The sequence below is a fragment of the Clostridium rectalis genome, from assembly GCF_900626095.1.
In the GTDB taxonomy this organism is placed as follows: domain Bacteria; phylum Bacillota; class Clostridia; order Clostridiales; family Clostridiaceae; genus Clostridium_AS; species Clostridium_AS rectalis.
The window spans coordinates 343,367-394,865 of sequence record NZ_UYZZ01000003.1; the positions used below are offsets into that span (position 1 = coordinate 343,367).

At 28.0% G+C, this 51,499-nt stretch carries 42 protein-coding genes (1 of these 42 only partly in view); 4 read left to right on the top strand and 38 right to left on the bottom strand.

The features are described 5' to 3' along the window. The 23 genes from EJL03_RS07040 to EJL03_RS07145 form a co-directional block, all read right to left on the bottom strand. A protein-coding gene (locus EJL03_RS07040; RefSeq protein WP_125153256.1) for a 4-hydroxyphenylacetate 3-hydroxylase family protein crosses the window boundary here: on the bottom strand, nucleotides 1–482 show its 5' portion. Its footprint begins 973 nt before the window's first position; only the first 482 of its 1,455 coding nucleotides appear in the window; its start codon is at nucleotides 480–482; the stop codon falls past the left edge of the window. A gap of 305 nt (nucleotides 483–787) precedes the next feature. Next, entirely contained in the window at nucleotides 788–2,257 is a 1,470-nt protein-coding gene (locus EJL03_RS07045; RefSeq protein ID WP_206427347.1) for a sigma-54 interaction domain-containing protein, read from the bottom strand. Between the two features lie 158 nt (nucleotides 2,258–2,415). After that, nucleotides 2,416–2,826, bottom strand: coding sequence for a MaoC family dehydratase (locus tag EJL03_RS07050; RefSeq protein WP_125153258.1), 411 nt, complete (start codon nucleotides 2,824–2,826; stop codon nucleotides 2,416–2,418). 20 nt (nucleotides 2,827–2,846) lie between these two features. Then, entirely contained in the window at nucleotides 2,847–4,151 is a 1,305-nt protein-coding gene (locus tag EJL03_RS07055) for an acyl-CoA reductase (protein WP_125153259.1), read from the bottom strand. Beyond that, complete coding sequence (locus EJL03_RS07060) at nucleotides 4,144–5,259, bottom strand: LuxE/PaaK family acyltransferase (RefSeq protein WP_125153260.1); 1,116 nt, start codon at nucleotides 5,257–5,259, stop codon at nucleotides 4,144–4,146. Before EJL03_RS07060 ends, EJL03_RS07055 begins: the two co-directional genes overlap by 8 nt. A 29-nt stretch (nucleotides 5,260–5,288) precedes the next feature. Beyond that, nucleotides 5,289–6,752 (bottom strand): AMP-binding protein, encoded by a 1,464-nt coding sequence (locus tag EJL03_RS07065; RefSeq protein WP_125153261.1) that lies wholly within the window; start codon nucleotides 6,750–6,752, stop codon nucleotides 5,289–5,291. After that, nucleotides 6,749–6,991, bottom strand: coding sequence for an acyl carrier protein (locus EJL03_RS07070; protein ID WP_125153262.1), 243 nt, complete (start codon nucleotides 6,989–6,991; stop codon nucleotides 6,749–6,751). The genes EJL03_RS07065 and EJL03_RS07070 overlap by 4 nt, the downstream gene beginning before the upstream one ends. 261 nt (nucleotides 6,992–7,252) lie before the next feature. After that, nucleotides 7,253–8,125 (bottom strand): cation diffusion facilitator family transporter, encoded by an 873-nt coding sequence (locus EJL03_RS07075; protein ID WP_125153263.1) that lies wholly within the window; start codon nucleotides 8,123–8,125, stop codon nucleotides 7,253–7,255. 149 nt (nucleotides 8,126–8,274) lie between these two features. Beyond that, nucleotides 8,275–10,965, bottom strand: coding sequence for a calcium-translocating P-type ATPase, PMCA-type (locus tag EJL03_RS07080; protein WP_125153264.1), 2,691 nt, complete (start codon nucleotides 10,963–10,965; stop codon nucleotides 8,275–8,277). Between the two features lie 301 nt (nucleotides 10,966–11,266). Beyond that, entirely contained in the window at nucleotides 11,267–12,091 is an 825-nt protein-coding gene (locus EJL03_RS07085) for a 4Fe-4S binding protein (RefSeq protein ID WP_243108667.1), read from the bottom strand. After that, entirely contained in the window at nucleotides 12,084–12,221 is a 138-nt protein-coding gene (locus tag EJL03_RS16030) for a CD1871A family CXXC motif-containing protein (RefSeq protein ID WP_164509028.1), read from the bottom strand. Before EJL03_RS16030 ends, EJL03_RS07085 begins: the two co-directional genes overlap by 8 nt. After that, nucleotides 12,218–12,766, bottom strand: a complete 549-nt coding sequence (locus EJL03_RS07090; RefSeq protein ID WP_125153266.1) for a TlpA family protein disulfide reductase — start codon at nucleotides 12,764–12,766, stop codon at nucleotides 12,218–12,220. Before EJL03_RS07090 ends, EJL03_RS16030 begins: the two co-directional genes overlap by 4 nt. 23 nt (nucleotides 12,767–12,789) lie before the next feature. Continuing rightward, nucleotides 12,790–15,300, bottom strand: coding sequence for an ABC transporter permease (locus tag EJL03_RS07095; RefSeq protein WP_125153267.1), 2,511 nt, complete (start codon nucleotides 15,298–15,300; stop codon nucleotides 12,790–12,792). Next, on the bottom strand, nucleotides 15,293–15,979 hold the full coding sequence (locus EJL03_RS07100) for an ABC transporter ATP-binding protein (RefSeq protein WP_125153268.1): 687 nt from the start codon (nucleotides 15,977–15,979) through the stop codon (nucleotides 15,293–15,295). Before EJL03_RS07100 ends, EJL03_RS07095 begins: the two co-directional genes overlap by 8 nt. A 92-nt stretch (nucleotides 15,980–16,071) precedes the next feature. Next, nucleotides 16,072–17,298, bottom strand: a complete 1,227-nt coding sequence (locus tag EJL03_RS07105) for a sensor histidine kinase (protein WP_243108668.1) — start codon at nucleotides 17,296–17,298, stop codon at nucleotides 16,072–16,074. A gap of 22 nt (nucleotides 17,299–17,320) precedes the next feature. Continuing rightward, nucleotides 17,321–18,013, bottom strand: coding sequence for a response regulator transcription factor (locus EJL03_RS07110; RefSeq protein ID WP_125153270.1), 693 nt, complete (start codon nucleotides 18,011–18,013; stop codon nucleotides 17,321–17,323). A 293-nt stretch (nucleotides 18,014–18,306) separates the two neighbouring features. Then, nucleotides 18,307–19,779, bottom strand: a complete 1,473-nt coding sequence (xylB, locus tag EJL03_RS07115) for a xylulokinase (RefSeq protein WP_125153271.1) — start codon at nucleotides 19,777–19,779, stop codon at nucleotides 18,307–18,309. Nucleotides 19,780–19,802: 23 nt separating this feature from the next. Further along, the gene (locus EJL03_RS07120; RefSeq protein WP_125153272.1) at nucleotides 19,803–21,197 is read right to left on the bottom strand and encodes an MFS transporter; all 1,395 of its coding nucleotides are present in this window, start codon (nucleotides 21,195–21,197) and stop codon (nucleotides 19,803–19,805) included. A gap of 147 nt (nucleotides 21,198–21,344) precedes the next feature. Next, the gene (locus tag EJL03_RS07125; protein ID WP_125153273.1) at nucleotides 21,345–22,400 is read right to left on the bottom strand and encodes an NAD(P)-dependent alcohol dehydrogenase; all 1,056 of its coding nucleotides are present in this window, start codon (nucleotides 22,398–22,400) and stop codon (nucleotides 21,345–21,347) included. A 207-nt stretch (nucleotides 22,401–22,607) separates the two neighbouring features. Beyond that, on the bottom strand, nucleotides 22,608–23,735 hold the full coding sequence (locus tag EJL03_RS07130) for an ROK family transcriptional regulator (RefSeq protein WP_125153274.1): 1,128 nt from the start codon (nucleotides 23,733–23,735) through the stop codon (nucleotides 22,608–22,610). Between the two features lie 182 nt (nucleotides 23,736–23,917). Next, entirely contained in the window at nucleotides 23,918–24,601 is a 684-nt protein-coding gene (locus tag EJL03_RS07135; protein ID WP_125153275.1) for a GntR family transcriptional regulator, read from the bottom strand. A gap of 111 nt (nucleotides 24,602–24,712) precedes the next feature. After that, on the bottom strand, nucleotides 24,713–26,056 hold the full coding sequence (locus EJL03_RS07140; RefSeq protein WP_125153276.1) for a sodium-dependent transporter: 1,344 nt from the start codon (nucleotides 26,054–26,056) through the stop codon (nucleotides 24,713–24,715). 142 nt (nucleotides 26,057–26,198) lie between these two features. Then, the gene (locus tag EJL03_RS07145; protein ID WP_341472415.1) at nucleotides 26,199–27,590 is read right to left on the bottom strand and encodes a tyrosine phenol-lyase; all 1,392 of its coding nucleotides are present in this window, start codon (nucleotides 27,588–27,590) and stop codon (nucleotides 26,199–26,201) included. Between the two features lie 199 nt (nucleotides 27,591–27,789). On the opposite strand from EJL03_RS07145, the gene EJL03_RS07150 reads away from it, so the two are divergent. Continuing rightward, nucleotides 27,790–28,542 (top strand): CPBP family glutamic-type intramembrane protease, encoded by a 753-nt coding sequence (locus EJL03_RS07150; RefSeq protein WP_125153277.1) that lies wholly within the window; start codon nucleotides 27,790–27,792, stop codon nucleotides 28,540–28,542. 334 nt (nucleotides 28,543–28,876) lie between these two features. Here the strand turns inward: EJL03_RS07150 and EJL03_RS07155 are convergent, their stop codons facing one another. Beyond that, nucleotides 28,877–29,836, bottom strand: a complete 960-nt coding sequence (locus EJL03_RS07155) for a sensor histidine kinase (protein ID WP_125153278.1) — start codon at nucleotides 29,834–29,836, stop codon at nucleotides 28,877–28,879. Nucleotides 29,837–30,248: 412 nt separating this feature from the next. Here EJL03_RS07155 and EJL03_RS07160 point away from each other — a divergent pair, with 412 nt between their 5' ends. Continuing rightward, nucleotides 30,249–31,136, top strand: coding sequence for an ABC transporter permease (locus EJL03_RS07160; RefSeq protein WP_125153279.1), 888 nt, complete (start codon nucleotides 30,249–30,251; stop codon nucleotides 31,134–31,136). 7 nt (nucleotides 31,137–31,143) lie between these two features. Here the strand turns inward: EJL03_RS07160 and EJL03_RS07165 are convergent, their stop codons facing one another. The 3 genes from EJL03_RS07165 to EJL03_RS07175 are packed head-to-tail and all read right to left on the bottom strand — an operon-like array spanning nucleotide 31,144 to nucleotide 33,682. Continuing rightward, entirely contained in the window at nucleotides 31,144–32,457 is a 1,314-nt protein-coding gene (locus EJL03_RS07165) for a sensor histidine kinase (protein WP_125153280.1), read from the bottom strand. Then, a complete protein-coding gene (locus tag EJL03_RS07170) occupies nucleotides 32,454–33,131 on the bottom strand; it encodes a response regulator transcription factor (protein ID WP_125153281.1) in 678 nt (225 codons plus the stop codon). Before EJL03_RS07170 ends, EJL03_RS07165 begins: the two co-directional genes overlap by 4 nt. Further along, the gene (locus EJL03_RS07175; RefSeq protein WP_125153282.1) at nucleotides 33,128–33,682 is read right to left on the bottom strand and encodes a class I SAM-dependent methyltransferase; all 555 of its coding nucleotides are present in this window, start codon (nucleotides 33,680–33,682) and stop codon (nucleotides 33,128–33,130) included. Before EJL03_RS07175 ends, EJL03_RS07170 begins: the two co-directional genes overlap by 4 nt. Before the next feature lie 264 nt (nucleotides 33,683–33,946). Here EJL03_RS07175 and EJL03_RS07180 point away from each other — a divergent pair, with 264 nt between their 5' ends. Continuing rightward, nucleotides 33,947–34,588, top strand: a complete 642-nt coding sequence (locus EJL03_RS07180) for a VTT domain-containing protein (RefSeq protein WP_125153283.1) — start codon at nucleotides 33,947–33,949, stop codon at nucleotides 34,586–34,588. A gap of 135 nt (nucleotides 34,589–34,723) precedes the next feature. On the opposite strand, the gene EJL03_RS07185 is transcribed toward EJL03_RS07180, so the two are convergent. From EJL03_RS07185 to EJL03_RS07235, 11 genes are all read right to left on the bottom strand, one after another. Then, nucleotides 34,724–36,736: a methyl-accepting chemotaxis protein gene (locus EJL03_RS07185; RefSeq protein WP_125153284.1), complete on the bottom strand. Its 2,013-nt coding sequence runs from the start codon at nucleotides 36,734–36,736 to the stop codon at nucleotides 34,724–34,726. Nucleotides 36,737–37,196: 460 nt separating this feature from the next. Further along, nucleotides 37,197–38,321 (bottom strand): radical SAM protein, encoded by a 1,125-nt coding sequence (locus EJL03_RS07190; RefSeq protein ID WP_125153285.1) that lies wholly within the window; start codon nucleotides 38,319–38,321, stop codon nucleotides 37,197–37,199. A gap of 431 nt (nucleotides 38,322–38,752) precedes the next feature. Continuing rightward, nucleotides 38,753–39,862, bottom strand: a complete 1,110-nt coding sequence (locus EJL03_RS07195; protein ID WP_125153286.1) for an iron ABC transporter substrate-binding protein — start codon at nucleotides 39,860–39,862, stop codon at nucleotides 38,753–38,755. A 107-nt stretch (nucleotides 39,863–39,969) separates the two neighbouring features. Then, complete coding sequence (locus EJL03_RS07200) at nucleotides 39,970–40,722, bottom strand: ABC transporter ATP-binding protein (protein ID WP_125153287.1); 753 nt, start codon at nucleotides 40,720–40,722, stop codon at nucleotides 39,970–39,972. Beyond that, entirely contained in the window at nucleotides 40,719–41,816 is a 1,098-nt protein-coding gene (locus tag EJL03_RS07205; protein ID WP_125153288.1) for a FecCD family ABC transporter permease, read from the bottom strand. The genes EJL03_RS07200 and EJL03_RS07205 overlap by 4 nt, the downstream gene beginning before the upstream one ends. Nucleotides 41,817–42,127: 311 nt before the next feature. Continuing rightward, nucleotides 42,128–42,652 carry an FmdE family protein gene (locus EJL03_RS07210; RefSeq protein WP_125153289.1) on the bottom strand — a complete coding sequence of 175 codons (525 nt, stop codon included), beginning with the start codon at nucleotides 42,650–42,652 and terminating at the stop codon, nucleotides 42,128–42,130. Nucleotides 42,653–42,875: 223 nt separating this feature from the next. After that, nucleotides 42,876–46,070 (bottom strand): putative mucin/carbohydrate-binding domain-containing protein, encoded by a 3,195-nt coding sequence (locus tag EJL03_RS07215; protein WP_125153290.1) that lies wholly within the window; start codon nucleotides 46,068–46,070, stop codon nucleotides 42,876–42,878. A 410-nt stretch (nucleotides 46,071–46,480) separates the two neighbouring features. Continuing rightward, on the bottom strand, nucleotides 46,481–46,873 hold the full coding sequence (locus EJL03_RS07220) for a hypothetical protein (protein WP_125153291.1): 393 nt from the start codon (nucleotides 46,871–46,873) through the stop codon (nucleotides 46,481–46,483). An 82-nt stretch (nucleotides 46,874–46,955) separates the two neighbouring features. Continuing rightward, nucleotides 46,956–48,410, bottom strand: coding sequence for a sensor histidine kinase (locus EJL03_RS07225; protein ID WP_125153292.1), 1,455 nt, complete (start codon nucleotides 48,408–48,410; stop codon nucleotides 46,956–46,958). 2 nt (nucleotides 48,411–48,412) lie between these two features. Continuing rightward, a complete protein-coding gene (locus tag EJL03_RS07230) occupies nucleotides 48,413–49,072 on the bottom strand; it encodes a response regulator transcription factor (protein WP_125153293.1) in 660 nt (219 codons plus the stop codon). Nucleotides 49,073–49,690: 618 nt separating this feature from the next. Next, complete coding sequence (locus tag EJL03_RS07235) at nucleotides 49,691–50,548, bottom strand: hypothetical protein (RefSeq protein WP_125153294.1); 858 nt, start codon at nucleotides 50,546–50,548, stop codon at nucleotides 49,691–49,693. A 453-nt stretch (nucleotides 50,549–51,001) separates the two neighbouring features. Between EJL03_RS07235 and EJL03_RS07240 the strand changes: the two genes are divergently transcribed. After that, nucleotides 51,002–51,334, top strand: a complete 333-nt coding sequence (locus EJL03_RS07240; protein WP_125153295.1) for a hypothetical protein — start codon at nucleotides 51,002–51,004, stop codon at nucleotides 51,332–51,334. Nucleotides 51,335–51,499: the final 165 nt, after the last annotated feature.

A 51,499-nucleotide genomic window follows, 5' to 3' on the forward strand; every position in this document is an offset into this window, starting at 1 on the left:
GGTGATAACCCTCTATCTCCCTTTGGATCCGTCATAGCACCATCTACAGTTAAATCCTTTTCTTGTACATATTCTAAAAACTTTTTAAACTTCTCATGATAATTTGTACCATAAACTTTGTCTATTTCGTATGTAGTACTATATTCAGCATTAAAAGCATCCATACCAACACATCTTTGAAAACAGGACGCAGTTTTCTGACCACATAATCTTTGCATTTTTACCTTTTTAACAAGATCATCTGTACTTTGATGAATATGACAAAAACGATTTATTTTTTCTCCAGTTAAATTTGAAGTAGTTGTCATTAAATCCTCATGTTCAGACATTTGTGCTAAATCATAGGTCATTTTTACTGAATTCATTGACGGACGGATAATAGGATTATCCACTGGATTTTCTACTTTTTCTCCAAACATATAAACCTCTAAATTAAGTTTACGAAGACTTTCTACATATTGATCACCTGTCATTAATGCCATTTAAGACCATCTCCCTTTCATATATAAATGTATTTTATTTTTATTTACATTTATATACGTAGCAAGTACTATGCCAAATTTATAAATTTCAAATATAATAATAAAATTGATGTTTGATTCACTGATTTTTCATGAAAAAACTCATTAAAATTAATTTAAAAAAAATTATCTTTTATTTGTAAAATAATAAAATCTGTTACTTTTAAGCAACAGATTTTATTTTTATTCACTATAACTTCCCCATTTATAAGACAGCTATGGTAAATTATTAAAAAATATTCTATTTTCCCATAATGCAACAAATTTTATTTTTGCAACATATATTTACCACAGTATTTTTTTCTCTTTCTTACAAAAGTGGATGCATTTATACCCAAATAATTAGCCGCATCTCTAACATTTCCATACCTATCAAAAGCCTTATTAATAAATTGTAACTCTAGTTTCTCCACAACTTCTTTTAAATTTACATTTTCCTGATTACTATCTATTTCAATATCTAAGGAATTAAAGCTATTTTTTATAGGTAAATCACTCCTTAATATGTTATCATTACTGCTCATTATCACTACTCTCTCTACAATATTTTTTAACTCTCTTACATTTCCTGGCCAATTATATTGCATAATACATTCTTGCGCAGAAGAAGTAAACATTTTGTTTAATCCGTATTTCTTATTTAGTTCTTTTAAAAAATGCTGACTTAATGGCACTATATCCTCTTTTCTTTCTCTTAATGGTGGAATAATAATAGGCACCACATTTAATCTATAATAAAGATCTTCTCTAAAAAGTTTTTTTGAAACCATTTCTTCCAAATCTCTATTAGTAGCAGCTAAAATTCTAACATCTATCTTTATAGGATTTATGCCACCTATTCTTTCAATTTCTCTTTCTTGTAATACTCTTAAAAGCTTTACCTGCATGTCCAATGGTAGTTCCCCGACCTCATCTAAGAATATTGTACCTTTATCAGCTACTTCAAAAAGGCCAATCTTGCCCTCTTTGTTAGCTCCTGTAAAAGATCCTCTTTCATACCCAAATAGCTCACTTTCAATTAAATTTTCCGGTATTGCACCACAATTTATCTTTATAAATTGCTTATTGCATCTTTTACTATTCTTATGTACATATTTAGCCACCTCTTCTTTTCCTACTCCTGTTTCTCCTAATAAGAGCACTGTAGTATCTACATTTGCTACTCTTTTAGCCATTCTTAAAGTATCCAACATATGTTTGTCCTGAGCTATTATATCTGAATAGCTTAATAATTGATTCCTCATAGCCTCAATTTCCGAATAATATTTTTTAGTAAGTTGTTGATTCTTGGCTAACTCTTCCTTTAATTCATAAAGCTGAGTAACATCTCTTACATTAGTGACTACCATAGTTATGTTTCCCTGATTATCAAATATGGGACTACTTGATACTAATACTTTTTTCCCGGTTTTAAAAGTCTGTTCAATAGTAACTGTTTTTTTATATTTTAATACTAATAATGTTCCTGATTGTGATATAACTCCTTCTCGAACTAAATTCTTCATATTTTTACCAATCATGAAATCTCTAGTAAGTCCTGTAATTTTTTCATAGGACTTATTTAACTTTAAAGTATTTGCTTCACCATCTGTTATATATATTCCATCATATGAACACTCTATAACTGCATCCAATTCACTGCATAACACTCTGGTTTTTTCTAATTGAGTTACAATTTTTTGAAAATTAGAATCAATAACTTTATTTTCGTTATCTTCTATGAAGTTAAAATACATCAATTCCTCCAACTTTATTATTTTGAAGCACCTCCCAATTAATAATTTTAAAATCTCTGAGAAATACTTTAGTCTGTACATAAATTATCCTGATTTATATCATAATTATATCATGTTTTATTCGAAAAATTCTAAATACTAAGTAACTATTATTGGTTTTATGGCAATAAATACACCTTTGCTTCACCTTTAAGTACTATTTTTTCTTCTTTATTAGTGCACAATGTCTCTAACGTAATAACCCTTTTTTTATTATCAATTTTTTTAATAGTGGCAATAGCCTTTATTTTTTCTCCAACTCTAACATATTTTACAAACTGAAAACTTTGAGAAAGATATATATTCCCCTCCCCTGGAAGCTTTGTGCCTATTACTGCTGAAATAAGACCCGCCGTTAACATTCCATGCACAATTTTTCCTTTAAAAAAAGAGCTTCTAGCCCTTTTGTCGTCTATGTGTATATAATTATAGTCTCCTGTTGCTTTAGCATAAAATTTTACCTCCTCTTCCCCTAACTCTTTCACATATTCTGCTGATTGGCCAACATAAAAATTTCTTATATCTGGCATTATCTAACCTCCAAATAAAATTAAATCATTCCATTAATATTCAAAGAACACCATCTAACCATATCACTAATTATAAGGCTCCCATCCCAAGGTGAATCATAAAAACTCATATATCCTACTTTTACTACTCTATCTACTCCAATTTTAGAAATTTCATCTGAAAAATCAATTGCCCTTTTTTCATTTTTAAATGCTATTCCCACAGTTTGAACTCTTGAAGTTATTAATCTCTTCACTTCGAAAACGTCATTTATTCCTTTTAAAAATATAGTTCTCCCCCCTATTGGCTCCTCCAATTTAAAATCATTATCTATTAAAATAGTATACTCAAGTCCTTTGCTACAATGAAGCATTTTATCTAAACCTAAAGCATATTCTCCTCTTTTGTTTATTATATCTGCTAATATTTTCTCTGATTGAAGACTTAGTGGATATCTTTTAATCAGCTTTTTAAACACCTTTATAAGTCTTTGAGTCACCTCTTCTAAAGACACAGAACTTTTTTCTAAGAATACTACGTGAGGAGAAGAGCATGCAGTCTGATTAAAACTTATTATATCTATAACCAGACTTTCTAAATACTTTTCTAGCTGTATGCTCTCTATGGCCTCTTTGTCAAATACCGCAAAGGAATACTTAGGTCCAAATATTATATCTTTACAATAAGTCCGTTGCTGTAAACTTCTTATAGAATTTAGTGCATCTTCTCCCCCCCACAAAACTCTACAATCTGCTTTTTCAGACATAAACTGATTTAACTCTATATTAGAACTAGGATAATTTACAATACAAATATTTTTTAGTAAGTCTTTTCCTAAATATGTTTTTCCTTTATGTTTTATATGTATATTTTTTAAAGGTTTCAAAAGCCTTATTATTAAATCTATACATCCCTCAGGTAATCTAACAAGATTAGAATTTCTACATATTATAGATTGAAGTATAGAATATATCCCTAAAGTCTTTACATTGGATGACATAAAGTGGCATACTAATCCTCTTTTCTGTGCCTTAATAAATTTTTTATTTCCAATGTCTACAAAATTATCTAGATATTTTTTATTTTTTAAATTCAAGTAAATAATTTTTTCTAAATTAGACTTTTTTAAGTAAAAACTTAAAAAAGGTACCCCTTCTTCTTTTAAAAGATTCTTATCTTTAGATATTACTTTACTATATTCATTTATTATAAACAAAATTGCATCTACTGGAAAATGCTGAAGTAATTCTTCATTCTTCTTAACAGTTTTATATATATGTTTAAGATCATTTAAACATAAACCCTTATTATAAAACTCACCATCTAACGTATAGCATTTAACCATCTCTCTTCTCTCCTTCAGCAAAAGTATCACCACAACCCCTTACCTCTGCCTTTTCTACTCTAGATACAAACTTAAAATACTTTCCTTTTCTTCCACATTTACAATCATCTATACCAATAAAACTTCCTATATCTTCAGTTAAAACAGCTTGTGCTGGATAACTAGAACTTAACGTGCTAACCACTTGTATTAAACCCTTATTACCTACATCTACCTCTTCTAATGTATTAAAATCTCTTATTATAACCTCTGCAAAATCTGGTACGTGTTTATATCCATACTCACAATCTATAAATACTACACCTAGTTGCTCTACCATGCCATAAAAATCCAAAACATTATTTGCTCTAGTATTAAATAATTCTCCTATGGTTTTTGAAAACTTTTCTTTACTAACCTTTTGGGACTCTAACTTTTTCCAACCTCCACTGTGTACTATTTTTACATTAGGTATATTTAGTTTTATATTATTATCTCTTAATACTTGTGCAAATTTTGACCATATGATATAAGTGAATCCATATACTAATACTTCCGAATTACCAAATTCTTGTTGAAAATTCTTAAGCCTTTCAATATTTACCTTTAATTCTTTCCCTTCTTTGTCCATAGCATAAACTACTTTATTAGAGAAATTACTAATTCCCCTTACTGCAGCTCCTCTAGCTGTCAATATAGAACTTCCTTTATTTACATCTTCACTGTCTATGATTAGCAAAGGTCTTCTACTATTACCTAAAAAATTTCTTAAAGTAGCAATAAGGGCTTGAGATTGTCTTATAGATGTTTTTTTATCTAAATATATTTTGCTAGCAACACCTGTAGTTGTAGAACTAGAATTTAAAACTTTGACTATGTCTTTTTCGTGACAGGTATACAAATCAAACTTCTTAAACATATTTACAGGAATATAAGGTATATCCTCTAATCTATTAAAATATTTAATATCAAAACCTAATTTATCATACATAAGCCTTAAATTTATATTCTCAATATTAATCTCCAACTGTTTTTTCAAAAGTTTTATAAGAATTGTATTTTTTTTATCTTTATCTAAGCTAAATGGTTTGCCAAAAATTATATCTTTTAACAATTCCCACTCATTCATAAATTTCACCTACTTTACTAAATACCTTATCAACTCATTTGTTTGAGCTTTTTTAACATTACCTTTCCTGATGAATTCTTAGGAAGACTTTTTAGTATTTCTATATACTTTGGCACCTTATAATTAGGAAGTTTACCTTTACAATATTCTATAATGCTATTACAATTGATACTACAATTCTTTAACACTATAAAAGCCTTTATTGCTTCTCCTAAAATATCATCCTCTACCCCTACTACTACACACTCAATTACTTCATTAATCTGAAGTATTATATCTTCTATCTCCTTTGGGCTTACCCTATTACCAGCACTTTTAATAATGTTTTTTTCCCTTGAAAGAATGTATATATATCCTTCATTATCCACTGTAGCCATATCTCCTGTATATAAACATCCATTTTTTAAAATTTTTTTTGTTTCCTCCTCATCATTAAAATACCCCTTCATAATATTATTACCTTCAGCAACAATTTCTCCAATTTCCCCTGTTTTCACTTCTTTTCCTTCTTTATTTAGCACTTTAAGTTTTATTCCTGGGATTCCTCTTCCAATTGAGCCCATTTTATCTTTTAATAATCTAGGCGGAAGATAGGATAATCTAGCGGTAGCTTCTGTTTGACCATACATTATAAATATATCTACCCTTGGCAATACCTGAATCAACTCATTTATAAAGATATTTGACATTCTACCTCCTGCCTGAGTAATATATCTTAAAGAAGGGAATTTTCTATTTTTTATATCACTCATTCTTAAAAGGATTTGAAACGTACTTGGCACCCCAGCAAATCCTGTGCATTTATAATTATTTATATCATTTAATACTGTTTCAGGAAACAAAAATTTATTATTTATAACTAAACTTCCCCCAACCCTGAAATGGGTATGTAAAAGAGAAGTTCCGTAACAATAATAAAATGGTAGCACTACTTCTATCCTATCTTCCTTATTTAGATTTAAATACTTTATAATTGAATTAGTATTACAAATTAAATTATTATGAGTAAGCATTACTCCCTTTGGTTCAGCAGTAGATCCAGAAGTAAATAAAATTACAGCTAATTCCTCTATGTCTACATTCATGTTAATTCTATCATTTTTATTTTTCTCTAGTAAATTAACATCTTCCTCAGTATATATATCTATATTCTGTAATTCAGATAACTTTTCTAAAAACTTTTTCTGTATAAAAATATTTTTTATTTTTAATGATTCTACTATATAACAAATATCTTTTATAGATAAATTTGGATTTATGGGAACACATACGGTTCCATTTTTAATTATTCCAAAATAACATTGCACAAAAAAAGTAGAGTTTTCTGAAATTAATAATACTGAATCCTTTTTATTTAACCCTTTATTTCTTAGCATCTTTTCTAAAATTATTATTTTAGAATATATTTGTTTATAAGAAATTTTTTTATTATCTATTAAAGCAGTTTTTTCTAGTTTTTTTGAAAACTTAAATACATAATCTGTAAAAGTCATAGTACTACGCCATACTTTTCAAGTATTTTTTTAATGTCTCCAATATTATACATTCTGGATACATCTATTACATCTATTGATATTTCAAAATTTTCCTCTAAAGCTGTTATTAGTTCTACATGTGCTAAAGAATCCCAACCTTCTATCTCATCTGGTCCTAATTCATCTCTTTTATATGAATCGTCAGATATATTAAATACATCACAAAGTATTTTATTAAGTTTTTTAATATTTTCCATAATTATACCTCCAAACAAATAAATATTTTATGAATATATATAGCAAAAACCATACCATAATAAAAACAGAATAAAAAATAGTTTTTGTTCTACAAATGCAACAAAATCATAAAATATTACTACTAAATACAAAAAATCATTTATCTTTACCTCTAAAATGAACATAAATAAAAAAGTTGCTAAAATGGAACATATTCCATTTTAGCAACGAATTATTATTTATATATTTATTAAATATAATATTAAAAACACCCTATAATTTTATTTATTTTTAAAGGGATCCACATGAATATTTACCCTAGTATTTTTTAATTTTTCATTTATATCCCTTTTTAAACTTGCAATTATATTATGAGTTTCTTCTACGGTTAGATTTTTGTTAACAGTAATATGAAAATCTACGTGCTTCATATTACCCGACTTCCTTGTTTTAAGCTTATGATAATCTATAAATTTACTATTATGTTCTTTAATAATTTTCTCAATTTCTTCCTCTTCTTCTTCAGACAATCTAACATCAATTATATAGTGAAAAGCGTTTTTAGAAAGTCCCCAGGCCTCTTTAATTATGAGTAAAGCTACAAAAATTGCAACAATTGAATCCAGTATATTAAGTCCAGTAATTTTAATAAGAAAAATTCCTAAGGCTACCCCTAAAGATGTGTATATATCAGTCTTCAAATGAAGAGCATCTGCTTCTAATGCCATGGAATCCTCTTCTTTAGCAACCCTATAAAGTATTCTTGATACAAAATAATTTACAAGTGCTGCCACAATCATAACTGTTATAGCTATAGTTTCTTGTTCTATTTCTATAGGTTTAAATAATTTTTTAAGAGCCTCAATCATAATCATTACAGCTGCAATAAAAATTAAAAATCCTTCTACTAGTCCAGATAAATTCTCAATCTTACCATGACCATAAGGATGTTTTTCATCAGCAGGTTTTGTAGAATATCTAACAGATAAAAATGCTATAAGTGATGCAATAAGATCCATTCCTGAATGTATTGCCTCAGAAATAATACTTACAGACCCGCTTAAAATACCTGCTATAATTTTAAAAATTATAAGTAGTGAGTTTGATATAATTGATAAAAAAGCAACTTTAACTCTTTTATTAGAAGTAACCATAAATATACTCCTTTCTTTATATTAAAGAAAAACCCAACATAACGACAACTCCTATTAAGTAATATAATTAGTTCCCTACCTACATACTTTAATTTACCCATTGCTATATTTTTACCCAAATTAGCTTTACTATGTAAACTTCTGATATATTAAATTTTTAATTTTAACAAAACTCTTTTTAAACCCTTAAAAATCTCTGAAGCCATAATAACTGTAAAAGCAACACAAACTATCTTTACCCAAATTTTAAAGGGAAGTGGAACTGTTTTAAATAATCCCCCCCCATGCTGAGTAATACAAATCTGTAACAAGAATGTAAATGCAAATACAAAAATCATAAGCTTATTTTTTGTCAAGTTTACAAAAATACTTGAATCTGTAATTTCACGACTATTAAAAGCATTTAATAAATGAAAAACTACAAATAAAGTAAATAGTATTGTAGACTGTTGTTCTACTCTTCCACCTAATATATTTTTAGTAGTTTGAAGCATAAACATTGAAGAAATAAAAAGACCATTAAATATTATCCTAGATAACATTCCTTTTGTTACAATATTTGAATCTCTTGATACTGGTCTTCTTTCCAATAAATTATCTCTAAAAGGTTCAAGTCCAAGTGTAAGAGCTGGTGGTCCGTCCATTATAATATTTATCCATAATAACTGCAATGCAGTAAAAGGAGACTTAAATCCTGCTAGTAAAGATGCTAATACAACTACAACAGAAGATAAATTAACTGTAAGTTGAAACTGGATAAATCTTTGAAAATTTTCAAAAATTCCACGTCCTAAGTGTACGGCTTTAACAATGGTTGAAAATGAGTCATCTAATAATACAATATCACTAGCTTCTTTTGAAACTTCAGTACCTGTTATCCCCATAGCAATTCCAACATCTGCATTTTTTATTGCTGGTGCATCATTTATTCCATCCCCCGTAACAGCTACTACATTACCTAAAGATTTAAGAGCATTTACCACACTCATCTTCATAACTGGGGTACTTCTTGCAATGACCTTTATCCTAGGAAGAATTTTAATTAATTCCTTTTCTGATAATTCCTCAATTTCTTTTGCTTCCATAGCTAAATCATCATGATTTAATATGCCTAATTGATTTGCTATAGCTTTTGCAGTAATTATATTATCACCAGTAAGAATTTTTAAATCAATTCCTGCTTTTGTGCAATGTTTTACTGCTTCATATACATCTTCACGTAGAGGATCAGTTATTACAACGAACCCATCATAGATCATTTCTGATTCAATAATACTTCTGTCATTATCATAGTCTAATCTATTTGAAAATTCTTTATGTGCAAAAGAAAGTACACGACATGACTGCTTTTGAAATAACATTATTTTGTCATGAATATCATTAATTACTTCATTAGTTAGCTTACATATATTACCATTAATTACAATTTGCCTACATTGCGATAATATTTTTTCTGGACTTCCCTTTGAATAAGCAATAAACCCATCATTTCTTTTTATTACTGTTGTCATATTTTTTGTATTTGAAGAAAAGGGATATGAAACCTGTATATTTGCATTTGTTCTAAGACTTTTATAAGTATTTTCTTTAGATAAAGATTTAGTAAAGGCAACAATTAGTGCACACTCTGTAGGATTGCCAATAAATTTAGGAACGTTTTTTGAATAATCAATATCAGCCGTAGTATTAATACAAAAATTTTCTAAAAGAAATTCCTGATTCAACTGATTAGGCTTACATAAATCACAATTAGCATATATATCTGTTACCGTCATACGATTTTCCGTTAGCGTGCCAGTTTTATCAGAACAAATAACATTTATACTCCCAATGGTTTCGCATGCAATAAGTTTCCTAACAAGGGCATTTTCTTTTGCCATTTTAATAATATTAATTGCAAGAGACACAGCTACTATAGTAGGAAGCCCTTCAGGCACAGCAGCAACAATTAATACTATACTTGTTATAAAAGCTTCTGATATTATTTCTAAAGAAAATACACCATTGGCTATAAATATTATTAGTTGTGTAATAAAAACAATGGCAGCCATAGTAGAACCTAAAATTGTTACTATTTTCCCTAATCGATTTAGTTTTTCTTGTAATGGAGTGCTTCCTTTATCTTCTCTAGATAATTCTCTAGCAATATTTCCAAACTCTGTTTTTTCACCAACCTCTGTAACAACTATTGTTCCACTTCCACTGATTATAAAACATCCTGCATAAAGCATATTTCGTCGTTTACCAACTGGAGTTTTATCATCCTTAAATACTATATTAGCATCTTTTTTCACAGGTAAGCTTTCTCCTGTAAGTGAAGATTCATTTACACTTAGCGAAATAGATTCAATAATTCTACCATCAACTGGTATTCTATCTCCTGTTTGAAATTTAATAATATCCCCTACAACCAGATCTTTCTGAGGTATTAGACATATATCACCATTTCTAATAACCTTTACTTTAATATTTTCTTTAATCTTATCAAGTGCTTCAAATGCCTTTTCACTTCGATTTTCCATTATAACAGTTATAATGATTGCAAGTGAAATAGCTACAAAAATTCCTAAACTTTCAATAAAATCCACCTGGCCATTGTTAAAATATCTTATTAAATTTATTCCAAAAGTAATTATTACTGCAATAATTAAAATTAAAATCATAGGTTCCTTTGCTACATGAATTATTTTCATAATAAAAGGTTTTGAATTTTCTTTTTTAAATTCATTCACACCATATTTTACTGCATTAATTTTTACTTCTTCCTTGGTTAATCCAATCTGTGGATTAGTACCAATTCTCTGTAATGTCTCTTTTATATCCTCATTGAACGCTTTCATTATATAATCCTCCTTTTAAAAATGTGATAAAAAAAGACTTTTAGCATAACCAAAAAGATTATCCTAAAAGTCTCGTCACCCTAACAAATATTATTAACTCATATCAATGGTTAATAATAAAAAAAGACTTCTAGCATAACTCAAAGGAATTATGCTAAAAGTCTCGTTACCTCTAAGGTTATAAAGCCAGGTACAACCTGTACCAGTATGTTGACTTTATATTTCAACTACTCCCTTTTAACAATTTAATTTTATAAAATAAACTTTTAATTGTCAATAACAACTTTTTAAATCAATAGAATTACAGGTTTATTATAGTCTTTATTGCCTTAGAAGGACAAGCCCTAATACATTCTCCACATCTAATACATTCTAAACTATTGGGATTTTTATAAATCTCAACTCCCATATTACACACCTTTGAGCATTTTTTACAAGATATACATTTATCTTTGTCTATTTTTAATCTATAAATACTAATAGGATTAAAAAATGAATATATAGCACCTAAAGGACAAATAGCCTTACAAAATGGCCTAAAAGTATAAATAGATAAAATTATAGTTGCTATTAGTATCACCATTTTCCATTTAAACAAAAATCCTATAAAATTCCTTAAAGAATTGCTCATAAGTATAAGAGGTATACCACCTTCTAGTGTTCCAACAGGACAAATATACTTACAAAATGCAGGATCACCCATTCCTAGTTCATTAGTCCATAGTATAGGAAGTAAAATTACAAATATTAACAATACAACATATTTTATATACTTAATCCAATTAGGTAGCTTAAATTTAGGTATTTTTATCTTATATAAAATATCTTGAACAAAACCAAATGGGCATAAAAAACCACATACTAGCCTTCCTAAAAATACTCCTATTAACATTAATATTCCTAAAATATAAAATGGAAATTTATATTTTCCACTTGCTAAAATAGCCTGAATGGAACCTATAGGACAAGAACTTACAGCCAAAGGACAGGAGTAGCAATTAAGCACTGGAACACATCCCTTTTTAAGTGGACCTTTATATATTCCTTGTCCTTTAAAACCTTTTATATTGGCATTTGTTATTACAGTACTTATAATTTGAACAAATTTTCTATTTACTTTAACCAATTCCAATACACTCCAAGCATATATTAATAGCCTTATTAAAAACTATTAACACTTCATTTCTATATATACCTGATTCTATAAATATTAAAGCCTCTAATAAAACAATGGTCCTTATAAGTTTTAGCTTCATTTTAGCTCATCCTTTAATGCTGAATTTATTATCTTCTTAAAATAATCAAATTTTGTAGCTCCAGTAATATAAGTTTCTAATACCTCACCATTAGGCTTGATAAATAAAGTTACTGGTACAAAATCAAATTTATTTAATTGCTCATTAAGCTTTTTATCTGGCAATATATTAAGATAATTTATTTTTTTAATACTAATGATTTTTTTTGCATCATTTATTAAAGATTTCTCATCAATCTTTTCCTTATCTATAGAAATTACTCCTATTACCTTTACCTTTTTATTTTTAAACTCATCTTGTATTTTTTGAATATCTGGCATCTCCTGCACACAAGGATTACAAAATGTTCCCCATTTATTTATCATAATTAAATTATAACCTTTAAATAAATCTTTTGTTATTTTATTTCCATTTAAATCCTTACCCGAAAAATTCAAGGTTTTACCTGCTAAGATATTTTCCTCCTTTTCAACTTTATTTAAAGCACAACCAGAAAAACTGCTTAAAACAAAAACACTTATTATAATTATAAAAACTTTTTTCATTTATCCTCCCCCATTTAAACTTCTTAATCATTTACTCTTATTTTATCTATTATAGAATCTTTATTTAAAATTCTTTGAGTTAAATGTGTTATTACTATTTGTAAAATTAAAAACGTAATAATGAGAACTACTATTGGTACTAATGGAAATTTATATATCATATACGTAGCGGTTTTATTTATAAATCTAAAACATAAAGATCCTAATCCTAATCCAAAAATTACAGCTACAATTATACTAATAAAAGAATAGTAAAATCCCTCTAACTGTAACATTTTACTTATATCTTTATTTGAAGCACCAATGGCCTCAATCATTCCCATTTCATTTTTTCTTGTCATAATACTTGTAATCCTAGTATTTATTAGATTTAATACACCTATTAACGCTATTATTGAAACAACTCCATAACAAATAATATTCATTGATTTAAATTGTTTTTGCAAATCTTCCCTAACCTCTACATAGGATTTATACTCTATCTCTTCATTATTTCCAATAATATTTTTTAAAGAAGCTTTCACCTTCTCATACTTATTTTTCTGTATATCTATTCGAATCTGAATAGGTCTATTGTCTTTAATAGTCCTATTAAATGTATCTTCATCAGTAATAAAAATCCCATTTGTATCAAATCCTATATTTAATCCTTCTACATTTTTATCTACTATTGCTATTATCTCAAACTCATTAAATTTATAGGTATTATCATTTTCTATATTATAAATTTCGTCAAAAGTTTGATTTTCATTCTCCGTTATAGTATCTTTATAAAGCTTAGCTTTTTTTAATAAAACCTTGTCTCCCACATTAAATCTATATTTTCCCTTATGATCCGCAACTAAAATTACTCCATTTTTGTTTTTAAAATCCTTTATTGAAATTTTCCCTAGTGCTAAATTATCATTCAATTTAGTTACCATTTCATCATTAAATCCATAAAAATTAAAACATTCCTTACTACTAGCTACTTTAGTCTTGTTTTTTGATAAAATAACATTATCAAACCATACATAGCTATGATTTATCTTTTGCACCTTAGTAATACCGTCTATATTCTTTACCCTTTCTATTAAATTTGCATTTAATGGATTTACTAATCCATCATCCTTAACTAAATGTGAAGATGAGATAAGAAAGTCATTTTGTATATCTTCTTTAAGATTTAAATTAATATCCATGCTAAATATAATAGATGACACTATTATAAAAACCATTCCACTCATACTTAAAGAAAATAAAGTCATTAAAGTACGTTTTTTATTTCTCCACAAATTTAGATATGACAATTTTTTAATATTTATATAACCTGGGAAATTTTTTTCTCTTTTTTTAATTTTTGTTTCATATCCACTAAACCTTATAGCCTCAGTAGAAGCTATCTTTGATGCCGTTCTAGCTGGCATAATAAGCGCAATATCTACAGTAACTATACTTACAACTGAAGATATTATTATCACTTTTATGGGTACATTAATCACAAAATACTTACCTACATGCAGATTCTGCATTACAAAAGCACATATAAAATAACTTAACCCGTAACCAATAAATAATCCTAATGGTATCCCAATGATACAATTATAAAATCCATCTATTATTATTACCTTTCTAATTTGCTTTTTAGTTGCTCCTAATGCTGCTAACAGTCCAAAATTTTGTATTTTTTCCGAAATAGATACACTGAAAATATTATATATTACTGCAATTGATACTAACATTAATATGACACCTATGATTATAAAAGGAATTAAATTTTCAGAGCTAGGGTTTAATTCGTTTAAATAAAATTTATTCAACTCAATATCTTTACGTAATATACCCACGCTATCTGCAAGGCTATATAAATCCTTTGTAATATTTTTATGATCTTTAAACTTTAAATATATTTCTCTATCTATATTTTTTTTATCTAAACTTTCATATATAGTGTTTTTGGATACTATACCCTTGGAAATATTATACTTTTTGCTCTCTTCACTTTCTTTTAAAATTCCGGAAACAACAAAATTTTTTTCAATCTTATTAGGTTTTTTATTTTCCCACACATCTTCCTGAGATAAAGGTGGTATAAAACTTAAATGTATCTTCTCTCCTAATTTAGGTTTTTTATTTAGTTTTTCTATTATATATTCTGTCAAAACAATTTCATTTGACCGATTTGGGAACTGACCTTTTTCCAATTTAATATTACTCAAATCCGCTACATTCTTGTCCATATAAGTTAATTCTACTGTGTTAACACCTAGTTCTTTATTATTGCAATTTCCTAAACATATATATTCTCCTGCCTTTTCAAGCTGAATATTGTTTTTTAAAGTTTGAAATTGTTCATCATTTTGTACCGTAAAAATACAATGATATTTTCCAATTGTATTTTCTGTTTCTTTAATATTTGCACTTTTAGTTGTGGAATATATAATTCCCATTGAAGTTAAAAGAGCAGTAGTTAAAACAATTGTAAAAATTACAAGTAAACTTCTAATTTTATTTCTCTTAAAGTTTTTTTTAGCAAGGTTTGATATACTACTCACTGTCTGCCCCTTCTTCCTCTAATATTTTTCCATCTGCTATTCTTATAACTCTATCTGCCATTTGTGCTATTTTATCATCATGAGTTATTATAACCAAAGTTTGGTAGTACTTTCGTATAGATAATTTAATTAAATTAATTACTTCTGCACTATTTTTTGAATCCAAATTCCCAGTAGGCTCATCTGCAAAAATTATTGAGGGTTTATTAGCTAATGCTCTTGCTATAGCGGTCCTCTGCTGTTGTCCCCCTGATAGTGCGTTTGGAAGTTCATATCTCTTTTCATATATTCCTAAGGTCTCCATTAAATCTATAATATAATCTTCATCAACTTTCTTTTCATCAAGTCCTATGGGGAAAATTATATTCTCCCATACATTTAATACAGGTATAAGATTGTATGATTGAAAAATAAAACCTATTTTCCTTCTTCTAAACACTGCTAACTTATCATTACTCATAGAAAAAATGTCTTTCCCATTTATATATACCTTTCCTTCAGTTGGTCTATCCAGTCCCCCAAGCATATGAAGCAGTGTACTTTTGCCAGAACCTGAGGCCCCTACTATTGCTACAAACTCTCCTTCATCAATAGATAAATCAACTCCATCTAAAGCCTTTACAAGACTTTCATCCTTGCCATAATATTTCTTTAAGAATTTTGTTTCTAACAAAATCATACTTTCATTTCCCCCTACAAATTCTTAGCTCAAATATATTCAAACCAATTTATACTTAAAGAATATCATTCAATTATTACATTAACCTTTCATTAATACTTACAGTTTTGTAAGTATAAACTAAATTTTGTACCTTTTCCAATATCTGAATCCACCATAATACTTCCTTCCTGCTCTTCTAAAATTTTTCTTGTAAGATATAGTCCAACACCTGAGCCTTCTATTTTTTTGATCCTATCTGATTTACCTCTATAAAATCTTTTAAAAATATTATTGAACTCTTCTCTGGGTATCCCTATACCCGTATCCTGTATATCAATTCGTATATAACTTTGCATTTTTTCCATGGAAATAAATATTTTCCCTTTTTCATTAGTATATTTTACTGCATTTTCAAGTACATTAAATATAGCTTCATTTGTCCACTTGAAATCATGATAAACAAAAGAAGACTCCACTTCTTTAACAACTATCTTAATTTCTTTTTCACAAGCCTTAATATGCACATCTTTAACCGCTTTAATTAAGGTATCTTTTAAATCTTTAAGCTCTATCTTTAACTCAATCATTCCTACTTCCATTCTAGAAATTTTAATAAGAGAATTGAATAACCATTCTAATTTACATATTTCAATTTCACTTCTACATAAAAATTCTTCCTTTTCGCCTTCATTTACTTTCTCTTCCATTAGCAGTGAATTAAATAACTTTATTGATGACAGTGGAGTTTTAACTTGATGAGCTATATCTGTAACCAATGACTTAATATTTTCTTTTTCTTTTTTTAAGCCTTTAAGACTTAAATTTAATATTCTAGACATTTGATTTAACTTAGAATAAACTTCAGAAAATATTCCCTCACCAGCCTCTTCTAAAGTCAATTTAAAATTCCCTTCTATTATTAAACCTAATGCCTTGGAAAATTCATTTAACTTATTCATGAAATGTTTAAAGCTAATAAGAAATGAAACCATAACAATTGATAATAAAAAAAGAATACTTATGGCCTCACTTGATAGAAATCTTATAAAATAGCTTTCAAATGTAGGATCCCTCCACATCTTTAATTCATTTTTAAAACTATATTTATTTAATAAAGCTTGCCCCTCCTTAATCCTCTCTTCATCTCTTTCATAAAATAGTGCACTTATAATATCACTTTCTTTTTCCGGGGCAATATTTATCATCTTCCCCGTTATCTCTTGATATAACATAATATGATCATCATGAATACACTTAATAACATTAAAATGAAAGTAAAAAACAATTAGATATGAAAAAAATAAACTTATAAATGCACCTAAAAATATTTTCTCCAAAATGGGGTCTCCCTTTACATATTTAATCATTTAACTTACACACCTTTCCCCAAGAATACCCTATACCTCGTATATTCTTGATATATTTAGGATTAGATGGATTATCTTCTATTTTTTCTCTAAGTCTCCTTATATTTACTGCCAAAGTATTTTCATTGATAAAATTACCATCTACATCCCATAGTTGATTTAATATCTGATCCTTTGTTAGAATTTGATTATAGTTACATATAAGGAATCTTAATAATTTAAATTCTGTTTTGCTCAAAAATAATTCTTTGTTATTTTTATAAACTTTAAGTTCTTCATCATAAAATGCTATATCTCCAGAGATTATACTTTTATTACTTTTAAGCTTTACATTTCTTCTAAGAACAGCTTTAATCTTTAACATAAGTACCATAAGACTAAAAGGTTTGATAATATAATCATCTGCTCCAACGTCATAACCTGTAACCATATCAACCTCTTGATCACAAACAGTTAAAAATATAACTAAAATATTCTTATTTCTAATCTCCTTGCAAAATTCAAATCCATTTCCATCCGGCAAATTAACGTCTAATAAAACAAGATCTATCTTCTCACTCTGGATTATTTTTCTAGACTCAGTCAAACAAGCTGCTCTAATAACGCTATACCCTTCTTTTTTTAGTTTAAAACTTATACCTCTGTTTAAGGCTTCATCATCTTCTACTAATAAAATAGTTGCCATTATAACACCTCCACAATATTTACATAATATAATACTATTTTCATATTAATAAAATATTTATGCAATAATATTTTTTACTTATATAACCTTTGATTTAAATAATTGAAAATATACTAATTATTAATTTAACTTTTATAATTATAAAAAAAAAACTATCTTAGGACATTAATACCTAAGATAGTTTTAGTTTAAATTAGAAAACATTATTTTTAATTTTTACTTATCTTAACAATATATAATAAATATTTTACATTTCTTATTTTACAAAATAAAGAACTTACTATCATATACTCTTACTCTGTAATGGTACGGAACAATTCTTTCATTGTTGGATAAATCTTTCTAAATTTTTGATAACCTTCCTCATATTTTTCTACTAAATCCTGTTCGGGTTCTACAGTATCAATTATTTTTATAAGTTTATCTGACGCTTCTTTTACAGAGGAAAATTCGCCACATCCTACTGCTGCAAGAATAGCACCTCCGTAACCTGGACCTTCCTCACTTTCAATTACATCTACAGACAAATTCATAACATTTGCTATAATTTTTTTCCATAATGTACTTTTAGCTCCACCACCACAAATTTTAGTACGCTGTATTATAATTCCCAAACTTCTTGCCACTTCTAGAGAATCTCTTAAACCGTATGCCACACCTTCTAAAACTGCCTGTGTCATTTCCTCACGGGTAGTATCCATAGTCATTCCAGTAAAAGTTGCTCTAGCTTTAGGATCATTATGAGGTGAACGTTCTCCCATCAAATATGGTAAATAAAACACCTTATTTTCACCAAGTTTTACAATGTTGTTCTGTTCTTTTGCGTATTCTTTTGTCTTTAAAATCTCATCCATCCACCATTTATTGCATGAAGCTGCGCTAAGCATACACCCCATAAGATGATAATAACCATCTGCATGGGCAAAAGAGTGTAAACCATTATTTTCATCCACACCAAATGTATTGCTAGAAATAAAAACTGTTCCAGATGTTCCTAATGAAATATTACACATTCCCTCACCAACTGTTCCTGTACCAACAGCAGCGGCAGCATTATCTCCTGCCCCTGCAATAACCTTTACATTCGAAGACAAACCCAAATTTTGGGCAACATCCAATTTTAAAGTTCCTACAACATCATAACTCTCATACAATTTAGGTAATTGATTTTCATTTATACCACATATTTTCATCATTTCTTTTGACCAACATTTATTCTTAACATCAAGAAGTAACATACCAGAAGCATCCGAATAATCCGTACAATGGACACCACTTAAGCAATAAGCTAAATAATCTTTAGGTAACATAATTTTTGAAATCCTTGCAAAGTTTTCTGGCTCCTTTTCCTTTAACCAAAGAATTTTTGGTGCAGTGAATCCAGCAAAAGCAATATTACCAGTATATTGAGAAAGCCTTTCCTTTCCAATAACTTTATTAAGATAATCTGTTTCCTTATCTGATCTACCATCATTCCATAAAATTGCTGGGCGAATTACTTTATCATGCTCATCTAAGACCACCAGTCCATGCATTTGACCTCCAAAACTGATTCCGGCAATATCTTCCTTTTTGCAATTTTCAACTAACTCTTCCATACCAGCCATCATCTGAGTATACCAATCCTCTGGCTTCTGCTCCGACCAACCTTTACAAGGAAAATACAGTGGATACTCCTTAGAAACTGTATTATGAACTTTACCCTTCCCATCCATTAACAATAATTTTACTGCCGATGTACCAAGATCAATTCCAATATATAACATACCACACCTCCAAAATAATAATTTTAACTTCCAACTGACATGTTACTCACAATGTCTTTATCTTTTCTTTCATTAATCTCTAATAATATCTTATTATAAGAATCTTTATTTAAACGATAGAAAAATAAAACAGCTGCAGTTACAATCCATAGAATTCCGGGAACGGTTGTAAATGAATGTTTTATTACTGAAATCACTGCCTGATTTTGCTGCTGATTTGCTACATATCCATACATCCCCATAACACCTGCTAATACAGAAGTTCCTATAGCCATTCCAACCTTATTTCCCAATGATATAAATGCATATTGAAATCCATCATTACGTAGTCCAGTTTTCCATTCACCATATTCCACACAGTCTGGAATAATAGCATAAATAGCTGTATTAAACCCTGAAAAGAAAAACTGTGAAAGGCATGAAAAAGCATAAAATGGAACAGGAGATTCTCCTACAGTAAAAAAATACATACAAAACATACTAATTCCTGTTAGTAGTGCAAATATAGATGCTGATCTCCCCTTGTTTTTTGTAAGTTTAAACATAGATGGAAAACAAGCTGCTCCTATGATAGATGGAATAATAATACATAAAGAATAAGTACTAAACAATGCCTTATTTCCCTCTACATAAGTAAAATAATACAACATATCTGCATTTCTTCCATAAAAGGTCATACCAAAAAGAAACTGTCCAGCAAGTGCAATTAAGTATGGTTTGTTTTTTCCTACAGCTACCAACTGGGTTTTTAATGATACTTTTTGCTTTTCCGGTATTTCTACTACTTCTTTTGTTTTAGCAAAACAAAAAATATGACATATAGCAAATATAATTCCATATAAAATAGCTGTAAAAAGATATCCATTTTTATCATTTCCTTTACCGAGTAGCCCAATAAGAGGAACTGTTATAATGTTAATAACACCAATAGCTGCCATGGCGCTAACAGAACGAGATGTATTAATTTGGGCTCGTTCTTCAATATCCTGTGTCATTGCTCCGCATAAAGTTCCATATGGAATATTTACACAAGTATATCCTAATACCAAAATACAATAGGTTATTGCCATATAAATAATTTTACTAGTAGAAGACCAGTTAGGATGTGCCCAAAAAGTTAGCATCAATACAATAGCAGTTAATGGTGCACCTATCAAAAGCCATGGTCTGTATCTTCCCCATCTACTATTTGTTTTATCGCTTAATCTACCAATTATCGGATCATTAAGAGCATCCCAAAACCTAGAAAACAACATGAGACCTGCTACAGCACTCATGCTAATACCAAACACATCCGTATAAAAAATCATAAGAAAATTTCCTACAAACATCCAACTGAAATTACATCCTACATCACCCATGCCATAAGCAATTTTGCTGATTAAGGGCACCTTTACATTTGTTTCTTTACTTTCCATTTTAATCCCCCTCGTTTATAAATACTTCTGGATTTCTAAACTCATTTGTATTATAAAGAATCATCTCTAATTTTTTTAAAAAACACCTTCGAAATTGTCATAAATTATTATTCCGAAGGTGTTTTCATAAAAGTTTAATTGCTATACTTATTTTTCTTCAGAAATACGAATAACCGCTTTTACAATATCAGACTTATTATTTATACTGTAATCCATAGCTTTTTGTGCTTCATCAAGTGTGAATACATCTGTCACAATACCTTTTAGATTTACCTTTCCCGAAGCTACAGCACCAATTGCCATAGGGTAAATATGACGATAACGGAACACAGTTTTAAATGTAAGTTCCTTATCCAATGCAAGTCCCATAGGAAGTTTCATTTCTCCATCTTTACTGTAGCCAACAAGCACAATTGTTGCACCCTTCTTAGTCATTTTCATACACTGCACTGTTGTAATCTCTGTTCCTGCAGTTTCAATTGCTAAATCACAACCTAAATTATCTGTTAGCTTTATAATCTCTTCAACCACATTGACCTTACTTCCATTAATAACTCCATCTGCCCCAAGTTCTAATGCTTTTTGAAGACGTTTCTCCATAATATCCACAACAATAACTTTTGTAACTCCCATTGCCTTTAATGCCATCATTGTTACCAAACCGATACATCCTGCTCCCATAACCACTGCTGTTTGTCCAACTTTAGCATTTCCCTGCATAGCTGCATGAAATCCTACTGCTAAGGGTTCAATTAGTGCTCCTTCCATAGTGCTTACATTATCCGGTAGTTTAAAACAAAGGTCTGCCTGATGGGCAACATATTCCTGAAAAACACCATCCACAGGTGGAGTAGCAAAGAAAATAACATCCGGACAAAGATTATAACGTCCTGTTTTACAAAATTCACAGTGTCCACAAGTTTTTCCTGGTTCTAATGCAACACGATCTCCAACCTTTAGGTGCTTTACATTGTTTCCTACTTCCACCACAGTTCCACCTGGCTCATGTCCAAGTACAAAAGGTGGTTTAACTACAAAATCTCCAATTGCACCTGTTTCATAATAATGTAAGTCACTTCCACAAATACCAACATACTCAAGTTTAACCAAAACTTCATCTTCTTTTACTTTAGGAATTTTATGCTCTTCTAATTCAATTTTTCCAATTTCATGCATAACCGCAACTTTCATTTTACCTTCCATGATAGTTCCCCCTTATTTCTATACTTTTATTTATACTTAATTAAATACTTTAATTATGTATTTATATTATAATATGTGTAAACGTTTGTCAATAGAGCTTTTTTTGTTTTTAAATATATACAAAGCTTTTTTTGTATTCCTGATAAAACATTTTCAAATAAAAAAGAGGGGCCTTAAACTAAGACCTCTCAATAAATTTCTATTCAATTATACTTGTGCACTAAATGTTTCTATAACTTTTAGTGCCGCACCTAAAGCCGCTGCACCAATTTTATAGTTACACGCTCTTACAAACATACCATCCTCTGAAAAGGTATTTCTTTTTGAAACTTTCTCTCTTATATCCCGAATATGATTTTCTATAAAGCTTCCTACATATCCTCCCAAAATAATATCACAATCTAAAACCATATGAATATTATTAATAGCAATAGCCAAATATGTAGTATATATATCCCATATATCTGTAATATCCTTTTCTCCACATGTTAACGCTTCAAAAAAAAGATCTAACTTTCCATCCATAGCATCAGAGAGACATTTTGCTGAACAATACACATCTAAGCATCCTGATTTTCCACAATAACAAGAAACTCCATCTGGAACAACTGTCATATGTCCAACCTCTCCGCATCGGAAATTTTGGCCCTGTACTAACTCATTACAATTTAAAATAGCTCCTCCTACTGTATTACTTAATGATAAATAAAAAAACCTTTCCTTTTTCTCCATATTAATTCCTTCTGCATATGCCCCCGCATTAGCATCATTAAGAAAATAACAAGGATAAGAAAAGAAACGGCTTACTGTATGAAGAGGCAATGCTTTTAATCCTAACATATGAGAATAAGACACCACTTCTTTATCCAAATTTATGATTCCAGGAAATGAGATTCCGATTCCAAGGATTTTCTCCCGTTCTTTAACACTCTCATCTAAAAAACTTTCTAGCTTTTTATTTATCTCACTATAATAATTATCCTCCGCACTATATGGGTAATTATATCTATCATATTTTAATATCTTTCCTGTAAGATTTGTCAAAAGAAAGTCAACATGATTTTTAGTAATATCAAGACCAACTGCCAATTTTGAATCAGCTACAACGGAAAATGCCTTTGCTCTTCTTCCTCCAGTAGATTGAAACTCTCCTACCTCCGCAATTAGACCACGTTCCATTAGCTCTTTTGTGTTTTGAGTCACTGTAGGTAGACTAATTTTTAGTTCATAAGAAATCTCAGGATTAGACGTTTTATCACACTTACAAATATATCTAAATATACGATTTCTATTATTCTTTTTTACTTCCATATTGGTAACTTGTTTTTTTGTCATTATACACCTCTATACTTTATTAAAGTATTTTCTTTAGTATATCATTTCCCCTTACACAGTGCAACAAATGCACATTTTATCACCTTTAAGTAGCACCATTTATATTTTATAAAAAATACACTTAGTAACTTATCTATACTAACTTACTAAGTGCATTTTTATTTTCTTGGTAATAATTAACTTTAATCACTATAACCATCTTCTTCCAATTTCTTTTTTCTTTTATGAAGTATTTTTTTAAAAATCTTATCAGCCGCCTTATAATGTTCTTCTGTAAGTGTCATTGCCAATAAATAGTTTTTATTTTTAAATGCATCCTTTATTTGCTTATGCATTTTAATACTGTCCTCCTGAATTTGAAGAGTTTCAGGCTCATAATAACTTCTCACAAGCATTTCATGAAGTACATTGTATTCTTTAAAAAGCTTTTTCAATCTTGTATTTCTAGAATATTCAATAAATGCTTTGTGAAATTTATAATCATAATCATAAAATTCATCTGTTCCTATACACTTTTCCTGTAGGAGAATATATTCTTCTACACATCTACAAACCTCTTCAGTATCGGATTTCTCAAAAGATAATTTTATACCTGTATTAATTACATAGAGAAGTATTTCATTTACTTCAACAAAAAAGTCATAATCAAAATCAACTACTGTAGCTCCAGTTTTATCAATAGATGTAATAAGCCCATCTTGATTTAACCGATTTATAGCATCTCTAATAGGAGATGAACTAACTCCAAATCTTTTTTGTAATGATCTATTTACAAGTTTTGTTCCAAAAGGAATTTTTCTTTTTAATATTTCTACTTTTAATATATCATAAATTTGATCACTTAAGGTTTTTTTATTAATCAACACAATAATACCCCTGTCCTTTTATTAATTAAAATAACAAAAATAACTCGATATATTATAACACTAATAGTTTATTATTACAATAAAAGTGGCGGAGTCTACTCCACCACCAACTTAAAACGATACCTTCATAAATAATGCTATTATACATAAAAGCGCTGCAAATGGGACATAAAGATATTTACCCATATTGTACCATAAATCTCCTTTTTTTCTTTTAGCCCCCAAGTTGATTTCATCAAGTAAATCTTCTTTTTTCATAATCCAAAACCATGATACAGCACCTAAGGTTGCTCCAATTGGAATAATATATATCGATATTAGATCCATCCATGGTCCCCATTTAAATATAGGTTCCATATTAACTCCTATACCAAAACAAATTACACAAAGTAATATTAACATAGGGATACGTTTTAGTTTAGGGAATTTATGCATTAATGATTCTCCAACAACTTCAAACATATTTTGTAAAGAGGATACTCCTCCAAATACTACTGCTGTAAATAATATTATTGCAAAAATTCTACCGCCTGGTATATTTTGTAGTATTTTAGGTAGCGTCACAAAAAGAAGCCCAGGACCCGCTCCAACATCTACATTGTACGCAAAACAAGCTGGGATAATTACTAATGCTGCTACCATTGCTGCAATTGTATCAAATATAGCAGTATTTTTTGCTCCGTCTACAATATCCTCACCTTCTGATAAATATGCACCATATACAATCATACCACTACCAGTTACAGATAACGAGAAAAAAGCTTGACCCATTGCCCAAATCCAAACCATAGGATCTTTTAAAACTTCCCATCTTGGAATAAACATAAATTTATATCCTTCCATCGCCCCTGGCAATAAAGATACGCGAATAGCAAGAATTACAAATAATATAAAAAACAATGGCATCATAACCTTATTAGATTTTTCAATGCTGTCTGCGCCAAGAGTTAATGTAAGCAATGTTCCTATAACAACAATCAAATGATATGGAATAACAGAATAATCAGACATGGAAAATGATTCAAACCATACACCCGTATCTACAGTCATAAGACTACCCGTAACAGATTGAAACCATCCTTTAAGGACATAAGAAATGATTACTGCATAGCCTATAGCTATACACATAGAACCTGCAAGTGGAATCCACCCAACAATTTTACCCAATCCTTCTTTGCCACCCGACTTCCATGCATTTTCATAGGCTCCTAGTGTTCCAGTTCTTGCCCTACGTCCAATTGCATATTCCGCAGAAAGCCCTACATAACTAAAAAGAACTATAAATATAAGATAAGCTACTAAAAATGCTCCCCCACCGTTGCTACCTAACTTATAAGGAAACCCCCAAACATTAGCCATACCTACAGCAGAACCCACACATGCTAATATAAATCCCCATTTAGATTCAAACTTAGCAACCACATGAGTATTTTGAGTAACTTCTTCGGTTTTCATACATTTCCTCCCCATTTTTAACCCTATAACAGGAGTCGTTATAAATTTCTATTTAGAGCAAATTACACCTTTTTACCATATCTATTTTCTATATTTTTCGGGCATAAAGCCCGAAAATATATAATAATAAATTTTATTCCAATTAGTCTGCATAATCAAACTTTGCAGTAAAGAATCTTAATTGTTCTGGTTCATAAACAAATTTAAGTGGCTTTATATCTTCTTTATGTTTATATAGATTTATAACTGATTCAGCTACAACATCCATATGTTTGTACGTATAAACTCTTCTTGGAATAGTTAGTCTAACTGTTTCTAGTTTTGGTCTATGATTTTCTCCTGTCTTAACGTCTCTACCTGCTGAAACTATACCACGTTCCATGGACCTAACTCCAGAATCAATGTAAAGTGAAGCCGCTAATGATTGAGCTGGGAATTGTTCTTGATCTAGATGTGGACAAAATCTTCTTGCATCTAAAAATACAGCATGTCCTCCAACTGGTTCCACTATTGGAATTCCAGCCTCCAATAATCTATCTCCAAGATATCTAACCTGTTTTATTCTATGTTCTATATATTCATATTGCATTGCTTCCCTAAATCCAATTGCTATAGCCTGCATATCACGGCCAGTCATACCACCATAAGATGGCATACCCTCATAAACAACTACTATTTCTTTAGCTTTTCCAAATAATTTTTCATCATTTATTGCTAAAAAACCACCGATATTTACTATACCGTCTTTTTTACCTGACATAGTGGCTCCATCAGAATAGCTAAACATTTCATGTACTATATCTTTAATAGAAACGTTTTCATAACCCTCTTCCTGCTCTCTTATAAAATAAGCATTTTCAACACATCTAGTAGCATCATAAAATACTTTAATTCCATGCTTTGCTGTTAACTCTCTAACAGCTCTCATATTAGCCATAGAAACTGGTTGTCCACCTGCTAAATTTACAGTAACCGCAAGACAAACATAAGCTATATTTTCCGCTCCCTTTTCTTCAATTAATTTTTCAAGTTTAGTTACATCAATATTTCCCTTAAATTTAACGTCTATTGAGGCATCATGAGCTTCATCTCTTATAATATCTACGAAAATACCACCATTTTTTTCTTGATGATATCTAGTGGTTGTAAAATACATATTTCCAGCTACATATTGTCCTGGTTTAATTGCTATACTTGAAAGAAGATTCTCTGCACCACGCCCTTGGTGAGTTGGCACTACGTGTTTAAATCCAAATAATTCTTTTATTGTTGATTCTAAATATAACCAGTTCTTACTTCCAGCATAAGCCTCGTCTCCAATCATCATGCCTGCCCATTGAGCATCGCTCATAGCATTAGTTCCTGAATCTGTAAGCAAATCAATATATACATCCTCTGATCTTAAGTTGAATGTATTATATCCTGCTTCCTTCATAGCAACTTCACGTTCTTCTCTAGAAATCATTCTAACAGGTTCAACACTCTTAATTTTAAAAGGTTCCGCAGGATATTTACTTAAATCCATATAATCCATGATAAAACTCCTCCTTGAAATTCAGTTAAATATATTTATGATGCATCATACATCACCGACCAACTTAATTGTATAATGAAAAAAATGGATTGTCAAGAAAAATATGAATTTTATATATTTTGATTATTTTCATAATATTAAAAATATGATACTATTAATATAATCATCGACCAAATATAATATAATTGGAGGAAAGTCTGTGAAAAAAAGTTCTAAGCAATTCTTATTAATATCCTTTTTCATTAGCTACCTTTGCTTTGGCATAATAATTCATTCTAATATTAAATTCAACCAAGTATTTAACAGCCCTCTATATCTAATAATTTTTATTTTAGGGTGTTTAGGTCCATTTATCTCAGCCTTAACAGTACACATTTTGAATAAAGAAAATCTAGGTGGAATAAAAGGATTTACGAAAAAATTGATAACGATTAAAAAAACAAAAACTATTGTATTAATACCAATATTTTTGATCGCTCATTTTCTCTTTGCCATGCTTTTTAGAGGTGTATATAGGTATGGTAAAATTATAGATTTCTTTCGTTATCTACCTATTATGTTGTTAATAATAGGTTCACAAGAAATTGGTTGGAGAGGTATTGTTCAGCCAGCTAATGAAGACGAAAAAGGATTTTGGAAATCATCTATTGTAACAGGACTTTTTTGGTCATTGTGGTTCTTACCACTTATCTTTATACCAAATTTTATTGTACTTCCTCAATTTTATATGCACTTCTCAGCATATTTAGTTGGAATAAGTATACTATCAACTACTCTTTATAAAATAAGTGAAAATATTTTATATTGTATAATACTATCTAGCTTTATATTTGCACTTTTCCCTGTAATCGTATTAAAACAAAACTATATACTTATAGGCATTGCTTTAGTAGATGCAATAATTGCAACTACCTTTAAAGATAAAACTTTAAGTAAAAGAATTATAAATTAAAAGACTCCTATATTTTTTTAAATAATAAACACCTTTAAATTTAAATAAATGTTTCACTAATGTTTTTATTTATCAACAAGGAGGTGTGTATCAATTTATCACCTCCTATAGTATTTTTTATCATTAGTAATAAAATCTACAGATTTAATAAAACCTAACCAATTTAAAAATAATAAAATATAATTGTTAAATTCATTTAAAAAATACAATATACATCTTGAAAATTTAATTGGCTTAATAGATACTCATCTATTAATATTTTCAATTGTTATTTAATAACAATTGTATAGATAATTATTACTCATAACAAATTACTATAAAATCATATGTTAATCTAATATTCTTTATACTTATTTAATGTAAAATAAAAATTAACACTATTATATTTACTCTCCACTTTAAACTCATTATGATGATATTCTAGTATTTTTTTTACAGTAGATAGACCTAATCCTGTACCTCCAAACTTCCTATTCCTTGACTTTTCTCCCCTATAAAATGGATCCCAAATATTATTTAACTCCTCTTTTTTTAAGGTTACGCCAAAATTTTCAATCTGAAATATGTATTTTTCTTTCTCCTCCAATATATTAATTTTTATCTTATTCCCATGTGATGTATATTTAATAGAATTGGTATATAAATTACTAATCACTTCTTTAATTTTTTGCTCATCTCCAAATACAATAGCCTCCTCAACATCTTCTATAATTACTTCTAATGATTTTTCTTTAACTAAGTTTCTTAATTTATCATTCACACTATAAAAAGCTCCACAAAGATCAAAATGTTCTTGTTTTAATCTAAAACTCAGTGATTCTAACCTTGACATTTTAAGTATTTCCATAACAAGTTCATTTAATCTTATAGTTTCTTCCTGAATATCGTTATATATTTCCTCTGTATAAATTCCATTTTTTAGCCCGTTAATATTTCCTTGAATTATAGTAATAGGAGTTTTTAATTCATGTGAAATATTGGCAATTAACTCTTTCCTTTTCTCCTCTTGTTTTCTTTGGTTATTCATATCCTCCTTTAATTTTATGTTTGCATCCTTCAACTCCTTTAAACTTCTTTCAAGATTTTTAGAGATCAAGTTCAGTGATTCTCCTAATAATCCTATTTCATCTTCACTTGTTACCTTGTATTCTCCTTGAAAATTACAATTGGAAATATCCTTTGCTTTTTTACTCATAGCAATTAGAGGTTTTGATATAAATTTAGAATATTTAAAAGATATTATTACCACTAATCCCGACACAATCATAAACATAAATATATAATAACTATTCATTACATCTAATACTTCTTTTACTTATGATAAATATGTGATTGCTGTAATTACACCTCCATTATACATCTTCGTATAGATAAGAATTTCTTCATTGCAACTCTTCTAATAAAAAAATATCATACCTAAACTTAGTTTTAATAATGCTTGGAAACTAGCCATAAAGAATTTTAAAATTCATTTTTTTAAATTTTTTATAGCTGCATGTATTATTGCCTTTGGATCTGCTGCGTTTATTTGTTCATTAGGATCAAAGAAAATAATAAATAATGCTATAAGTGAATTTAAATATAAAAATTCCTTTTATAATAAAGCTTCCATAAGTGAAGATAATAAAATTCTAAATAAAACAGTTAAAAAAGATACTGAAAAATATAATAAAGACTTAGAATCTATCTTAAACGATTTAGAATCTATGGACTCTATAGAAAATATATATTACCAATATGACTTAAGTAACATCTCTATAAATTATGGTAAAAATCAAAAAAAGTTTGATTTAAAATCACCTACTATAGTAGATTCTAATCTATCAATGATATATGGTTATATGCCAAAAGACAATAAAAATGAAATAACCCTTTCTAGTAGTGTTGCTTCTAAACTAAATCCCAAAATACACAAATTACTTGGCGAGTATGTGGATTTTGAATATGTTAATAAAGATGAAAAAAAACAAACTATTAGATTAAAGATAAGTGGCATATCTAATGATGCATTTGATAATTTTACCCTTAGTTCAAATGTGGAAAAGAAAATATATGAAGACACTAATACTAAAAAAGCCTCTGCCATATCATTTAAAATTAAAGATTTTAATAAAATTCCCGGTATAACTAAATTACTTAAAGACAAAGGATTTAATATAACCTCTAAAGAAAAAGAAGTTACAGCTTTTAAAAATACCTTTGAGAATACATTAAAACTATTTTCTATGTTATCAGGGTTAATCCTAGTTGTTTCTATTCTTATTGTATTTATAATAATATACAAAATTTCCATTGACAGATATACTGAAATAGGTATTTTATCATCTCTAGGATACACAAAGAAAAATATTTATAAGATATTTTCTAAAGAAAACTTACAATTTGGTATTACCTCTACTGCTTTAAGTATTTTGTTTAGTATATTATTTAATTTTGCTTATTATAAACAATTTGGATATAAACTAAATTTAAATATAAGTTTATATTGGCTTTTAATAATTCTTAATATGTCCTTTACTTTAGGAATCACTTGGATAATTAATATTAAGCTTATAAACACAGAAACAATAACTGCTCTAAAGGGGAATAATTAGGAAAATCCTAAGATTTTCCTAATTCATTATATAAAATTATTTTAAATGCTATATGTTGATTTTTCTTTTCTACAATTAGATCACCATTATGTAACTGGACTATCTGTTTTGCTATACTTAATCCTAAGCCTGAACCTTCTTTGTCACTATTTCTTGTTTTATCTACTCTATAAAATTTTTCAAAGATTTTTTCTAGTTCTTCTTCCTGTAACTGCTCACAATGATTTATAAATGATATTTCTATATTTTTATCATTTTTCTCCACTATTACTTGGAAAATTGAATTTGGATCACTATATTTTTCAGCATTTTTTATTAAATTTTCAATAAGTCGTGTAAATAATTTAACATCTATCTCATAGTATAACTCTTTATATGAATTTTGTAGTTTTACTTCAATATTATTATCTAAAAAATCTAATATACTTTCTCCAACTATTTGATTAATTAAATTTGAGATATTGTATTTTACTCTTTCTATTTTTATATTGTGACTGGTTAGCTTTGTATATTCAAACAACTCATTAACTAACTCTTTTAGTCTTAAACTTTTATTATAAGCAATTCTAATATACCTATCTTTAGTTTCTTCTTTAATATCCTTCATATTTAATAACTCTAAATAGCCTACTAAAGATGTCAATGGTGTTTTCAAATCATGTGAAATATTAGTGATAAGTTCATTTTTAGTGTTTTCTATTTTTTTTTCATTTTCTATTTTTTCTCCAAGTTCTATGGACATATTATTTATGCTATTACAAAGCTTTGCTAATTCGTCCTGACCCTTTACTTCAATAGTTTTTCCAAATCCTTCTTCTTTAATAACATTTACCTGTTTTGTTAAAAACTTTATGTATTTAACTTTTCTATTTACAAAAAAAACAAATGAAGCTATAAATATAAGAATACCTATAAAACAATTAATAAAAAAGAAATTTATAGATATAAAATAATCAACACTTATAAGATATTGAATATTTGGATTTACCTTTAATATTATTGTAACTAAAATTATAACACCTTGTATAGCTATTATGGTAGAAAAAACAACTACTAAAATTAGGTATATACTAATTTTATCAAAATTCATCTCCCTAAGTCTTTTTGTAGAAAATATAGCTACTGTTCCTATAAAAACTACTATAGCTAATACTTTTAATACTTTTATTTCCACATAGGGCAAACCCATTTCAACTGTGCCATTATTTTGTTTATAACCAAGTATAATTGCATACCCTTCCACTGTTACCAGCGTAGATAAAAGAAACCCTATTAAAATTCCTAGTATTAAGTTATATTTTATCTTTAGCTTCTTTTTCATACTTTGTATCCTACTCCCCACACAGTTTTTATATATTCAGGATTTTTAGGATCTTTTTCAATTTTTTGCCTTAGCTTAGTTATATGAACCATAATAGAGGTATCTCCTACCGCATATTTGTTTCTCCAAATTTTTTCATAAATTTGTTCCACACTAAAAACCATATTTTTGTTTTTACACAATAACTCTAATATCTTATATTCTGTTGGAGTTAAATTTATTTCCCTACCCGATACCGATACTCTTCTCATATCAACTTCTAAAACTAAATCTCCCACTGTTATTATGCTTTTATCTGGATTATTAAAGACAGTATATCTTCTTAGCTGTGATTTAACTCTTGCAATTAATTCCATAGAGCTAAAGGGTTTGGATATATAATCATCCGCTCCTAAAGTTAGCCCCTTTATCATATCTATTTCCTCACTTTTTGCCGTTATAAAGATTACTGGCATATTATAATTTTTCCTTAATTCTATCAATGTTTGTAATCCATCAACCTTTGGCATCATTATATCTAAAAGCACTAAATCATAATTTTTTTCTTTAATTAAATTTAAAGCATCTTCACCATTAGAAGCTTTATCTACATTGAAATTTTCTGCCTTCAAATAAATAGCAATTAGTTCTCTAATATCCTTATCATCATCAACTACTAATATATTTTTTCTCATTTCTTTCCTCCTTTACATCTTAAAATATATGCTGGTGGTAAATTTCTTATTTCCTTTTTATAGTTAATATTAGAAAAATACCTTTTAAATAATTCTAGTTTAAAAAGTGAGTACTGAAAAGTTATAAACTCTCCTTTATCATTAAGTAATCCTGCTGTTTTTGTCAAAATTATCTTTGAAACTTCCCTTGGTAATGACGCAAAGGGAAGTCCTGATAAAATATAATCCACCTTTTCTATATTATGCTTTTTTAATATTATATCTATATTTTCAGCACTATCATTAATTATTATTACATTCTTTTTATGCCCATATATCTTATTTAAATTACTATAAAATTCATTATTAACTTCAACTAATAAAACTTTGGTATCTTCTGAAACCCTTGAAAGTATTTTTTCTGAAAAAACTCCTGTCCCTGGTCCAAATTCTACTATACATTTAGCCCTTTTAAAATTTATACATTCTATCATCTTATAAGCTAAATGTTTACTACTTGGAGCAATTGCTCCTACAACTTTAGGATTTTTAATATATTCTAAAACAAACATAAAATTACCCCTCCAATCGGTTTTATATAATTGTAAAGGTAACTTTTTAAGTAAACACCCATAAATATTTTAATATTTGTTAATAATTTATATTGTTAATGGTTATATAATTTATTATTTTTTTATACATAATATCTATTTAAAAATCTATTACTCTATAATCTAATACAATCTAATTATTAAAAATTCTTAATTATTTTATCTATAAAATCTTAGAATATTATCATTATAATTTAATCATCACATTTAAAGGAGAGATAGATTTTGAATAAAAAAAATAAATTGATTATGTTTACTATTTTATGGTTAATAGTTATTGGAATTTTATACTATACAAATGTGTTAACAACAGATATAAACAAAATATCTACCTTGATTAAAGGTAATCCTCTAAAAATGAAAGTAATATTTGTACTTTTATCTACTATTAGAATTATGTTTTTTATCCCTCAGACAATTTTCATTATAATAGGTAGTATTATATTCGGTCCATGGGTTGGTTTTATATTATCACTTTTATCACTAATTATTTCTCAAAGTATAATATTTTTTATTGGTAAAAATTTAAATAGTTCTCTATTAGAAGATAATTTTTCTTTAAAACAGAAAAATATTATTAATATTTTAAAACATTACGGCTATAAAATTTTAGCCCTTGGGGTAATATGCCCTATAACCCCTTCAGATTTAATAACGTTTTCTGCAGCATGTATAAAACTAAATTATATTAAGTCTATAATAGTTATTACAATAGCAGATATTCCTATAATTTTTTTATACAACTTTTTACTTGGTGAAACTAAAGTAAGTTATTTATTTAAGTTATTAACACTTTTAACTATAGTTTTTATATCATACTATTCTTTTCTTACTTGGGATAAAATCAATAAATCTGTTGAAATATAAAAAAATTCCTATAGAATCTTAAAATTCTATGGGAATTCTTTTTTGTAGCCTTTGTTAACAATAAAAAAATAATTCATCAACTATACAAAAAAAACAACTTACTTTAAGTACAAAGCACCATATATCAGAATAAATTTATACCTTAAACTTTTTAATTACACTATCTAGTTGATCCGCAATATTGGCTAAACCTTCACTAGAATTAGCTATTTCTTCTACACTTGCAGCTTGCTCTTCTATAGATGATGAAGCCTCCTCTGTGCTTGCTGCGTTTTCTTCTGCTATAGCTGATAGATTTTGCATTAAATTCATAAGTTTTTCTTTATTTTTATTCATCTTTTCTGTAGACCTATTAAGCCTTTCTATAACGCTATTAGTTACATCTATAGAATACGCTATTTTTTCAAATTTATCTTCTGTATCATTTACACTTTCTGTTTGATATTTATTTATTTCCTTTACTTCTTCCATTCTAGCTACTACATTTTGAGAATTTATATTTAACTCATCTATAACCTTTTTTATATCCTCTGTAAAAGTATTTGATTGTTCTGCAAGTTTTCTGATTTCATCTGCCACTACTGCAAAACCCTTACCATGTTGTCCTGCCCTAGCGGCTTCTATAGCAGCATTTAAAGCTAATAAATTAGTTTGGTCTGCTATAGATTGAATCATTGAGCTAGCGCTATCTATTTTCTCCGCACTTTCATTATTGCTTAATATAATCTCATATATATTTTTAGCTGCTTCATTGTTTTCTTTTGTTTTTTTTATAAGTTCTTTTAATATAGAAAAACCTTCTTCTTTTCTCTCCTCTATATCTTTTGCTGCATTATTTAACTCTAATACATATTCTTTATTTTGCTCTAATAAGCTTCCCATTTCCTCTACACTTGAAGCAGAGTTTTCTGTATCCTGTGCTTGATTACCTGCTCCTTTTGCTATATCCTCTATAGTCTTTGCTACTTCTTCAGATGCTGTGGCCGATTGATGTGATGTAGCCGTTAGTTCCTCTGATGTTGCAACTATTTTTTGTACTGCCTCATCAGTACTTATAATAAATTCTACAATATTATCTCTCATTTTTCTTAATGCTCTTGCCATACTTCCAATTTCATCTTTACGATTAAGGTATCTTATAGCATCTTCGTTTCCATATATAGTGAATTGTAAATTAGACAATTCATTCATTCTCTTAGTTACAGCAATAATCGATTTAGTTATGGTTTTACTAATAAAATAAGTAACTATGGCACCAATCACTATTATAACTATAGATAACAATATAATAATATTTCTGATACTATAAGCCTCGGTTAATACTTCAGAAACTTCTCCTCCCAAAACCATAGTCCAATTGGTACCTTCTATAGGAGAAAAACCAACTGCATTTTCTACCCCTTTATATTCATATTCTCCAATCCCTACATTTTTTTTAGAAATTATATCTTCTACTAAATTTGCTAAGCTTTTAAAAGAAGAATCCTTTTTTGCAATATCTACAGTATTACTTAAATTTAAAACAAGTTTTTTATTAGCATGTCCAACTGTAGTTCCCTTATCGTTTATAATAATACCAAAACCAGTTTTCCCATATTTAATTTTACTAACAATATCACTTAGAAAAGTTGATTCTTTTGCCCCATAAAAAACTCCCTGAATTTCACCATTTACTTTAATAGGATAGGCTACAATAATTGTGGGTTCATTTGTTACAGTACTTATAATAACATCTGACACAGCTCCCTTACCTTCTATAGCCTTTTTGTAATAATCTCTATCATAAACATTTGTAGAATCTTTTTTTTTATTTAATAATATGGATTTACCACTTTTATCTGCAAAGGCATAATACATATACCCTGCTCTTTTAGCTTCTTTTTCAAAATAATTTATTTTACTTTCCCATGAAATACTTTTATTCATTATTATATCATTCTGAGCTAAAGCCCCCATATAAAATATTTCTTTTTCTATATTTGATTTTACGTAATTAGCCTTTTCTACAGATAAAGTTCTTAAATCATCATAATAATCCTCTTTTAAATTTTTAGTAACTTTTCTTACTACTACAAAACCTAGTAGTACTGTTAAAATAAATATAACAGATGTAAATATAAATATTAGTCTGGTTTTTAATGATTTCATACTGCCCTCTCCTTCCCTAAATATAAAGTAAACCTATTTTATTTTTATAATTTGTTAAATATTTCATTATATACTATATTTACGTAAGTAATATTATTGCAATAAAAATCTTCCCTAGCTTTTTTAACAATCATATTCATACTTATTTATAGAATAATTTTCTACTATATTATAGTAAAATTATCCCAAAACCCTTATATGTTACACTTAACCCATTATTATACTATATCATCAATATAACCTTATCTGCTAGTTGATAATAAATATTATTATCAAAAATAAGCTATTTATTAACAAATTTCAAAGTACTGCTCCACTTTCCTTTGCCTGAGGCTTAAGCTTATAATATAATTAAAATTTTCAACTTATAGACTAGTGTAGAGAAAAATAAAAAAATTACCCTGTAGAAACAAAAAAATTCTGTATCTACAAGGTAATTTTACATTTCAAGTTAAGTTATCTAAAAAATTAACTCCCCGGGTTTATAACCTTTAGGTAATTCTTCCTCACATAGAAATTTAAAATTATCATCACGTAGTATTGGTAAAAATGCTTCATATGGTATCCTAGAAAACTCACAACCATAACTACTTGCTCCAAACCACTTCCCCTCTTTACTACTCAAATTCAAATCTCTAGCAAATTTTGTATGATTTGAACAATCATGAACTGCTAAATCCCAGTTTTCTTCATCAGCTATTTTCATAAATTTCAAAGTTAATTCCCTACTCCAAATTGGAGAAATATATCCATGTCTAGAAATATACATGTTTTCCCCAAAATAGTTATCTATATTATTTTCATTTAAATGCAATTCTGCACAATTTATAAAATCAAGTTTTGTATCTAAAATTGCTTGCTTTTTATTGAAAAACTCTTTAAAAAACTCGGGAGTCATAGGGGTTTCAATACCCACATTGTTAATATACTTTTTAGCTATTTTGATATTTTTAATTACTTTGTCTGAACAATTAGATGCACCCAAATTAAAACGTATCTCATCAAGACCAGATTCACCTAATGCTCTCAATGTTTCTTCTGTAGCTAAAATACCATTTGTGTATAAATGTTGATGTATTTGTGCATCTTTAAACTTTTTTATAACGGAAAAGTATTTTTCAATTTCCATAAATGGCTCTAAATAAACATAGGAAATACCAGTAGGTTTTTTATGTATAGAAAGAAGTAACTCAATATCCTTTTCATAAAATTTTGTACCCCCTATTTCCCACATACCTTCCCCAATTGGAGGTATATTATCTAAATCTCCATAGTTATAACAAAACCTACACTCTATGTTACATTTATTAGTTTTTCTAATTGCGCTTAAACCAGTTCCCATTAAACATGAATGACATCCTTTAGAAAATTTACCTTCATTCCCCACAAAAAAGGTCCTATTATTTAAAGTCTTTAATCCTTTAATTTCTGACATTAATATATTATTTCTATGGTCAATTGCCTCTTCAATTTGTGCAAATGTAGCGTAAATGATTTCTTTTTGTTTTACCATAAGCTCCTCATCTTCTGGTAACATAGAAAAAAACTCAACCCATTTTAACGCATCTTTTTTTGAAATTTTCATATTGTATCCTCCTCTAATTATATATCCCATATACGCGATAGCTCTAAACTATGTGCACATCAATATAGACAAGCTGTAAACACACTTTCGCAAAAGGTTAAAAATAGACCCCTAGATTTTTTATAAGAGGGATCACCCATTTTTGACTTCTATAATTATAGCACCTTTTTGTCTAATATTTTCTTAAATTTTATATTTATATAAATTCATTTATTCAAAGCTCATAGTTATTATCATTTACTATTATAATAAATAATTCTTGTGCAACCCTGTATGCTGCTTTCTCTAATAATAACTACTTTATGTTTAAAATCAGTTAATAATCCAACTAATAGAGAGTGGTTTTCCTTTCTCTTTTTAAGTAAAACCACTCTCTTATATTACTTATTCACTATTTCATTTTTTGCTCTATGTATACTAATTAAATTTAACTATTTAAATATAATCCTTTCAAATTTACCAAATCTGCTACTTACTTTTGAATATAATTTTTTGCCAAGTAAAAATTTATAAATTTCATCTGTTTTTTTCTCAATATTAATCTCCTTGAATTTTTCCGGATAAAGCACTTTACCAATATAATAAGCATCAGCTATTGCAGTATCGATATTTGTAGTATAATAATTATAAGGTAATTGAGAGTATACTTCTCCATTTTTAAAGGCATTTAAATTCTTGTAGAAGGTAGGATTTTTTTTATAGTCTTCTTGAACTAATTTAATTCCACCTAAATCTATAAATATTTTATCTGGATTCCACTGAATTAATTTTTCTTTATCTATCATATATGAACCAGTTTTACCTATTTCATCTACTACATTTCTACCATGTACTGCATTTAATAAAGAATAATTTCCTTGAGTACTTTCTATTCCATGTGAACCCTTCATATTTAAAGCTCCTACATATACACTAGGTTTTTCACTATCAGGAATATCCTTTGTTCTATTATCTAAATCCTTTTGGCATTTTTTCATATATTCTACTACTTCATTAGCTCTCTTGTCTTCTCCCATAATCTTACCAATAATCTGGATAGATTCATATACCTTTGGATCAAAAGTTGATACTTCTCCATAACTTAACGCTACTACTGGAATACCAGTTTTAGATTGTAAAGCATCAGTAGCAACCTTATCTATAGCATAAGTTGTGAAAATTACATCGGGATTAACAGACAATATTTTTTCAGCATCTGGTGCATTATTAGGTCCCCCTGGTCCTATAACTGGAAGCTTACATAAAAAAGAATTGGCAATCATATAAGGCTTTCCTGAAGGATCACCCTTTTCTAACTGCTCAACTCCAACTATTTTTTGGATATTTCCCATATAACAAAATAATCTAAGAGCTCCTGGGCCAATAGCTACAACTTTTTTCACCCCATATTTAATGGAAACTTTTCTTCCAAGCATATCTGTCACTGAAATATTTTCTTCTTTTAAAACCTCAGTAGATGGAGCTCTAGAACTACACCCACTTAATAAAATTATTACTAACATACTCATTGTGATTGCTAATGATATAATCTTTTTATTCATAATCTAACTCCTTATACCTTTATATGAATTTCAGAATAAAACTAATCCAATATACTAAGGGAAGCCATTCCCTCTTAGTAAAGATTCTATTTTTAAATCAAACTTATTTATACTGGTATTATTAATGGAATGTTATTATATTCATGAATATTAACAGCTACAGAATAAACACTCTCAATATTTTCAGCAGTCATTACTTCCACTCCACCTGCAGCAAAAATTTCACCATTTTTAAGGAACATAAATTTGTTAGCAAAACGAAGAGCCAAATTCAAATCATGCATGGTAACCAACGCAGATATATTTCTCTCTTTAACTACTTTCTTAATAATTTCAATTACTTCCAATTGGTTTTTTAAATCAAGACTGCTTGTAGGTTCATCTAGCATAAGTACCTTTGGCTCTTGTACTAAAGCCCTAGCAATTAGTACTTTTTGAAACTCTCCCCCACTTAGTTCATCTATATATCTTAATAAATATTTTTCTAAACCAAGAATTTCTATAGTTTCATTTACTATCTGTAAATCTTTCCTTGTAACATCCCATTTTATATAAGGCTTTCTTCCAATTAAAATAGTATCAAAAACAGTAGTTTTATTAACTTTGTTACTTTGAGAAACGTAAGCTATTTTCTGTGCTAATTCTACTGGGTTCAGTTTTTCAACTTCACAGGCTTCAATAATAGTACTGCCATTTTTAGGCTTTAAAATCCTATTTATACATTTTAATAAAGTAGATTTTCCTGTACCATTTGTTCCTAATATAGCTAAACATTCTCCACTTTCCAATGAAAAAGAAACATCTTTAAGAACATTATGACTTGGATATTTAAACTCTAAATCCTTTACAGATAAAATCATTTTGTCTTATACCCCCTTAATAATAAATAAAAAAAGAGAGGCGCACCCAAAAAAGAGGTTATGGCACCAACTGGCAATATAATTGGAGCAACAAGAGTTCTTGCTATAGTGTCAGATATTAAAAGCAAAACAGTTCCCATTAATGCTGATATAGGAATTAAAAATCTATGATCGCCACCTATAAGCCTTCTAACAATTTGTGGCCCTATAAGACCAATAAACCCTATAACCCCTAAAAATGAAACAATAACTGAAGTTATTAAAGAAGAAACTAGCATACCACCAAACCCTACTCTTTCAACCTTTACTCCAAGACTTTTCGCTACTTCTTCCCCACTATCCATAGCATTATAATCCCATCTTCTAAACATAAAATATATAATAGATAATGTGGTTACAATGGCCATTATCATTACTTCTCTCCATGATGCTCGTCCCAAATCTCCAAAGGTCCAAAAAATCGCTGCTGCTACCTGCACATCTTGAGCAAAATATTGAATTAAAGTTGTAGCTGCTGAAAAAAGAGAGCCAATCGCTACACCAGCCAATATTATGCATTCAGGTAAAAAACCTTGCAGTGTTGCAAGAAACAAAATAATCATTGTAGCTGCCATAGAACATATAAACGCAGATATAGTAACTATGTATGGATTATTTATAATAACAGCATCTGCTGATGTACTACGAATATTTCCTGCACCAAAAACTACAATTGCTAAATTAGCACCAAAAGCTGAAGCACTTGATATTCCAAGTGTTGAGGGGGATGCAAGTGGATTTCTTAAATTATTTTGCATAACACATCCTGCCACAGACAATCCTGCACCTGCTATTATGGCTACTAACACTCTTGGAAGACGAATACGCCAAATTACCACCTGAGAAACATCTGTACCTTGCCCCAAAATTGTCATTAAAATTTGATGTGGCTTTAAACTAGTAGACCCAGCATTAATTGCAATAATTGATAATAATAAAATTATAACTATCAATAGTAACGCTATTCTTAACTTTTTTCCTGTATATTTTTTATAAACTTTTATGCCCTCTAAATTCTCTTTTAAGTTTTCTTTAATTTTTATTTCACTTCTCATTTTCAATTAACCTTTCTTAGACATCTAAAAAATAATTAAGTAACATACTAAATAATTATTTTTAAAGACACTTTATACTATCCATAGCACTCAAACTATCACATTTCAATAGTTTCTTCTATTTTCTCATTATGGCTTATTTATCTAATGTATTATTTAATTTTCTCACCACTAAGGATTGGTTATCTGTTATTTTTTCAACCTAAAGTTTATAAATTCTTTGTTTTTCATATCTAATTATATTGTTACACAGTAAATCCTTATATAACATATCATAAAAACCTTCATAATCCATCAAATATTGATATCATCTACCATCCTCTTGTATACTTTTCAAAACAATCTAAGCAAAGCTTTTCAGCATTGTTTATTCTTATTTTATGTTCTGGTGCGCCTTCGCCACATCTATCACAAATTATTGTATTAAATAATCTAGCTGTATTTGGTACTGTAAAATTAGGCTTTTTAATAGAAAACACTTGGTCTTCTGGTGCTTCCAATATATATTTTTGCCTTTCTTCCCTACTCATTTCACTAGTAAATTTTTTCATAATTAATCTTATACTTTTTCCACTTTTCCTATTAAAAAATGTAAAAGCCATTTTTCCTGTTCCTCTATATACAAGATTTCCTTTTCCTAAGGTACATCCTGTTATAACTTGGACAGCATCCACTCCACAGGCATCATTTTCAGTGACACAAACTAACTCTTCATCTGATGAGAATTTCAAATCCATCTTTTCCACTGCTATTTCACAAGCTCTAAAACCTATAGCAAGACCTGGACATTCATGTCCATGAAAATTAACACATTTCTTCCATAACTCTTTATTCATTGTTTTTCCTCCCCTATTCCAAAAAAATATAAACCCACAAAAGTACCGATATTAATCAGTTCCCTTCGTGAGTTACATTTTAAATTTATAAATATTAAATTATTGTTTCTGTTTTCAGAATCTTCGTGATTCTTTTCTTCATATAATACCATTTAAGATAGAAGTTTGTCAACAGTTAATATCTTACTGTAAAGCACCCTCATTTATATTTTCTAAGTACATACTAATTTACTAATTCCCAAGGTGTGTCCCATGAATTTTGTACTTTTGTATTTGGCTTAAATCCACGTGACCACCATTTAGCTTTATAAACTTTTTCTTCAAAGCTAACTATGTCTCCTGCATTATAGCTCACATTGGCCTTCCACTGATTATTTGGTAATTTGTCTGGAATTTCATCATCTGAAATTTTTTTAATCCCATTATCTGTAATTTTATAGCTTATACTATTACCTTTTTCTAATTCTAATTCATTTTCAACATTTTTAATTAATAATCTACCATCTGCTTCTCTATGTTTCATTGTAATATAATAGCCAGACTTAATATGAATACTTGTAACCAAAGGTTCATATTCCTTATCACCAACTAAATCTTTTGTAAAAACAACATTTCCTTCAGTATCTCTTATTAACATTGATGCATAACTATCAGCAAAATAAACATGTGGTTTACCTTTTTTTATATCTACTTTAGCTAGCTTAGAATTTAAGTCTAAATTTAATTCCGCAAAAATAAAATCTCCTAAACCTTTAAACGTAGCATTAAAGATTTTACCTATATAAGGATCCTTATTAGGTTTAGGTATATCACTTTCACTTATTTCTTTTAATTCATTTTTAGTAATTTTATAAAAATTAGTAGCAGATTTATTAAGTTGTAAATTTTTATCCTTATTATTTATAAAGAGTCTATTAGAATATTCTCTATGTTTTATAGTTAAATAATATCCATCTTTTAAAGGAATATCTCTAATTACAGCATTGCTAATTTTATTTCCAATAAAATCCTTAGTAAAAACAGTTTGTCCATAATTGTCTTGTATTACAATTAACGCATAAGTATCATTAAAATAATAATGAGGCTCAATATTTTCCACAGTTAACTTACTTTCTAAATTTGTAAGATCAAGGTCAAATTCCGCAAATTTTTCATCACTATATCCTTTAAAATGAAATGTAAAAATAGAACCTTCATTTGGATTTTCTTTATATATATTTTCATTTGGTAAAAGATCTTTATATTTTGTTAGCATTTCACTTCTTAAAGGTTCTAATAATGCATCTATTGCTAATTTAAGCTCTATCTTTGACTCTGCACAATCACTTTTAACCATAACTTTTTCAGCATGAATTTTTCTGGCAAAATTCTCAATTCTAATAGCTAATTCTTCATTTAGATTTTGGTTTAAATATTGGTTTTTAAGTCCTTGGCTAGTAACAATTAATGTATTGACTTGATTATTAGTAATAGCAGTTTCATTATCCCTAATTTTCAAGCGAGATGGTTCACGATGATATAACCTAATCTTATACCCTTCTTTTAAAGTTTCAATACTATCCTCTAGTGATGCGTTTGTACCATAAATTATTTTTGTATAAGTAACATTATTAAATTCATCTAAAATCTCTATTTTAGCATACTGTTCATTTGGAAAATAATCATGTGGTGTCCTATTTAAAACTTTTACATTTAACTTTTCATTTTGTAAATCCACAGTAGCTTTAGCAAATAAATTATCAGATATACCTAAAAAATTTATTTCCTGATTTACTAAAGTACTTTTTTTACGTAATTTATAATTTAAAATTATATTATTATTAGTTTCTTTAACCTTTAAATAATGATTATCAAGCGTGTATAATTTGTCAGAACTATTTGTACTATATATAGTATAAATACCAACTGGCAACTTCCCTAAATATATGGTTGGATTTGTAATAACAACTTTTTTAACTTCTTTATCTCCACTCATTATACAAAGAAATCCATTTTTAATTTGATTAAAATCATTAATTTTTAAATTTAAAGTTACGTCACCCTTTAAACCAGTGATTAATAAATCATCCGTAGTTACTAGAGATAATGGAGTTTCAAGGTTTAATAATTTTTGTATTTTAGAAGCCTCATTAGCAGGAACAACTTCATTTAATGGTGCAACAGGTTTATAATTTTTATATCTGTTTTCTTCCTTTTGCCAAGAAGTCATATCTCCACCAAAAGATTCTATAACCGGAGTAAAATCTAATTTGCTTATTTCTCCATAAGTTCTGCTAATTAAGTCAAACTGCTTATAATCAGATGTGTTAAACCCAGGAATATTGGCCAGTTTACGATATTCTTGATTAAAATGGGTAAAACTATAATCTAAAGCTTTATCCTTCATAAGTACATATCCATATAATTGCTCTCTTAAACCCCATTTATTAAAATCTATTTTATCATTATGCCAAAGTTTATTTACATTATAATCAACAGTATCTTTTCTACCATAATCATATAACCATCCATTTGTAAAGATATTTACATCTGAATCTTTTTTTTGAAGACTATGGGCATATATATTGTTCCATACTTCTCCTCTAGTAAAATCATTTTGATAGCCATGACCAATTTCATGCAATGCTCCCCAACCTTTTTTTAACCAAAAACTAGCTACAGAATCTGATGTTTCTGCTGTATGGTTTCCTCCATAATAACCTCCACCTGGACCACTTTTATCGGCTTTTATAAAATACTTATTAGGAATATTTTTATCTGTTTGAATATTTGTATTAAAACTTATTCCTGCTAATTTATTATAGTATTCAAATATTTTACCATAATAAATAATTAATTTATCAATTGAAGAAAAATCTTTCATATTTTTCATATAAGTTTTATCCTTCTGTGGAACTAACAATTGAAAATAATCATCTATTACTAAAGCAAATGAAGCAGATGTATTATCCCACTTAGTAAAAAAAGCCTGTTCATTATCTCCCTTTTTATAAATAGGTAAATCCTGCATGTAACCACTTACACTGTATTCAACTTTAGGTTTTTCACTACTTCCATAAGGCGTTTCCACAAAAGGGACAGAACTAAATGCCGTTGATATAGTAATAGATGTTTCGTTAAATGTTTTATATGTTTCATGTTTATTATTATCATTTAACAGTCTTACAGTTAGTTTCCCTTTAAAATTAGGATTTACTTGTCTTATCGTCAACTTGGCATTAGCAGATAAAATTATACCTAAATCCTGTTTATCATGTCCAATCCCCTTAGTAAAACCAGTTTTCCTAAACCAAGTAGGATCCTCTAAAGTATAAAGTTCTTTTTGTTTCATTTCACTTGCACAAACTTTTACCCTCATACAAAATATAGAACAAAGTACTAGTTCTAGAATCATAAAACACTTCAAAATTTTTCTCATTTTCATACCCCCTCTAATATAATTTAATTAAATCACCTATAATATCATTCGTATATTTTTTATAAAGTTTAATACTTTTTTTAATATAAATACAATTTATATTAATAAAATATACTTTTTTATTACAATAAGATAAAAAATGTAATATAAATATATAAATTATATCTTTAGTAAAAATTTTAAAAACATCAATAGCCTATTGTAGATAAAACACACTATTTACCTAAAAAAGAAGAAATTTTTCACTTATAAAACTAAAAGTTAAAAAAAACATAAAAGAATTCTTACCTTTGTTTTTTACAGGTAAGAATTCTTTTCAAATTTTATTTAATTATACATTTATAATTTTAGAAGAAATAGTAATTAAAATATATTTTAATTACTATTATTTTTTGATATACTTCTTACTACTATTTATTCTTTCCACCGTTTACACAATTTTCAACATTACCCTTTCCACTACCCTTCATTCCTCTATTTAATCCATATCTTTCATGACTATTTCTATTCTCTCCCGGTGTAGTACATTTATCTAAATTTGTTAACATATCTTCTTTTATTTTTTTACCTTCTTCTAAAGTAATAGCACCTCTTTTTACTGCAGCATCTACCCTATCATATTTCTCTTTTAACATTTCAGATTTAGCTTCTTCAAAAGTTTTTCCTTCATCCATTAAACTTTCAACTCTAGTTGTTTTATTACTTTCTCCCACATTTGCTACATTTGTACTTGCCAAAACAGTTCCCCCTACTCCAGCTGACAGTAATCCAACTAATCCTAGTGCAATTAATGCTTTCTTCATTTTTTTCCTCCTCTTATCCTTTATTAATTTAATTCCATAGCTATATAATAGCAATAAAATATCACATTAATGTTACAAGGTTTTAAGAGTTATCTAACAATTTATTATCTCTAAAAATTTTAAGCCTTATCCAAAATTCTACCCCATCACTTTTATTTTCCACTCCACACTCTCCATCGTGAAGTTTGACTATTTGATGTACTATAGCTAATCCTAATCCAACTCTATTTTCTTTATAGTTTCTCACTTTATCTAGTCTAACAAATCCAATCCAAATTTTATCTAAATCCTTTTCTTCTATATTTTTTCCCGTATTAAATACACTAATTTTAACACTTTCTTCCTCTTTAATAGTAATAACTCTAATATATCTTCTATGGTCCACGTGACTTATAGCATTATTTATATAATTTATTATAACTTGCTCTATCCTTATTTCATCAACAAAAACCTCAGCCTCTTCAATATGTACCTTTAGCTGAATATTTGACTTTTCCAATTTAAACTTTAATTTTTCCAATGTTTTTGTTATAAGTAAATCTATATCTATTTTTTTCTTATTTATTTTAAAAGTATTAGATTCAAACTTATATAAATCCAGTAAATCATTAACTATAATTTGCATTTTATTTGTTTCATCACTTATAACATTTAAGTAATATTTTTTGTCTTTTTCACTTTGTATTATATCTTTATTTAACATTTGACTGTAGCCAGAAATTACTGCAATAGGACTTTTAAGTTCATGTGAAACACTACTTACAAACTCTTTTCTTAATCTTTCATTTTCCTTCTCTTTTTCAATCATTTTTTTTAACATTTCATTATTCATTTTTAAATCCTCTAAATAAGAACTTATCTTTTGAGACAAATTATCCACACTTGTGGCTAATTTACCTATTTCATCGTTTGATTTTATATTAAGCTCATCTTCGAAATCTAGATTCTCAATTTTAGAAATTTTTTTAGTAATTTTGATTATGGGTTTTGTAAAAGAGTTTGCATAAAAAGACGTTAAAAATATAGCTATAATAGTTATAGGTATCAAAACTATTATAAGTAATTCTAAAGATTTATGTACACTTTCATTAATATTAGAAATTGCAATTCTAGCTACTATAACGTATCCATCTTTGCTTTCTTTTATTAAACTTAAAAAATCCGCCCCTGTAGACTTGTCTCTAAGAATGATCCCACTTGATTCTTTGCCTTCTGATATAGTTTGTAATTTTTCAAACTTACCACCAAAGCCACCTCCATAGCCATGGTTTCCATAAATAATTTTTTTATTAACAGTGTCTATAATTTGAACTTGTATATTATAATTATCAGATATTTCATTTATAAAATTTATTGCTTTATATTCTCCATTTGCTTTTATATTACTTTCTATCTTTATTATTGCCTCTTCCATTTCTCTTAATTTATACTTTATAAAAAAACCTTTGAAAGTAAGTCCATATGCAATTATACCTATAATAAATATACTAAGTATAAGTAGTATTCCTAAAAATAATTTTTTTCTAATAGATTTCATCTTTATTCACCTAACTTGTATCCAAAACTTCTAACAGTTTTTATATACTTTGAATATTCTTTAAGTTTATTTCTAAGCCTGTTTATATGTGTATCTACTGTTCTGGTATCACCAAAATACTCATCACCCCATATTACTTTAAGCAGTGTATCTCTACTTATAACTCTATCTATATTTTCTGCAAAATAAACTATAAGTTCAAATTCTTTAGGGCTCAATTCTATATTTTCACCACTTATAGTTACTCTATGTTTTTCTAAATCTATAAACATATCTTTAAAACTTATAACATTTTTTAAACTTACACCTCTTCTTTTTAATAATCTATTTATTCGTGCTAATAATAATTCTATATTAAAAGGTTTTGAAATATAATCATCAACGCCTATATCAAACCCAAACAATTCATCCAAATCACTATCTTTTGCTGTAAGCATTATTATTGGAATATCAGAGGTTTTTCTAATTTCTTTACAAACTATCCATCCATCATAAATAGGCATCATAACATCTAGTATAACTAAATGAAACTCCTGATTTTCAAAGCATTTTAATGCCATTTGACCATTTTCTACTGTAGTAACTTTATATCCATTAAAAATTAAAAAATCCTTTAGCATCCTTAAAATTCTCACATCATCATCTGCAACTAAAATATTCATTCTTTTATCTCCTCTTAATACCAAGTAGTATGCTCCACTAAATACTCTCATTTTATAGTGTATACATCTATTTAATATATTACTAAAACTTTTCTAAGTAAAGAAATTTATTTGATATTTTAAAACTAATAATATTTAATAAAATTGTAAAATGCACAAAAACACCCTATTATTAAATTTAAAATTCTAGTAATGGATGTTTTATTTACTCTCAATTTATTAATTTAAAATTAACATTAATACTATATTATACTGAATATTATTTAATATATCTATTTAATAATTTTAAGAATTCTGGGGTATTTTTCATAAACTCCAGTTCACCCTCCTTGTAATTTTTAAGCATATCTATAAATGCAGAAAAAAACTATACTTTTCATTTACTGCATTTTCTTTTTTCCAATATGTTTATATAAATTTGATTTTGATAAGTCCCATTTTTTCTTATTGATAGTAGCATTTTTCAAAACAGAAATACAGTTTTGTGTATCTTTTTCTTCAGTATACCTTTGAAAATATCCCACATAAGAGTTATATTCCCACAAATCATATAAATGAGTTGTTTTTTAAGTATCTCAGTAAAATACTCTACATCCTCATTACGACCTTCTTTTAATGCTAAACTTCTATATTTTTATAATATTTAATATTAAAATATACTGCAAAAGTTGCAAGAACAACAAATATTCCTAACTTAGTTCCAAGGACGGGAATAGGTATTTTTATACCAGCTAAAGATTGAAACATCATTTGTATTGGAAGCATAACCCCTATTATTTCACATAATTTTAAAATTGTCGCAAGTAAAACAACTCCAAGTCCATCTTTTCTCTTGAGAAGAAATAGACATATAAATATCAATGGACTTATTATCCCCATGTCTAATACATATGTAATTTCTGTTGTATATACTTCTATAAGAGATAATGATTTGTCATTTATAAGTGAAGCTACTATATCTGGTAGCCATGCAACGAAAAGAGAAACACCTGATAATATTAAAAATACACTTAATCCCTTTGTAGGAAATACCCATTTTGACACGTCTCTTAGATCATCTAAACTAATACTTTTTACTAAAATAATAAAAGCAAAAAATGAACTAGAAAATAAAGCAATATATGCCAAATGAAGAGCATTATAAGTAACTCCAAATGCTATGCTTGTGGAATAGTAAAGTACCGTCCCTGTAACTGATATTAGCAATAATTTTGATTTTATATTTCTTCTTTTTATTTCATAAGTCAAAGCAAATATCATTATTGGAACAACTAAAAGAAGCATAGTACAGTCACTGCCAATAAAAATTGGAGCTTTAAAATATGAATCATGAGCATAAATGCCATTTCCAAAAATCCTCACATTGTCCCCATATTGATTCCTAATCACAAAACTTTTATCTGTTCTAAATGAACATATCCCAACTATTGTTATTATTGCTAATAATATAATAATACATATTATTAATATATCCATTCCTTTTAGTTTTTTTCATATAATAAACTTCCCCCTTTATAAATATAAAATATAACCAAAATTCTAGTATAAAATCCCCCTAGTTATTAATTTAAATTAACTTGCTTATATATTCCTTTTGTATTTTATACTATTATGTTTAATCTATATAAAAATTGTACCATATTTTTATAGAATTTTTTAAAACATATTATCTTTGAAAGAGGACACTACTGTTTAATTAATTTTTCAGTGTGTTTGCATTTGTATATTTGCTTTTCATTAAATACAAAGATATACTCACTGCTCTTGATTTAACCCATTTATATTCTATTTTTGATAAATATGTTTTCATAAAATACCCTCTTGTTAGACATATTTATTTAAATCTCAGAACTAATGTTTGTGATATTCACAATTTAATTTAAAGTTTCATAATATAAAATTATCAGTACTTATAGAAGGAGTAAAAATATGTTTTATGGGTGTCCATTTAATTGTCCATTAAATTATAATCCTTATATAAATGAATATAGAGGGTTTGAAAGAGGGAGCCAGTGGACTGATTGGTGTAATAAACATTGTCAACCTATGACTAATAGAGAAAAATATATTAGAGCTAATAATTGTCAAGGTTATAGAGTTTTTATGTGTTTTATCCCTCAATACTCAGACTATGATGGATATTGGACTATAAATGCTACAGCAAAGGGTAAAGGACGTGCTATTATTGCAGCAACAGATGATAAAGGAATATTTCAAATTTTTGATATTATGAATGTAAAATGTATAAGCGAATGTAGATAATTTTTTATACCTTGTCACAATATAAGAAAAGTGTACTGCGGATTAACCCCTTTATTTTGGACAATATCTAATTAATTCTCGCCTTTTCTTATAATTACACCCTTACCTCAATATCAGTTAGCTGTTCTCCAGAATAGAGGTGGTAAAATTCATTAGGAGTCATAT

Bases quoted from the DNA above. Each gene is read 5' to 3' on its own strand.
- EJL03_RS07045 (WP_206427347.1), bottom strand. From the start codon at position 2,257: ATGTATTTTAACTTCATAGAAGATAACGAAAATAAAGTTATTGATTCT.
- EJL03_RS07075 (WP_125153263.1), bottom strand. From the start codon at position 8,125: ATGGTTACTTCTAATAAAAGAGTTAAAGTTGCTTTTTTATCAATTATA.
- EJL03_RS07205 (WP_125153288.1), bottom strand. From the start codon at position 41,816: ATGAGAAGTGAAATAAAAATTAAAGAAAACTTAAAAGAGAATTTAGAG.
- xylB (WP_125153271.1), bottom strand. From the start codon at position 19,779: ATGTTATATATTGGAATTGATCTTGGTACATCGGCAGTAAAATTATTG.
- EJL03_RS07100 (WP_125153268.1), bottom strand. From the start codon at position 15,979: ATGATTTTGTTAGAAACAAAATTCTTAAAGAAATATTATGGCAAGGAT.
- EJL03_RS07155 (WP_125153278.1), bottom strand. From the start codon at position 29,836: ATGAATAGTTATTATATATTTATGTTTATGATTGTGTCGGGATTAGTG.
- EJL03_RS07055 (WP_125153259.1), bottom strand. From the start codon at position 4,151: ATGGTTAAATGCTATACGTTAGATGGTGAGTTTTATAATAAGGGTTTA.
- EJL03_RS07125 (WP_125153273.1), bottom strand. From the start codon at position 22,400: ATGGAAGGTAAAATGAAAGTTGCGGTTATGCATGAAATTGGAAAAATT.
- EJL03_RS07145 (WP_341472415.1), bottom strand. From the start codon at position 27,590: ATGGATTATATGGATTTAAGTAAATATCCTGCGGAACCTTTTAAAATT.
- EJL03_RS07160 (WP_125153279.1), top strand. From the start codon at position 30,249: ATGGACTCTATAGAAAATATATATTACCAATATGACTTAAGTAACATC.
- EJL03_RS07210 (WP_125153289.1), bottom strand. From the start codon at position 42,652: ATGAATAAAGAGTTATGGAAGAAATGTGTTAATTTTCATGGACATGAA.
- EJL03_RS07130 (WP_125153274.1), bottom strand. From the start codon at position 23,735: ATGACAAAAAAACAAGTTACCAATATGGAAGTAAAAAAGAATAATAGA.
- EJL03_RS07190 (WP_125153285.1), bottom strand. From the start codon at position 38,321: ATGAAAATTTCAAAAAAAGATGCGTTAAAATGGGTTGAGTTTTTTTCT.
- EJL03_RS07165 (WP_125153280.1), bottom strand. From the start codon at position 32,457: ATGAAAAAGAAGCTAAAGATAAAATATAACTTAATACTAGGAATTTTA.
- EJL03_RS07215 (WP_125153290.1), bottom strand. From the start codon at position 46,070: ATGAGAAAAATTTTGAAGTGTTTTATGATTCTAGAACTAGTACTTTGT.
- EJL03_RS07110 (WP_125153270.1), bottom strand. From the start codon at position 18,013: ATGGCAACTATTTTATTAGTAGAAGATGATGAAGCCTTAAACAGAGGT.
- EJL03_RS07060 (WP_125153260.1), bottom strand. From the start codon at position 5,259: ATGAATGAGTGGGAATTGTTAAAAGATATAATTTTTGGCAAACCATTT.
- EJL03_RS07175 (WP_125153282.1), bottom strand. From the start codon at position 33,682: ATGTTTGTTTTAGAATATATTAAAAATCCTAAAGTTGTAGGAGCAATT.
- EJL03_RS07225 (WP_125153292.1), bottom strand. From the start codon at position 48,410: ATGAAATCTATTAGAAAAAAATTATTTTTAGGAATACTACTTATACTT.
- EJL03_RS07170 (WP_125153281.1), bottom strand. From the start codon at position 33,131: ATGAGAAAAAATATATTAGTAGTTGATGATGATAAGGATATTAGAGAA.
- EJL03_RS07240 (WP_125153295.1), top strand. From the start codon at position 51,002: ATGTTTTATGGGTGTCCATTTAATTGTCCATTAAATTATAATCCTTAT.
- EJL03_RS16030 (WP_164509028.1), bottom strand. From the start codon at position 12,221: ATGAAGCTAAAACTTATAAGGACCATTGTTTTATTAGAGGCTTTAATA.
- EJL03_RS07120 (WP_125153272.1), bottom strand. From the start codon at position 21,197: ATGGAAAGTAAAGAAACAAATGTAAAGGTGCCCTTAATCAGCAAAATT.
- EJL03_RS07195 (WP_125153286.1), bottom strand. From the start codon at position 39,862: ATGAATAAAAAGATTATATCATTAGCAATCACAATGAGTATGTTAGTA.
- EJL03_RS07235 (WP_125153294.1), bottom strand. From the start codon at position 50,548: ATGGATATATTAATAATATGTATTATTATATTATTAGCAATAATAACA.
- EJL03_RS07200 (WP_125153287.1), bottom strand. From the start codon at position 40,722: ATGATTTTATCTGTAAAGGATTTAGAGTTTAAATATCCAAGTCATAAT.
- EJL03_RS07080 (WP_125153264.1), bottom strand. From the start codon at position 10,965: ATGAAAGCGTTCAATGAGGATATAAAAGAGACATTACAGAGAATTGGT.
- EJL03_RS07070 (WP_125153262.1), bottom strand. From the start codon at position 6,991: ATGGAAAATATTAAAAAACTTAATAAAATACTTTGTGATGTATTTAAT.
- EJL03_RS07220 (WP_125153291.1), bottom strand. From the start codon at position 46,873: ATGAAGAAAGCATTAATTGCACTAGGATTAGTTGGATTACTGTCAGCT.
- EJL03_RS07065 (WP_125153261.1), bottom strand. From the start codon at position 6,752: ATGACTTTTACAGATTATGTATTTAAGTTTTCAAAAAAACTAGAAAAA.
- EJL03_RS07050 (WP_125153258.1), bottom strand. From the start codon at position 2,826: ATGCCAGATATAAGAAATTTTTATGTTGGCCAATCAGCAGAATATGTG.
- EJL03_RS07140 (WP_125153276.1), bottom strand. From the start codon at position 26,056: ATGAAAACCGAAGAAGTTACTCAAAATACTCATGTGGTTGCTAAGTTT.
- EJL03_RS07230 (WP_125153293.1), bottom strand. From the start codon at position 49,072: ATGAATATTTTAGTTGCAGATGATGATGTGAGAATTTTAAGGATGCTA.
- EJL03_RS07090 (WP_125153266.1), bottom strand. From the start codon at position 12,766: ATGAAAAAAGTTTTTATAATTATAATAAGTGTTTTTGTTTTAAGCAGT.
- EJL03_RS07185 (WP_125153284.1), bottom strand. From the start codon at position 36,736: ATGAAATCATTAAAAACCAGACTAATATTTATATTTACATCTGTTATA.